This is a genomic window from Pseudomonas sp. PDM01 (assembly GCF_014852325.1).
In the GTDB taxonomy this organism is placed as follows: Bacteria; Pseudomonadota; Gammaproteobacteria; order Pseudomonadales; family Pseudomonadaceae; genus Aquipseudomonas; species Aquipseudomonas migulae.
Window position 1 is genome coordinate 1 of the sequence record NZ_JACVBK010000002.1, and the last position, 54862, is coordinate 54862.

Consider the following 54862-nt stretch of genomic DNA (forward strand, 5'->3'; position numbering starts at 1 on the left):
TACATCTTTGATTTCTCGCGGAGTAACTTGTGATGCTGATAATCTTGTTGACTATCAGTCTGACTCCACAAGCACCCACACGAATTGCTTGATTCAGTTGTTAAAGAGCGGTTGGTTAAGATCTTTCGTCTCAACCGAGGCGCGCATTCTACAGCGTCCTCTGTATCTGTCAAGCGGTTATTTTCAGAAGTTTTCAAAGTTTCCTTTGCAACTTCAACCACTTGCGCTTCCGATCTCTCGTTAGCGGGAGGCGAATTCTACAGCGTTACTCGCTGCTGTCAACACCTCTTTTTCTCCGCTTTCGACCGAGAAGATCGAACCGTCAAAAGAGCCACACAACACCGCTCTTTCAACTCCTTCTGGGCTTCGATGATCTGAAGCAACTCGCCGTCGAAAACTGTGTAACTCTTTGTTTACCAAGGAGTTTTCCGTTTCGACTGCGCCGGAAGTGGGGCGAATTATAGACTTCCAGAATCTGCCGTCAACCCCTAATTTAGCCTTTCTATCAATAACTTGCAGAAAGCCTGAAAACAGCGCGCCTCCCTCTATATAGAAGAGCAAAACCACGCCCTCTATATAGAAGGACTCCTCAAAGCACTCCAGCGTCCTTCAATGCAGTCACCGCACAAGCGTCCAGGCCCAACACCCGCTGCAGCACCGCCATCGTATGCTCGCCCAGCAAAGGAGGCGCATTGCGGTACTCCACCGGTGTCTCGGACAAACGAATCGGGCTCGCCACCTGCGGCACTATCCCTGCCAAGGCGTGAGGCAGCTCAATCGCCAAACCGCGCGCCTTTACCTGAGGGTCGGCAAACACCTGAGCCAGATCATTGATCGGACCACACGGTACGCCTGCCCGCTCCAACTGCGACACCCACTCAGCAGTGGTCTTGAACACCGTAGCCTGGCGAATCAACGGAATCAGCACCGCACGGTTCGCCACCCGCAGCTTGTTGGTGGCAAAACGCGGATCATCCGCCCACTGCGGCTGCCCGGCCACTTCCGCAAACTTGCGGAACTGCCCGTCATTACCCACCGTAAGGATGAAATCGCCGTCTGCTGTAGGAAAGTCCTGATACGGCACGATGTTCGGATGTGCATTACCCAGCCGCTTCGGCGCATTGCCTGTCGTCAGGTAGTTCATCGCCTGGTTAGCCAGACACGCCACCTGGACATCCAGCAACGCCATATCGATATGTTGACCACCACCGTCATGATCCCGATGCGCAAGCGCCGCGAGAATCGCCACAGTCGAGTAAAGCCCGGTCAAAATGTCCGTCAGCGCCACGCCGACTTTCACCGGCCCGGCACCATCATCACCTTCTGGTCGCCCCGTCAGACTCATCAGGCCGCCCAAGCCCTGGATCATGAAGTCATAACCCGCGCGCTTGGCGTAAGGACCCGTCTGACCAAATCCGGTGATCGAGCAGTAGATCAGATTCGGATTGGCCTCTTTGAGCGACTCATAATCCAATCCATAAGCCGCCAGACCACCGACCTTGAAGTTCTCGATCAAGATGTCTGACTTCGCCGCCAGCTCACGCACCAACTTCTGCCCCTCCGGGCGAGTGAAGTCGATGGTCACCGATTGCTTGTTGCGATTGGCCGACAAGTAGTAGGCGGCCTCGCTGGTGTTCTCGCCATAGGCGTCCTTCAGAAAAGGAGGCCCCCAGGCGCGCGTGTCATCGCCATTGCCCGGACGCTCGACCTTGATCACCTCGGCGCCAAGGTCCGCCAGTATCTGACCGGACCACGGCCCGGCCAGCACCCGCGACAAATCCAGTACCCGTAGATGCGAAAGCGCGCCCATGGCCGTTCTCCTGTTAATAGAACGCCTGGAGGCCGGTCTGCGCACGACCAAGGATCAGCGCGTGGACGTCATGCGTACCTTCATAGGTATTCACCACTTCCAGGTTGACCAAGTGACGCGCCACGCCGAATTCATCGGAGATACCGTTACCACCCAACATGTCACGCGCCATACGAGCAATGTCCAGGGACTTGCCGCAAGAGTTGCGCTTCATCATCGACGTGATTTCGACCGCGGCGGTGCCTTCATCTTTCATACGACCCAGGCGCAGACAGCCTTGCAGAGCCAAGGTGATTTCGGTCTGCATGTCAGCCAGTTTCTTCTGGATCAATTGAGTAGCAGCCAATGGACGACCGAACTGCTGACGATCCAGGGTGTATTGACGAGCGGTGTGCCAGCAGAACTCGGCCGCGCCCAGCGCACCCCAGGAAATGCCATAACGTGCCGAGTTCAGGCAAGTAAACGGGCCTTTCAAACCACGGACGTCAGGGAAGATGTTCTCTTCAGGGACAAACACGTTGTCCATGACGATCTCACCAGTGATGGATGCACGCAGCCCCACTTTGCCGTGAATGGCCGGCGCGCTCAGGCCTTTCCAGCCTTTCTCCAGAACGAAGCCACGGATGTCGCCCTCGTCGTCCTTGCCCCAGACCACGAATACATCGGCGATCGGGCTGTTGGTGATCCACATCTTGCTGCCGGTCAGGCTGTAGCCGCCTTCCACTTTGCGTGCACGGGTAATCATCGCGCCCGGGTCGGAACCGTGGTTAGGCTCGGTCAGACCGAAACAGCCAATCCACTCGCCCGAGGCCAGTTTCGGCAGATACTTCTGCTTCTGGGCCTCAGTACCGAATTCATTGATCGGCACCATCACCAAAGAGGACTGCACGCTCATCATCGAGCGATAACCCGAATCGACGCGCTCAACTTCACGAGCAATCAGACCGTAGCTGACATAGTTCAGACCGCTGCCGCCATATTGCTCAGGGATAGTTGCACCCAGCAGGCCGACTTCACCCATTTCACGAAAGATCGCCGGGTCGGTCTTTTCATGACGGAAAGCTTCAAGAACACGTGGCGCGAGCTTCTGCTGAGCGAATTGCTCGGCAGTGTCGCGAATCATGCGCTCTTCTTCGGTGAGCTGTTGATCCAGCAGCAGGGGATCGATCCAGTTGAAGCTAGCTTTACCGCCCATGAGTGTGTCCTCTCGAATCGGGTCAAATAATGTGGACTGATCCTAGGCCGGGTTCGGCGTTACGACAAACGAGGATTTTGCATACTGTTGTGCTAATTTCTCACTCCGAAACATCGCGAAGCAGTTTTTTGTACGATGTATTAGTGAGGTTGACGTACATGCGCAGGAAGATCCCCAGCACGACCGCCCTGGTCAGCTTTGAAGCAGCGGCACGCCACGAGAGCTTTACCAAGGCAGCCCAGGAACTTTCCCTCACTCAGGGAGCGATCTGCCGACAGATCGCCAGCCTTGAGGAGTTCTTGAGTGTGGAATTGTTCCGACGCTCGCGACGCGGAGTGAAGCTGACAGAAGCCGGACTTTCCTACAGCCGTCGGGTAGCAACGCAGCTGGACGCCGTAGAGCGCGACACCCTGTCAGTGATGGGCCAGCAGGGTACCAACGTGATTGAACTGGCGGTCGTGCCAACCTTCGGCACCCAGTGGCTGCTGCCAAGACTCAAGGACTTCCAGCAAAAACATCCCGAAGTGACGGTCAACCTTACTAACCGCACACGCCCGTTCCTGTTTGCCGACACAGACTTCGATGCCGCCATTTACTTTGGCGATGCGGACTGGTCAGGCACTGAATCCCACAGGCTGATGGGCGAAAATCCCATGCCTGTGTGCAGCCCCAACCTACTGGGCAAAAGGACAGGTCTCACACCCGCTGAAATCGCCGAACTGCCCTTGCTGCAACAGACCACCCGCCCCTATGCCTGGCGCCAATGGTTCAACTCGCAAAACCTTAATATCCCGCGCGACATGACAGGGCCGCGCTACGAGCTATTCTCCATGCTTGCCCAAGCGGCGATGCATGACATGGGGATCGCCTTGATCCCGCCGTTCCTGATTCAGCGCGAACTGGCGGAGAAGCGGCTGGTGATTGCCAACGCTCAGGCGCTGTCCAGCATCAAGGCGTATTACCTGATGATTCCTGATCGAAAGGTCGAATCTGCGTCTTTGAAGGCATTTCGCGACTGGCTGGTAAATCAGGCACAAAGCTACAGCCTAGAAGGATAAAGGCTCTGCGCTATTAGCTGACCCCGTAGTCAATAAACTGAAAGCCCTACAGATATAAGTATTTGTCGCATATTCGCAGACTGTACCTAGAAGCTGTACAAACGTCCCACAAGCGCCTGAAAACGTGGCCTTGAGCCGCTATTGGATGGCAATAACGCTGCATTCACCGTACCGATGTGTAATTTCTTGAATTTTGGCGAAAAACCTTACAAGGCACGGCCTGCAAGGGATTGAAGCGGTTGGTTGCGACATTCGGTCACGGGGTGACTTGTAGTTAATTTTCCGTCACCCGTCATAATCCCTTGAAGGGCACAAAGTTCGCCTGCAAAATGCCGCGCCCCGCCCTGATTTGGCGGGATCGTGCTGATCGGCCGCCCCAGCCGCACCATCCGAAGTGCCTGGGTTTACTCAATAAGATCACGCAGGAGATTTGACGTGCACATTGGTGTTCCTCTCGAAACCCAGACGGGTGAAACACGGGTTGCTGCAACCCCGGAAACCATCAAGAAGCTGATCGGCCAGGGTCATAAGGTCACTGTGCAAAGCGGCGCCGGCATTAACGCCAGCGTTGTCGACAGTGCTTATGAAGCGGCAGGCGCAACCATTGGCAGCGCCAACGATGCGTTTGGTGCCGAGCTGATTCTCAAGGTGGTCGCACCCAGCGACAGCGAACTCGCTCTGATCAAGAGCGGCACCGTTGTGGTGGGCATGCTCAACCCGTTCAGCAATGAAACCATCGCCAAGCTGGCCGAGTGCGGAATCACCGCGTTTGCGCTGGAAGCCGCGCCACGCACCTCCCGCGCCCAGAGCCTGGATGTGCTGTCTTCGCAAGCCAACATCGCCGGCTATAAAGCCGTGTTGCTGGCCGCTCACCATTACCCTCGCTTCATGCCGATGCTGATGACCGCTGCGGGCACCGTGAAAGCGGCGCGCGTGCTGATTCTTGGCGCCGGGGTAGCCGGTTTGCAGGCGATCGCTACGGCGAAACGTCTGGGTGCGGTGATCGAAGCGTCTGATGTGCGACCTGCGGTTAAAGAGCAGATCGAATCCCTCGGCGCCAAGTTCGTCGACGTGCCTTATGAGACCGATGAAGAGCGCGAATGCGCCGTCGGTGTCGGCGGTTACGCACGTCCAATGCCGGCGAGCTGGATGCAGCGTCAGGCCCTGGCCGTGCACGAGCGCGCCAAGCAGGCTGACATTGTCATCACCACGGCACTGATTCCGGGCCGCAAGGCACCGACGCTGTTGAGCGCGGAAACCGTGGCGCAGATGAAGCCAGGCTCGGTGGTCATCGACCTTGCCGCAGCCCAGGGCGGCAACTGCCCGCTGACCGTGGCCGATCAGGTTGTGGTCGAGAATGGCGTGACCATTTGCGGTCCTACCAATCTGGCCGGCGCGGTCGCGGCAGACGCTTCGGCCCTGTACGCACGCAACCTGCTGGACTTCCTGAAGCTGGTCTTCAACAAAGAAGGCCAGTTCGAAGTGAACCTAGAAGACGACATCGTCGCCGCGTGCCTGATGTGCCGCGACGGCCAAGTCATCCGCAAAAACGCCTAAGCAGGGATTCAGACGATGGAAGAGCTTATCTCCCCCGGTATCTACAACCTGATCATCTTCGTGCTGGCGATTTATGTCGGTTATCACGTGGTCTGGAACGTTACACCTGCGCTGCACACGCCGTTGATGGCGGTCACCAACGCCATTTCGGCGATCGTGATCGTCGGCGCCATGCTCGCCGCGGCGCTGACCGTTACGCCACTGGGCAAAACCATGGGCACGCTGGCCGTGGCCCTGGCGGCAGTGAACGTATTCGGTGGCTTCCTGGTGACCCGCAGGATGCTTGAGATGTTCAAGAAAAAAGCCCCGAAAGCCGTAAAAGAAGAGGCGCCTAAGTAATGAGCATGAACCTCGTAACGACGCTCTACTTGATCGCGTCCATCTGCTTCATCCAGGCCCTGAAAGGCCTGTCGCACCCGACCACGTCGCGTCGCGGCAATCTGTACGGCATGCTCGGCATGGCCTTGGCCATCCTCACCACCGTAGGCCTCATCTATAAGCTGGGCGCTGAGCTGGCCACCGCCGGTATCGGTTACGTCATCGTCGGCCTGTTGGTCGGCGGCACCGCCGGCTCGATCATGGCCAAACGCGTTGAAATGACCAAGATGCCGGAACTGGTCGCCTTCATGCACAGCATGATCGGTATGGCCGCGGTGTTCATCGCGATCGCCGCTGTTGTTGAGCCGCAATCGCTGGGCATCGTCAAGCAATTGGGTGATTCGATTCCTGCGGGCAACCGTCTGGAGCTGTTCCTGGGTGCAGCCATCGGTGCAATCACCTTCTCCGGTTCGGTGATCGCGTTCGGCAAGCTCTCGGGCAAGTACAAGTTCCGCCTGTTCCAGGGTGCACCGGTACAGTTCGGCGGCCAGCACAAGCTGAACCTGCTGCTGGGTCTGGCGACACTGGCGCTGGGCATCACCTTCATGCTGACCGGCAACCTCAGTGCCTTCGCGCTGATGCTGGTGTTGGCCTTCGTGATGGGCGTCCTGATCATCATCCCGATTGGCGGCGCGGACATGCCGGTTGTGGTGTCGATGCTTAACAGTTACTCCGGTTGGGCAGCAGCGGGTATCGGCTTCTCGCTGAACAACTCGATGCTGATCATCGCGGGCTCGCTGGTGGGTTCGTCCGGTGCGATCCTCTCGTACATCATGTGCAAGGCGATGAACCGTTCCTTCTTTAATGTACTGCTCGGTGGTTTCGGCAATACGGCCGATGCCGGCCCGGCTGGCGCCAAGGAAGCCCGCCCGGTGAAATCCGGTTCGGCCGACGACGCGACCTTCCTGCTGACCAACGCCGATACCGTGATCATCGTTCCAGGCTACGGCCTGGCGGTAGCACGGGCGCAGCACGCACTGAAAGAGCTGACCGAAAAGCTGAGCCATCGTGGCGTGACCGTGAAATACGCGATCCACCCGGTGGCGGGCCGTATGCCTGGTCACATGAACGTACTGCTGGCCGAGGCTGAAGTGCCTTACGACCAGGTGTTCGAGATGGAAGACATCAACTCCGAGTTCGGTCAGGCCGACGTGGTGCTGGTGCTCGGCGCCAACGACGTGGTCAACCCCGCGGCGAAGAACGATCCGAAATCGCCGATTGCCGGGATGCCGATTCTCGAAGCGTTCAAGGCCAAGACGATCATCGTCAACAAACGTTCGATGGCCAGCGGTTATGCCGGCCTGGACAACGAACTGTTCTACCTCGACAAAACCATGATGGTCTTCGGCGACGCCAAGAAAGTCATCGAAGACATGGTCAAAGCCGTCGAGTAAAAACTGCTCCAGCGCAATACCCAAAACCTCAGCCTTTAGTAGGCTGGGGTTTTTTTATTCCCCGTGAAACCCGACCAAAGGCTCTAAATCAGGGGTCTGCATTCGACCATGGTAGCGGGAGGATTTTTTTTGAAATCACTAGACTGCACACCTTGCTTCCGTTGCCCGAGATAACAATCCATGTACCGTGATCGTATTCGCTTGCCTTCGTTGTTGGATAAGGTGATGAGCGCCGCTGACGCTGCCGCTCTGATTGAGGACGGCATGACCGTCGGCATGAGTGGTTTCACGCGCGCCGGCGAAGCCAAAGCCGTGCCTCATGCATTGGCCGAACGTGCCAAAGTCACCCCGCTGAAAATCACGCTGATGACCGGCGCCAGCCTGGGCAACGACCTTGATAAACAGCTCACCGAAGCCGGCGTCCTGTCGCGACGTATGCCGTTCCAGGTCGACAGCACATTGCGCAAGGCGATCAACGCCGGCGAAGTGATGTTTATTGACCAGCATCTTTCAGAAACCGTGGAGTCGCTGCGCAACCAGCAGCTGAAACTGCCGGACATCGCCGTCATCGAGGCCGTGGCAATCACTGAGCAAGGCCACATCGTGCCGACCACTTCGGTGGGCAACTCGGCCAGCTTCGCGATTTTCGCCAAACAGGTGATCGTCGAGATCAACCTGGCGCATAACCCGAACCTCGAGGGTTTGCACGACATCTATATCCCGACGTATCGCCCGACCCGCACGCCGATTCCGCTGGTGAAGGTCGACGATCGCATTGGCAGCACCGCCATTCCGATCCCGCCTGAAAAGATCGTCGCGATCGTCATCACCAATCAGTCCGACTCGCCGTCGACGGTGCTGCCACCGGACGTTGATACCCAGGCCATTGCCGACCACCTGATCGACTTCTTCAAGCAGGAAGTGGCGGCTGGGCGCATGACCAACAAGCTCGGCCCATTGCAGGCCGGCATCGGCACCATTGCCAACTCGGTGATGTGCGGACTGATCGATTCTCCGTTCGAAGACCTGACCATGTATTCCGAGGTGTTGCAGGACTCGACCTTTGACCTGATCGACGCCGGCAAGCTGAGTTTTGCCTCTGGTAGTTCGATCACCTTGTCGAGCCGCCGTAACGCTGATGTGTTCGGCAACCTGGAGCGTTACAAGGACAAACTGGTCCTGCGTCCGCAGGAAATCTCCAACCACCCGGAAGTGGTGCGCCGCCTTGGGATCATCGGCATCAACACTGCGTTGGAGTTCGACCTGTACGGCAACGTCAACTCTACCCACGTCTGCGGCACGCGAATGATGAACGGCATCGGTGGCTCGGGCGACTTCGCGCGCAACGCGCACCTGGCGATCTTTGTGACCAAGTCGATTGCCAAGGGCGGCGCGATCTCCAGCGTGGTGCCGATGGTCAGCCACGTCGATCACACGGAACACGACGTCGACATCCTCGTGACCGAGGTCGGCCTGGCGGACTTGCGCGGGCTGGCACCGCGGGAGCGGGCTCGCGTCATCATCGATAACTGCGTACACCCGGACTATCGCCAGGCGCTGGATGACTACTTCACCGCCGCTTGCGCCATCGGCGGGCACACGCCACATATCTTGCGAGACGCCCTGAGCTGGCACATCAACCTGGAAGAAACCGGTCGAATGCTGACGGTGTAATTGATACAGATAGCCGCTGTCGCAAACACAGTTTCGACAGCGGACTATTGCCAGGCAGAAATGTGTTTAAAACTGTACTGCTGTACTGGTCTTTTCCTACCGTAATGGCCTACCTTTTCGACCCGAATCATCAAAAACGCACCATAACAGTGCCGACAGGTACAGTTGCCTCAATTTAGACCAGTACACCACCCTTTAACAGTTAACTGGTCCCTCACAATACAGGTGAACTGTATCTAGAGAGACTGGCCAAACGAGAGGATCATTGGCATCAGTTAAACCACTACCTAATCCCGCCACAAGCGGAAGGATGAAAACCATGGAACGTACACTCAGTTCCGATCTGTTCTTCGAAGACACCGCTGCAAAAACCCAGGCTTCCATGCCTCTGCGCGTTATCGCCAACCTGATGCTGTGGCAGCGCCGCATCTCCAGCCGCCACCAACTGGCTCGCCTGGATTCGCGTCTGCTGGCTGACGCCGGGATTAGCGAAGCACAACGCTACGAAGAGCTGAGCAAGCCGTTCTGGCGCTAAGTTAGCGTCGCTGGCTCTGATCTTTAAGGTCAACCGCCAGCACCCGAATTGAACAAACAAGACCCGTCGTGGGAAACCACGACGGGTTTTGTCGTTTTGGGGTGATGAAATCCTCAAAACAATAAGCACACTCAAACACAGGTACAGTTTAACTTTAATCAAAACTGAACCAGTACAATTTCAAGCGTGTGTGTCTGTCTTGGCGAACCGGGCGGGATCATCATGAAATCCCGACCTGCCAGCAAAAGGACTGCACCATGGATCATCCACTGGATCTCCCCGCGACCACTTCGCAATCCAAGCCTCGGTTTACCTGGCTTGGAAGATTGTTCAGAGGCCTCGCCAACAGCCTCGAAAGAGCCAGAACCCGGCGTTTACTGGCGCAACTCGACGGCAGGCAGCTGTCTGACCTGGGCATCAGTCATTCAGATCGTGTCAAAGAATTGGATAAGCCGTTCTGGCGCTGATGTCCGCCTGAACAGACGGGACTGTGCGAATCGACACCTACAGGCCTAATATCAAGCCAGAACGTGGCGATGACTGCGCGACAGGCGTCTGACTCAACAGACACCGCGCCACCTCTCAATCGGTTTACCAAAAGGAGTTACACCATGTCCCGTCTTCGTCTGCTCAGCGCTGCAGCCCTGCTTGCCGTGGCTGCCAATTCCCACGCCACCAGCTTCATCGTGACCACCGATGCCGTCGTCGGTGCACTCAAGGCTACGTCCGATGCCACTTCCGATGTCACCTCGTCCTTTCGCGATGACAAGATCGTACGCGCGGCCCGTGACGACGCCGCCAGCTTCGTCGCCAGCGAAGGCGCCATTCGTGGCGTGAAACTGGAAAGCGCACTCGACCACATTCGCCACCAGGCCCCTCAACTGAACGCGACTGACGCACAACTGGCTCAGGCCATCCTGACGATCTAACCAGGCGCCATCCATATCCGGGACACACCCAACGTGTCCCGATGTTTCGGCGCTGGCTCTAAACCGGGCGTTGCGCTAGCCTTGGGACTCGCTTTCAACTGTCGAGTCTCATGCGTTTTCTTACCTGTCTGTTGATCACTCCGGTACTCATGGCGGCCAGTTGGGCAAGCCTGGCCCATGCCTTCGACCTGACGACGCAAGGCGTCGTAGCTACTGGCTACGCCACAAGCATGGTGACCTCCGCACCCTTCGACCGTAAGCTTCTGCTCGCCGCCAGGGATGACGCCGCTTCATTTATCGCCAGTGACGGCCAATTGCGAGGCGCACAACTGGAGTCGGCCCTGATTTACCTGCGCCAGACCCAGCCAAAACTTCATGCAAGCGACCTTGAACTGGCACACGCTATTCTCGTCCAATAGTTATCCTCGTTCCCCCGGAGTCGTTCCATGCGTAGCCCGCTGATTGTCGCCACCCTTGGCCTGCTGCTGTTGGCCGATGTAACCCAGGCGCACACCCTGGTTGCCACCAGCAACATCCTCATCAACGCCACTCGCCGGACCCTTGATTTCACTTCCGATACCACGACGTCCATCCGTGACGCGAAAATCGTTCGAGAAGCCCATGACGATGCCGCCAGTTTCGTCGCCAGTGATGGTGATATCCGAGGCGCGCACCTGGAAGCAGCGCTCAACCTATTGCGCACCCGCGTGCCGGAAGCTCGGGACGCCAGTGATCAGGTCATCGCCGAAGCCATCCTCGCACTGTGAGGTCGCTAAATGCCTGGCTTCTGATGGGGGCCATGTTGCTGCTCGGCAACACGGCTCAGGCCGGACTGCAATTACAGCTCAAGACCGAAGGCCTGAGCCCCGCGCAACAGCAGGCCAGCCAGGCACTGCTTGATGAAGCCATGCAGGCGTTGCCGCCGCGGTTCATCGAACAGCTCGACCGACGCATCGACGTTGGCTGGACCGATGACATGCCGAGCAATGCCTACGGCCAGGCGTCGCTGGTGTCCGAACTCGACCTGAACCGCAACCTGCTCGCAAGCCTCACCGACGGCAGCGCCGCAACCAAGAAGACTTATCGCCCCCACGGCACCGTGCGCAGGGAAATGCTGGCCACGGTGCTGCACGAACTCACCCACATCTATGACCGCTCGCGTTTTTGGCCAGCCGCCGAACGCACGCTGATCCAGCGCTGCACCCGGCGCACCAACAGTTCCGGCCTGATCGGTATCCCGGATGAATGCCGCGGCCAGTCCGACCGACGCTTTACCCTCAGCGATGACCCGCGCCTGCTCGACCTCGCAGGCTGGCCGCAATACGTGGGCCGTCGCGGCGAGCGCGAACAGTACAACCGCCAGATCGCCCGCAGCCCGGACATCTACGAGACCAGCAGTCCCAAAGAGTTCGTCGCGGTGAACATGGAGTACTTCCTCCTCGACCCGAGCTACGTCTGTCGCCGCCCTGCGCTCTACCGCTACTACAAAGAACATTTCGGCTGGGCTCCCGCCGCCAAAGACACCTGCGGCAAATCGTTCGCCTTCCTCAATGCCGGTAACGACTTCGCCAAACAGCCTTTGGGCCAGGTCGATCCAGAGCGGGTGTATGCCGTGGATTATCTGTTGGCCGAAGCCAACCAGAACTGGGTCAGCCGCTGGGGCCACAGCATGTTGCGCCTGGTGATCTGTGCTCCCGGCCGGCCACGAGGGCCGGATTGCCGGCTGGATCTGGATCAGCACCTGGTGTTGTCCTACCGCGCATTTGTCGGCGACGTACAGCTGTCGAGCTGGGATGGATTGGTCGGCAAATACCCGTCGCGCCTGTTTGTCCTGCCGCTGGCCCAGGTCATCGATGAGTACACCAAGACCGAATTGCGCAGCCTCGCCTCGGTGCCGCTGAACCTGTCGCGCAACGAGATCGAAGACGTGGTGGAACACGCCGCCGAGATGCACTGGAGCTACGACGGCAATTACTTCTTCCTGTCCAACAACTGCGCGGTAGAAGGCCTGAAGTTGCTGCGCAGCGGCACCAACAACGCAAAGCTGGTCGGGCTGGACAACATCATGCCCAACGGCTTGCTGGAAGTGCTCAAGGGTCGCGGCCTGGCGGATACCAGCGTGCTGGACGATCCTCGCGAAGCGCTGCGTCTGGGCTATCGCTTCGACTCTTTCCGAGATCGCTATCAAGCGATGTTCGAGGTGCTGAAAAAGCACCTGCCGATCAAACAGGACAAGGTCGAAGACTGGCTGGCCTTAAAGGCCGAAGAGCGTCGTCAATGGATTGATCAGGCTGACCTGCGCACCAGCGCGGCTTTGCTGCTACTGGAGCAGGCCGCTTTCCGGCAACAACTGGTGCTGGCCCAGGACGAAGTGAAGCAACGCTATCTCGGTGCCCGGGAATTGCAGAGCGGCGGTATGGACAAGGCCAATGCGACGTTGAAGCAGATTCTCGCCAACAGCGGCTTCCTCAGTCGTCCGGCGGAGCTGCTCGGTACCGGCGGTTATGGCTTGCCGCAACCCAGCGAGTGGCAACGCCTGGAATCGGAAAGCAGCCTGAGGCAAAAGCAGCTCCAAGCGCTGACCGGCGACCTGGACAAGGAAGTGAGAGCGTTGCTCGACCCGAGTCGCGCGGCGGAGATGGCTGCCAACGAAGCCAACCTGAAGCAGGTTGGCGAACATTTGCGTAAATTGCACAAAGCGGCGGGAGGGTTGGAGTTGCCGTAGTAATTGCTGCCCACTGTAGGAGCGAGCCTGCTCGCGATGGACTTGAAAGCGCCGGGTTCCGTCGGGAAACACGCATTATCGTTAACGACCATCGCGAGCAGGCTCGCTCCTACAGTTTCATCACGTCAGAGCACCCCTTCCAGAATTTCATAGACGATCCCGGTACCCACGGCGATCAGCACAATGTCGCCCCCCGCGCGGCGCCATTCGTAACCCTGGTAATACGGCAGCCGACTCAGCGCGCGGTTGTCCAGGCGTTCGCCGTAATAACCGTGCGGCAACGGCCGACCACGCTCCAGATGTATGCCTGGAGGTGGCGGTGCACCCCGTACGAAGTAGCCATGATTGTCATGAATCGTCTGGCGCACCGGACCAAAGTCCCGTGGCGGAGGGCCGCCGCGATGGTTGTCCTGCGGGCCGCGATGGTCATCGCCACGGTTATCGTAATGGCCCTGTTGCTGACCGCCGCGGTCATGATCGTCGCGCTGATCGGCGCTGGCGTGCAGCAACGGGGTGGCACTGAGCATCAGCACGCCCAGGCTGGCAATCAGACGTTTCGGCATTTTCATCGGGTCTTTCCTCACGGCACACACAGCAAAAAGGGCTTCAGAACGTAGTCCTGAAGCCCTCGGTCTTGCTGTTTAGTCTGTACCGCGAGGCTCTAATTCCTCTGTATCAGGAACTTTACCTTCAGCTGACGCGGGCCTGACGCACGCCATCGGCCAATGCCGCGCAAAGACTCAACACGCCATCCACCGCCTGATCCGGCGTCGAGGCGTTGGCGATGTGATCGATCAACGCCGAACCCACCACCACACCGTCGGCCAGACGCGCGATTGACGCCGCTTGCTCCGGAGTACGAATACCGAAACCGATGCTGATCGGCAGATCGGTGTGGCGGCGCAGACGGGCCACCGCTTCTTCAACGTGCTCCAGCGTCGCCGCGCCGGCACCGGTCACACCGGCCACAGACACGTAGTAAACGAAACCGGAGCTACCGTTCAAGACCGTCGGCAAACGCACATCATCGGTCGTCGGGGTAGTCAGGCGGATGAAGTCCAGACCGGCAGCCTGGGCCGGGTCGCACAGTTCGCCGTTGTGCTCGGGCGGCAGGTCGACAACGATCAGGCCATCCACGCCGGCCTCTTTGGCATCGGCGATGAAGCGCGGTACGCCGTACATGTGGATCGGGTTGAAGTAACCCATCAGCACCAGCGGCGTATCGCTGTTGCCTTCGCGGAACTCGCGAACCATTTGCAGGGTTTTCGCCAGGTTCTGTTTGGCGCCCAAGGCGCGGATGTTGGCCAGCTGGATCGCCGGGCCGTCAGCCATTGGGTCGGTGAAAGGCATGCCCAACTCGATCACGTCGGCGCCAGCACCCGGCAAACCTTTGAGGATCGCCAGGGAAGTGTCATAGCTCGGGTCGCCGGCGGTGACAAAGGTCACCAGGGCGGCGCGGTTTTGTTCCTTGAGTTCGGCAAAACGCGTTTGCAGGCGGCTCATCAGTGTTTCTCCTGCTGGGACTGCACTTGTTGAGAGTTTTCCATGTGGTGCATCACGGTCTGCATGTCTTTGTCCCCGCGACCGGACAGGTTGACCACCATCAGGTGATCTTTCGGCAGGGTCGGTGCGCGTTTGAACACTTCGGCCAAGGCATGGGCGCTTTCCAGTGCAGGAATAATCCCTTCCAGGCGGCAGCATTTGTGGAACGCGTCGAGGGCTTCGTCGTCGGTCACCGAGGTGTACTGAACGCGACCGATGTCATGCAACCAGGCGTGTTCCGGGCCGATGCCTGGGTAGTCGAGGCCGGCGGAGATCGAGTGGGCGTCGATGATCTGGCCGTCGTCATCCTGCAGCAGGAAAGTGCGGTTGCCGTGCAATACGCCCGGTACGCCGCCATTCAGGCTGGCCGCGTGCTTGCCGGTCTCGATGCCGTAACCGGCCGCTTCGACACCAATGATTTCGACGCTCTTGTCGTCAAGGAACGGGTGGAACAGGCCCATGGCGTTGGAGCCACCGCCGATGCACGCCACCAGGCTGTCTGGCAGACGACCTTCCTGGGCTTGCAGTTGGTCACGGGTTTCCTTGCCGATGACGGCCTGGAAGTCGCGAACCATCGCAGGGTAAGGGTGCGGACCGGCCACGGTGCCGATCAGGTAGAAGGTGCTGTCGACGTTGGTCACCCAGTCACGCAGCGCTTCGTTCATCGCGTCTTTCAGAGTGCCGGTGCCGGCCACGACCGGGATCACCTCGGCGCCCAGCAGTTTCATGCGGAACACGTTGGCTTGCTGACGCTCGATGTCGGTGGTGCCCATGTAGATCACGCAGTCGAGGCCAAAACGCGCGGCCACGGTGGCCGTCGCCACGCCGTGCATGCCCGCGCCGGTCTCGGCGATGATGCGTTTCTTGCCCATGCGCCGCGCCAGCAGGATCTGGCCGATGCAGTTGTTGATCTTGTGCGCGCCGGTGTGGTTCAGCTCTTCACGCTTGAGATAAATCTTCGCGCCGCCACAGAACTCGGTCAGGCGTTCAGCGAAATAGAGTGGGCTTGGACGTCCGACATAGTCGCGCTGGAAGTAGGCCAATTCTTCTTTGAATGCCGGATCTTCCTTGGCCGCTTCGTACTCGCGGGCCAGATCGAGGATCAACGGCATCAGGGTTTCGGCGACGTAGCGGCCGCCGAACGAGCCAAACAGGCCGTTGGCGTCGGGGCCGTTGCGCAGATTAGTCTGGGTCATGGGTCGCTCCGGTTGAATGGGTGAGATGAAGCTTTTGAAAAGAGAGTGGGCTTAACTCTACCCCTGACGCCTCAGGCTGAAAACCGATAAGATCGCCACAACCTGTCAGGAAAACTCACAGATCACATGAGCCACGACCTTCCCCCGCTGAACGCGCTTCGCGCCTTCGAAGCCACTGCCCGCCTGAACAGCGTCAGCCAGGCCGCCGAACAGCTGCACGTCACCCATGGTGCAGTCAGCCGGCAATTGAAAGTGCTCGAAGAGCATCTCGGGGTAAGTCTGTTCATCAAGGAGGGTCGCGGCCTTAAACTCACAGATGCCGGCGTACGATTGCGCGATGCCAGCGCTGAAGCCTTTGAGCGCTTGCGCACGGTCTGCGCCGAGCTGACTCAAAGCACCGCCGACGCACCGTTCGTGCTCGGCTGTTCAGGCAGCCTACTGGCGCGCTGGTTTATTCCGCGTCTGGGTCGGTTGAATGCTGATCTACCGGACCTGCGCCTGCACTTGTCCGCCGGAGAAGGTGATCTCGATCCCCGTCGTCCGGGGCTGGACGCCTTGCTGGTGTTCGCCGAGCCGCCATGGCCTGCGGACATGCAGGTTTACGAATTGGCCAGCGAACGCATCGGCCCGGTCATGAGCCCACGCTTCGCCGATTACGAACTGCTTCAACAGGCGCCAGCAAGTGCTCTGTTGAAGCAGCCGTTGCTGCACACCACTTCCCGTCCGCAGGCCTGGCCAAGCTGGGCGCAGCAAAGCGGCCTCGACGCCAAAGCGTTGAAGTACGGGCAGGGCTTCGAGCATTTGTATTATTTGTTGGAGGCAGCAGTGGCCGGTCTCGGTGTCGCGATTGCCCCTGAACCTTTAGTCGCCGAGGACTTGAAGGCAGGGCGCCTGGTTGCGCCGTGGGGTTTCAGCGAAACCCCGGCGCAACTGGCGTTGTGGCTACCCAAACGCGCCGCGGACGGACGCGCTCGGCAACTGGCGCAGTGGCTGAAAAACGAGCTACGCCAGACGGATTAATCTCCGCGTTTACACAGCAGATAGGCTGCGAGCAGACCCAGTGCGCCCACCGCGACACCGGCTGTAGTCCAAGGGTGTTCCTGGGCGTAGTCCCGAGTGGCGATCCCGGTTTCACGGGTTTTGACTTTGACTTCTTCGTACGCATCGCTGAGCAAATGACGCGAATGCTTGAGGGCGCTCTCGGCGTTGGCTTTCAACGCCTTGAGGGTTTTACGCGACTCGTCCGAGGCGTCGTCCTTCAGGTTCTCCAAAGACTTCAACAGACTCTCGATCTCGGCTTCCATGCTTTGCAATGAGGCTTTACGTAAAGAGGTATTGGCCATGGTGGCTCTCCTGCATTGATGATGAGTGGCGTGTGTTGGTTGGGACTTCAGAGGTTCAAGAAAGTGCAGTAAATCTGAACTTCTGCCTCTTGAAGGCCGGCAGAAGTAATACGAAAAATCACTGCTAGGCTGTATTTCACACCCTGAGGAGAACGCCCATGACTGACCATCACACTTACAAGAAAGTCGAACTTGTCGGCTCATCCACCAGCAGCATTGAAGACGCCATCAACAACGCGCTGGCCGAAGCCAGTAAAAGTCTCAAGTACATGGAATGGTTCGAAGTGACCGAAACCCGCGGGCACATCAAGGACGGCAAGGCAGCGCACTTCCAGGTGACGCTCAAGGTCGGGTTCCGGATTGCCAGCAGCTAAGATTGAGCTAGTCTTCTGAACTTGCGCGCTGGCCGAGTGCCATAGGGAATGGCAAAGCGCTACATGAGTGCATCCGGCTGATGGCTGGATGCTCCCTTTGATCCGACCAGGGAATGCGACCGATGAAGAAGTTTATGTTGGCGGTAGGTTTGTTGAGCCTTGCGGGCGCGGCGTTTGCTGACGGCAAGGCATGCGAAGAGCTGAAAGCCGAAATCGCAGCGAAGCTGGATGCCAAAGGCGTTTCTGGCTACTCACTGGAAATCGTTGATAAGGGCACCGCTGCTGGCGGAAAAGTCGTCGGCACCTGTGAGAAAGGCACCAAGGAAATCGTCTACAAACGCTAGGCCGATTCCATCGTTAAACGAAAAAGCCGACGCAATGGCGTCGGCTTTTTTATGCGCGCTGTTTAAGCGTCAGCCCTTCATGACTTGCGCCAGCAGCTCATAGGAATGCACGCGATCGGCATGTTCATACAGGTCGCAGGTAAAAATCAGCTCGTCTGCCTGGGTCTGCTCGATCAATACGTCCAGCTTGGCGCGGATTTTCTGCGGGCTTCCCACCATCGCCAGTCCCAGGAAATCATGCACCGCGTCTTTCTCATGGGGCAGCCACAGGCCATCCATGGTTTTCACCGGTGGACGCTGGACCAGGCTTTGACCACGCATCAACGCGAGGATGCGCTGGTAAACCGATGTTGCCAGATACTCGGCCTGCTCGTCGGTGTCAGCCGCTACCAGCGGAACGCCAAGCATCACGTAGGGCTTGTCCAATACCGCTGAAGGCTTGAAGTGATTGCGATAGACGCGAATCGCCTCATGCATGAAGCGCGGTGCGAAATGGGAAGCGAACGCGTAGGGCAAACCGCGCTCACCTGCCAGTTGTGCACTGAACAGGCTCGACCCCAACAACCAGACCGGAACGTTGGTGCCGGTGCCCGGCATGGCGATGATTCGCTGGTCTGGCGTGCGTGGACCGAGGTAGCGCACCAGCTCCGCCACATCTTCAGGGAAATCATCGGCACTGCCGGAACGCTCGCGACGCAAGGCGCGTGCAGTCATCTGATCGGAACCGGGGGCGCGGCCCAGGCCCAGGTCGATCCGGCCCGGATACAGGCTTTCGAGGGTGCCGAACTGCTCGGCAATCACCAAGGGCGCGTGGTTGGGCAACATCACGCCACCTGAACCGACCCGAATGGTCGACGTGCCGCCGGCCAGATAGCCCAGCAACACCGAGGTCGCGGAGCTGGCGATGCCGTCCATGTTGTGGTGCTCGGCCACCCAGAAGCGGTTGTAGCCAAATTTTTCGACGTGCTGCGCCAGGTCCAGGGAATTGCGCAGCGACTGGGCCGCGCTGCCGTTCTCGCGCACGGGCACCAGATCAAGGGTCGAGAACTTGATATCGGACAGTCGTTTCATAAACCTGCTTCTCCAGTTGAGGTCGCAGGTTTTTTCTTGCAAACGAAAACCTGCCGAATCCATAAGCGTGCTTCATGCAATGAGGGCATATACCCGAGTTTCAATAGCCGAGACAAAAAAACCTACGAAAACGGTAGGACTAATGAATTCAGGTGAACTTTGCACCGCCGTCTATCCTCAGAACCCTGGCAACCGAAAACCACGAAGGCGCGACGCTTCGCGCCGGATCTTGAGGAGGCAGACATGGCTATTACCAAGAAAGCATCGGCGCATTGGGAAGGTGACCTGAAAACCGGCATCGGCTCGATTTCCACCGAAACCGGTGTTCTCAGAGAAGCGCCCTACGGCTTCAAGGCACGTTTCGAAGGCGGTAAAGGCACCAATCCGGAAGAGCTGATCGGCGCGGCCCACGCCGGTTGTTTCTCCATGGCTTTTTCGATGATTCTCGGCGACGCCGGTCTCAAGGCTGACAGCATCGATACGAATGCCGAAGTCACGCTGGACCAGGTCGACGGAGGGTTTGCGATCACTGCGGTGAAGTTGATCCTGAAGGCGAAAATCCCTGGGGCGACCCAGGCGCAGTTCGAGGAACTGAGCAATAAAGCCAAAGAAGGCTGCCCGGTGTCCAAAGTGCTGAATGCGAAAATCAGCCTGGATGCGACGCTGCTCTAGACCCGTCTTATCGGGCAAAAAAAATCGCAGCCTTCGACAGGCTGCGATTTTTTTGCGCTGAAACAAAACCCGGCTGGCGTCCCTGTGGTCGAATAAATGACAGCAGTGAAAACGCATCAACCTGCGTGCTGCCTCAAAGGAGCTTCAACCATGAAACGTTTTGCCCTGGCGATTATCTGCAGTGTGCTGGCCACTTCGGCACTCGCTGCGCCCAAGGATTGCGAAGAACTCAAGAATGAGATCGAAGTGAAGATTCAGGCGAATGCCGTGCCCTCCTACACGCTGGAAATCGTGTCGAAGGAAGAGGCCGCCCAGCATGACGCCGCGATGGTCGTCGGCACTTGCGACAACGGCACCAAAGCCATCATTTACCAGAAGAACGACAGTTGATCCGCCTCACATGAGGCAATAGGACTCTCGGTCTTCAGCGACGATTTCCCGCTTGGCGTTGTACAAACGAGCGCCGGGAGTGAACGCTATCGAACGGCCTTCCAGCACATAACGCTGGCCTGCTTCGAAATGATCGTAGTTGATGGTCAGGTAGCACAACCGTTCCGTGGGACCGCTCATCACACCAAAGCCCCCGCCACCGGGCACTTCAAAGTCGAATCGAACGACCAGCTCATGGCTGCCGGGCGTCACCTGGAAGAAACGCCCATCGCGCAGTCGCTGCTTGTCCAGTCGTTCCGCCATCAGCAACTTATCGTTCGGGAATGGCGTAGAAAACTCGACCCAGGCCATCTGAGGATTGACCGCCGGTAACGGGCTCTGGCAACCGGCAAAGGCGCTTGCCGCGAGCAATAGCAATAACCTGCGCATGATGAATGTCCCGAGGATTGGACATTCAGCATAACGCCGATCAGGTCCGTTGACAGCCTGCCGGAGTGCCTTGGCCTATCACTTTTCGCTGTTGGTCATAGAGCTTGGCCCACGGCCGAAAACCGATATTCCCTGCTTGCAGCTGATATTTCTCACCCGCGTTGAAATTGTTGAATTTCACATTCAGTTGGCAATCGCGCCATAGCGGCTCGGCGTCCGGCCCGATGTTGCTGGGATCGACCGGGAACAGATAACGCACCGTCAACTCATGACTGCCGGGCTGGACCTCGAAGTAGCGCTTGTCGGTGGAGGCCTTGTCATCGACTTCCAGCGCTTGCAGTGCGGTGTCTTCCTGCGGTGTATCGAGTTCGATCCACGCTTGAGACGGATCATGGTGGGGTAATCCGAATCCTGCACAGCCTGTCAGCAACAACAGGCCTCCCGTCAGCATCATCTTGCGCATAGCGGAGCTCCAGTCAGGCGGGATAGTCTTGCGGGAAGACTCTCCAGGGATGATTTTATTTTGATCAGGCCGCTTCCAAGCCTTGGGTTACTTGATCGCGTTTTGCGTGTTTTGTTTCCGGGTGTGTTGTTTTTGTTGCTCAACGGTTGCGCCAGCGTCAGCTATTACGGCCAATTGGCCAGTGGTCAGCTGCAATTGCTGCGGGCTCGGGAGCCGGTTTCCGACGTGATTGCCGACTCCACCCGCGATCAAAAGCTGCGTGCGCATCTGGCCCAGTCGCAAAAGGCCCGGTCGTTTGCCAGCCTGCAGCTGCATCTGCCGGATAACCAGAGCTACCGTTTGTACGCCGACATTGGCCGACCGTTCGTAGTCTGGAACGTGTTCGCCACACCGGAATTTTCCCTGACGCCGCAAAACCACTGCTTTCCCGTCGCCGGTTGCGTCGCTTACCGCGGCTATTACAACCAGAGCGCGGCCCGTGGTGAGGCGGCGTTGCTGCGATTGCAAGGTATGGACGTGTCGATCGGCGGCGTCGAGGCCTATTCGACGCTCGGCTGGTTCAACGATCCGATTATCAGTTCGATGATGGGTTGGGGCGATGAACGGTTGGCAACGTTGATCTTCCATGAACTGGCGCATCAGCGCTTTTATGTGAAGGACGACACGGAGTTCAACGAGTCTTTCGCCACGTTCGTTGAACAGGAAGGCACTCGACAGTGGCGCGCCCATCGCGGGTTGGCGCCGGACAACGGCGCCCAGGCGCAGCGACGGGATCAGTTCATTCAGCTGGTTCTGGATACGCGCTCGCGACTGGAAAAACTCTACGCCCTGCCGCTGCCAACCGAGCAGATGAGGCAACGCAAAGCCGCTGAGTTCGAGCGCCTACGAGCCGAATACCGGCAGATACGCGACAGCCAATGGGCTGGAGATAAACGCTATGACGCGTGGATCAACGCGCCGATGAACAATGCGCGGTTGTTGCCGTTTGGTTTGTACGACCAGTGGGTGCCGGCGTTTGCGGCGTTGTTCCGGCAAGCGGGTGGGGATTGGATGAAGTTTTATGCGGCGGTGGAGAGGCTTGGTGCTTTGGAGGTTACTGAGCGCAAGGCGGCATTGAAGGCGTTGGCGGAATCGAAAATTTCCGGTGATTGAACGGCCCCCTTCGCGGGCAAGCCTCGCTCCTACGGCTGTTCATCAGCCCTTGTAGGAGCGAGGCTTGCCCGCGAAGAGGCCCTTAAAGGTCACAACCAGATTGCATCCCACAGAGGATAATTCCCTACCTTCTCAACCAAACCCCCACGCAACGGGTTAGCGACGATGTAGCGAGCAACCGCCTGCAAGTCCTCTTCCTTTCGAATGGCGCGATCATGATAGCCGTGTTGCCAAACCGGACCTTGACGGCCAACTGAACGATTAAGCGTCACTGCAATGCGTGATTTGGTCCGAGCCATCAACTTGGGTAGCTGAGTATTTTTTAGCTCGATCAACCAATGGAAATGATCGGGCATGACGACCCAGGCTAGCGACGTCGCAAACTCTTCTCGCTCTGCCGTTCGAAAAGCATCAACCACCAAACGCCCATTGTAGAAGTCGCGGAACAACGGTTCTCGATTCAAAAGCACCGCTGTCAGTAGGTAAATCTGCCCGGACTCCGAATATCGTCCTGTGCGCAATCGGTGAGCGTGTTTTAACTCCGGCAATGATGATCCTCCTTGATCGTGGCCCGCCTCTTCAGGCTAGAACGACAAGAAGGGTTTTGAGTGAGAACAGTTGATCAGGATGTGTATCGGCGGACGCCTTCGCGGGCAAGCCTCGCTCCTACAGGACTGATGAAGATCCGTAGGAGCAAGGCTTGCCCGCGAAGGCGTACTTATCAGCGCTGCAAAAACGCCTGATGCATCTCATCCAGCGTTTCAAAATGATAAGTCGGCGCTTCCGCGCTCAGCTCTTCGCGACTGCCAAACCCATAACCCACCGCTGCCGCATCCAGCCCATTGCTGCGTGCGCCGATCAGGTCGTGTTTGCGGTCGCCGATCATCAAGGTGTTGGCCGGGTCCAGGCCTTCTTCCGCCATCAGGTGGGCGATCAACTCGACTTTGTTGGTCCGCGTGCCATCCAGCTCGCTGCCGTAAATCACCTTGAAGTGTTTGGCGAAGTCGAAGTGCCGGGCGATTTCCCGGGCGAAGATCCACGGCTTGGAGGTCGCGATGTACAGCTGACGCCCTTGCCCGCCGAGGGTTTCGAGCAGCGGCGTGACGCCATCGAACACGCGGTTTTCATACAGACCGGTGACCTTGAAGCGCTCGCGATAGAAATTCACCGCCTCCCACGCCTTGGGCTCGTCGAAGTCGTAGAACTGCATGAACGCCTGCAACAACGGCGGGCCGATGAAGTGTTCAAGCTTGGTCAGGTCGGGTTCTTCGATGCCGAGTTTGCTCAGGGCGAACTGGATCGAACGGGTGATGCCCTCGCGCGGGTCGGTCAGGGTGCCATCGAGGTCGAACAAAACGGTTTGGTAATGCATGTTGAATCCTGAATAAGGGCGCGGGGTCAGAGCTGATCGTAGCCTTCGGCCAGATGCAGGTCCTTGAGCTTCACGTAATTCGCCGCGCTGTAGGTGAAAAAGGCTTTTTCCTTGTCCGTCAGCGGGCGGACCTGTTTCACCGGACTCCCCACGTAGAGAAAACCACTGTCCAGGCGTTTGCCCGGTGGCACCAGGCTACCGGCGCCGATGATCACATCATCCGCGACCACCGCACCGTCCATGACGATGCTGCCCATGCCGATCAATACGCGGTTGCCCACGCTGCACCCATGAAGCATGACTTTGTGCGCGATGGTCACGTCGTCGCCGATCAGCAACGGAAAGCCATCGGGGTTGAACGGCCCGGCGTGGGTGATGTGCAGCACACAGCCGTCCTGCACGCTGGTGCGCGCACCGATGCGGATGCGGTGCATGTCGCCGCGGATCACCGTCAGCGGCCAAACGGAGCTGTCATTGCCGATTTCGACGTCGCCGATCACCACCGCCGAACTGTCGACAAAAGCGCCTTTGCCCAGCAGCGGCGTGTGGTTCTGATACTTGCGAAGGGTCACGATAGGGTTTCTCTCTGTTGCCGATAGCTGCGGTGAGCGTCGATTGTAATTAAGATGGCCGCATGTTTCTTCCAGCCAAGGTGCCAAACGTGAGCGTGAACAACCCTCTTTTGCAGTCCTACGACCTGCCGCCGTTCTCGGCGATCCGGGCCGAACACGTGCAACCGGCCATTGAACAGATCCTGGCTGACAACCGCGCCGCGATTATCGAGATCCTCAAAACCCAGGGCAAACAACCAACCTGGGCCGGCCTGGTGCTGGCGATGGACGAGCTCAATGACCGCCTCGGCGCTGCCTGGAGCCCGGTCAGTCACCTGAACGCCGTGTGCAACAGCCCCGAATTGCGCGAAGCCTACGAGTCCTGCCTGCCAGCGCTCAGTGCCTACTCCACCGAGCTGGGCCAGAACCGCGAACTGTTCGAGGCCTTCGAAGCCTTGGCCAACAGCCCGGAAGCCGCCGGTTTCGACGTCGCGCAGAAAACTATCCTGGAACACTCCCTGCGTGACTTCCGCCTGTCGGGTATCGACCTGCCAGAAGCCGAGCAGAAGCGTTACGCCGAAGTACAAAGCAAGCTCTCCGAACTGGGCAGCCGCTTCTCCAACCAACTGCTCGACGCGACTCAAGCCTGGACCAAGCACGTTACCGACGAAGCCGCCCTCGCCGGCCTGACCGATTCGGCCAAGGCACAAATGGCTGCGGCTGCGCAGGCCAAAGATCTGGAAGGCTTCCTGATCACCCTGGAATTCCCGAGCTACTACGCGGTGATGACCTACGCCCAGGACCGTGCCCTGCGCGAAGAAGTCTACGCCGCCTACTGCACCCGTGCGTCGGACCAGGGCCCGAATGCCGGCCAGAACGATAACGGGCCGGTGATGGAAGAAATCCTCGACCTGCGTCAGGAGCTGGCAAAGCTGTTGGGTTTCGCCAGTTTCTCGGAGCTGAGCCTGGCCACCAAGATGGCCGAATCCAGCGATCAGGTGCTGAGTTTCCTGCGCGATCTGGCCAAGCGCAGCAAGCCGTTCGCCGCTCAGGATCTGGAACAGCTCAAGGCTTACGCTGCCGAACAAGGCTGCCCGGACCTGCAAAGCTGGGACAGCGGTTTCTACGGTGAAAAACTCCGCGAACAACGTTACAGCGTTGCCCAGGAAGCCCTGCGCGCTTACTTCCCGATCGACAAAGTGCTGGGCGGCCTGTTCGCCATCGTTCAACGTCTGTACGGCATCGAGATCGCCGAACAGAAAGGCTTCGACACCTGGCACCCGGACGTTCGCCTGTTCGAGATCAAGGAAAACGGCCAGCACGTCGGCCGCTTCTTCTTTGACCTCTACGCCCGCGCCAACAAGCGCGGCGGTGCATGGATGGACGGCGCACGCGACCGTCGTCGCACGGCTGAGGGCGTGTTGCAAAGCCCGGTGGCCAACCTGGTGTGCAACTTCACCCCGGCCGACAGCGGCAAACCGGCGCTGCTGACCCACGACGAAGTGACCACCCTGTTCCACGAATTCGGTCACGGCCTGCATCACCTGCTGACCCGCGTCGAACACGCCGGCGTATCCGGCATCAACGGAGTGGCGTGGGACGCGGTCGAGCTGCCAAGCCAGTTCATGGAAAACTGGTGCTGGGAGCCGGAAGGCCTGGCGCTGATCTCCGGTCACTACGAAACCGGCGAACCGCTGCCGCAGGACCTGCTGGGCAAAATGCTCGCCGCGAAGAACTTCCAGTCCGGCCTGATGATGGTGCGTCAGCTCGAATTCTCGCTGTTCGACTTCGAACTGCACGCCACACACGGCGATGGCCGCAGCGTGCTGCAAGTGCTCGAAGGCATACGCGACGAGGTCTCGGTCATGCGCCCGCCGGCTTACAACCGCTTCCCGAACAGCTTTGCGCACATCTTCGCTGGCGGTTATGCGGCGGGTTACTACAGCTACAAATGGGCTGAAGTACTCTCGGCAGACGCCTTCTCGAAGTTCGAAGAAGACGGCGTGCTCAACGCCGAAACCGGCCGCGCCTTCCGCGAAGCGATCCTCGCGCGCGGTGGTTCGCAGGAGCCGATGGTGCTGTTCGTCGACTTCCGTGGCCGTGCCCCGTCGATTGACGCACTCTTGCGCCACAGCGGCCTGAGTGAGGACGCAGCAGCATGAGCGAGGGACCTGTGAAGACGAAAAAACGCTTTATCGCCGGGGCGGTCTGCCCGGCCTGCAGCGAGCCGGACAAATTGATGATGTGGAGCGAAGACGATGTCCCGCATCGCGAGTGCGTGGGCTGCGGTTATTCCGACACGTTGAATGAACAAGGCCTGTCCGTGCCCAAGGAATTGGGCACACGGGTCAACACGTCAGCACTGAAGGCGCCGGACGCCAAGGTTCAGGCCGTGCAGTTTTTCCCGAACCCGAAGCTGAAGAAAAAGCCTGACGAACACTGAGTGCAGCAATGACCTCCCGCAGCGCAATGCTGTGGGAGGTGCTGTTACTCAACGTGGGCCGACTTGAACCAGCTCTTCATCGAGCAGGCCGCGAACGGGCTTGTACTGCATTCCCCATTGGCCAACGCCGTGCGCAGCTTCTCGGCATCCGCCTGCATCATGTAACGAATACCGTCCTTGAAGTGGGTGCTGTCGCCAAAGCCACCTTGAGTCATCTCGTTCAGGGCGTCTTCCTTGCTCCAGCCTTGCACCACCACCCGGTACATGGCGGCCATCAGGCCGGTCCGGTCCGAACCATGCTTGCAGTGCATCAACACCGGGCCCTTGGCTTCGGCGGCCTGAATGGTGCGAAGGGCCTTGAGCACATCCGCGTCATCCACGTGGTTGGTGCGATAGGGCAACTGCACCTGGTCTATACCGGGCGTGGCCAGCCAGCTTGAATCCGACTCGGGCAGGAAGTTGATCACGGTGGCGACCTTGAGTTTTTCCAGCAACGGGACGGCTCCGCGGTCAGGCAATGCACTGCGGTAGAGCGTTGGAGACATCTGGAAGAGGTTGTACTGCACCTCGACCGATTGAGCCCACTCCGCAGGACGGGGTGCGACCGCATCGTCAGCGTGGGCGAGCGTCAGATTGAGGAATGCGACCAGCGACAGGCACATCGCAGGGATAAGACGTAGGGACATGCTCGGCGACCGTATGCAAAGAGGCGGGATGACGACGCCAGATTGAGCCCTGATCAGTCAAAGACCTGTGAGCCGTCTGTCAAAGAATCGTGAATCATCCATTTATATACGATTGATCAACCATGGACGACGGTAGTTTCATGCCCCATTGCAACTAAGCCTGTATGAATCTCACACAGGCTTAGTTAAATAACAGGCTTAAGGATTGACGATACTGGAATACGCTTTCGCCAAGGCCAACAGTTTCTCCTTGTCATCACTGTCGATATCGCCGTCACCGTCCACATCGCTATTGACTGCTTTGATAGTGAAGGACCGGCCACCATCATTGGAGACCGCCGTCACGTAGGCTGAATCCACCAGGGCCTCGGTCGACAGCTCATTCACGGCGTCCCACCCCAGCTCCTTGCGAGCCAGTTGCATCGATACCTGCGCTTCCCGCGGGTTGGCAATACTCGGCGCCAGCAATTGTAAAAAGATACCGCGTTGATTAAATAACGACATTTATTAATTCCATTTAATAAGTAAATACACGGAACTTCGTGCGAAGCGAATACTACTTATCAAGTTAGCGTCGGGGCTATTCGATATTTGTTTCCCGGCGTTGCGCCAAGTTGTACTTGTCAATCAATTCCACAATAAATGGCCATCCTGCTTTGCCAGAGCGCCAAACGGCACTGGCCGGGTCGCTCAACCTTCGATACTGTATGCACATACAGCTACGAGTATTGTCCGATGAGCACTCCCTTGCCACCCCGCGGTCGCGGCACCGCCACCAACCCGCACAACCGCTTCGCGCCAAACCGCTCGGTGGCGGAGGACGATGGCTGGTATCAGGAGGCGCCGATGACCCAGGGCACCGAGGTGCGCATCGAGACCGCTAAAACCATCATCACCCGCAACAACTCGCCGGATCTGCCCTTCGATCGCTCGATCAATCCCTATCGCGGTTGCGAGCATGGCTGCATTTATTGCTACGCACGGCCCAGCCACGCCTATTGGGACATGTCGCCGGGGCTGGATTTCGAAACCCGATTGATCGCCAAGACCAACGCCGCCGATGTGCTGGAAGAACAGCTGTCCAAACGCGGCTATCAATGCGCGCCGATCAACCTGGGCTCCAACACGGATCCTTATCAACCGATCGAACGCGAACACAAAATCACCCGCAAAACCCTGGAGGTGCTGCTGCGTTACCGTCACCCGGTGACCATCATCACCAAAGGCTCGCTGATTCTTCGCGACCTGGACCTGCTGGCCGAACTTGCCGAGCAAAGGCTGGTGGCGGTGATGATCAGCCTCACCACGCTGGACGATGAACTCAAACGCATCCTCGAACCGCGTGCCGCAGCGCCCAAGGCCCGTCTCCGGGCGATCCGGGTGATGCGTGAAGCCGGGATTCCGGTGGGGGTGTTGTGTTCGCCGATGATTCCGATGATCAACGACAGCGAGCTCGAAAGCCTGTTGACCGAGGCACAGGCGGCCGGCGCGCAAAGTGCGGCCTACATGATGCTGCGCCTGCCACTGGAAGTGGCGCCGCTGTTCGAAGAATGGCTGGCGGCCCATTATCCTCAGCGGGCGGCCCATGTGTTGAGCCTGATCCGCCAGAGCCGTGGTGGCGAGCTCTACGACAGTCGGTTTGGCAGCCGGATGCGGGGCGAAGGTCCATTTGCCGACCTGCTGGCGCAACGCTTTGCCAAAACCATCAAACGCCTGGGGCTCAATCAGCGGGAAGGTTTCAATCTGGATTGCGAAGCCTTCTGTCCGCCGGGTCGCCAGATGTCGCTGATTTAAGGACAATTGGCCTATGGTGAGTAATGGAAAACGTGCGGCGCATTTAGGCTGGTCACGTTTTTTGTGATCTGGAACACACGTTCTAGAGCGGTTCATTCAGTTTGAGTTAAGATTCGGCCGCTACCTTGTTCATCGAGTGACTGACGGGTCGAGATTTCCGGCCTGGATGTTTTTTATACAGCCACTGGCTTCACACCGGACAAAACGGGAAAATTCCCTGACTCCGCCAATGAGGATGAATTCATGAGTGACAAGGATAAACAGCCGTTGGCTGCGTCGGCTTCAGCCCAAACCGAGGCAGAAACCGCCGATGCAGCGTTGAAGCATATTGTTGACGGCTTTTTGCATTTTCATCATGAGATCTTTCCGCAGCAGGAAGAGCTCTTCAAAAAACTCGCCACGGCTCAACAGCCAAGGGCGATGTTCATTACCTGCGCCGACTCACGCATCGTGCCCGAACTGATCACCCACAGTTCGCCGGGCGATCTGTTCGTGACCCGCAACGTGGGCAACGTCGTACCGCCTTACGGCCAGATGAACGGTGGCGTATCCACGGCCATCGAGTACGCGGTGCTGGCGCTGGGCGTGCAACACATCATCATCTGCGGCCACTCCGATTGTGGCGCGATGCGTGCGGTGCTCAATCCCGACAGCCTGGAAAAGATGCCCACGGTCAAAGCCTGGCTGCGGCATGCGGAAGTCGCGAAAACCATGGTGCACGACAACTGCAACTGCACCGACGAAAACGAGACCATGCACATCCTCACCGAAGAGAATGTCATCGCCCAATTGCAACACTTGCGTACCCACCCCTCGGTAGCCTCGCGCATGGCGAACGGTCATCTGTTCATCCATGGCTGGGTCTACGACATCGAGACCAGCGCCATCAAAGCTTATGACGCCGATCAGGGTCGTTTCCTGCCGCTCGATGGCAGCCATCCGATACCAGTGGCGACGCCCAAAGCGCGCTTCTAAATCTTCCTAAAAATCTGTGTGGTTTGACCCCGGCCGCTGTTTCAGCGGTCCGGCCTTGCCATGCCTGAAGAAAACTTCGGGAGAATCACCATGCGTGCAGCGCAACTCAAAGCTGTTCTGCCACGGGAGCTGCTCGCTTCAGTGGTCGTGTTTCTGGTCGCCCTGCCCTTGTGCATGGGCATCGCCATCGCCTCGGGCCTGCCACCCGCCAAAGGCCTGATCACCGGGATCGTTGGCGGCCTGGTGGTGGGCTGGCTTGCCGGTTCGCCACTGCAAGTCAGTGGCCCGGCGGCCGGGTTGGCCGTTCTGGTATTCGAACTGGTGCGCCAGCACGGCATCGCCATGCTTGGGCCGATCCTGCTACTGGCGGGTTTCCTGCAACTGGTGGCCGGGCGCTTGAAGCTGGGCTGCTGGTTTCGAGTGACGGCGCCGGCGGTGGTCTACGGCATGCTGGCCGGGATTGGCGTGTTGATCGTGTTATCACAGGTGCATGTGATGCTCGACTCGGTGCCGAAACCTTCCGGGCTGGATAACCTGGCCGCCTTCCCCGCTGCCGTGGCTCAAGCCTTGCCTTCTTTTGGATGGCAAGCCGGTTTGCTCGGGCTCGCAACCATAGCGGTGATGTGGTTGTGGGAAAAACTCCGCCCACATTCCCTGCGCTTCATTCCGGGAGCATTACTGGGCGTAGGTCTGGCGACTGTTGCCAGCCTGATGCTCGCCTTGCAGGTCAAACGGGTGGAAGTCCCGGCCAATCTGGCGGAAGCCATCGACTGGCTGAAACCGGAAGACTTGCTCAACCTGGCCGACCCGACCCTGCTGATCGCCGCTTTCGCCGTGGCCTTCATCGCCAGTGCCGAAACCCTGCTGTCGGCCGCAGCGGTAGACCGCATGCACAGCGGTCAACGCTCGGACTTTGACCGGGAATTGTCGGCTCAGGGTGTGGGCAACATGCTCTGCGGCCTGCTTGGTGCGCTGCCGATGACCGGCGTGATCGTGCGCAGTTCGGCCAACGTGCAGGCCGGCGCCACCACCCGAATGTCGACGATATTCCATGGCCTGTGGTTGCTGGCGTTCGTGTTGCTGCTGTCGAGCGTGCTGCAAAGCATTCCCGTGGCGAGCCTGGCGGGTGTGTTGGTTTACACAGGTTTCAAATTGGTGGACCTGAAAGCCTTTCGCAGCCTGGGCCGATACGGCCGGATGCCGATGTTCACTTACGCGGCGACAGCGCTGGCGATCATCTTTACCGATCTGTTGACGGGCGTGCTGATCGGCTTCGGTCTGACGCTGGCGAAACTGGCGTGGAAGGCCTCACGGTTGAAAATCAGCCTGATCGATCTGCCCAAGGACGGTGAGATGGAATTGCGACTGATCGGGGCGGCGACCTTTCTCAAGGTGCCGGCACTGACTCAGGTGCTGGGGACCATCCCCGCCGGCGCGACGGTGCATGTGCCGCTCAATAACCTGAGCTACATCGATCATTCGTGCCTGGAATTGCTTGAGGAATGGGGGCGGGCCAATGCGGCCAAGGGTTCGACGCTGCGGATTGAGGCGCGGGGGTTGAAGCGCAGGCTGGAAGGGCGGTTGCGGACCACCACCGGAGTAGGCTCCACCGCCTAACCTTTGTAGGAGCCGGCTTGCTGGCGATGGGAGCGCCGCGGTGTCATGTGACACCGCGTTATCGTTCATCGCCAGCAAGCCGGCTCCTACAGGAGGGGTGTTTAGGCGGCGGGTTGGTCCAGTTCGAGACCTACCCCCAGCCGGCGCGACATGCATGGCCAGCGTTTCCACGCAGCGCCGGTATCCGGGCTGCTGAGCTTCGCGCGGTAGGCTTCGACCGATTCCAGCGCAAAGCTTTCATCGTCGAGCATGTTATCCACCGCGTGGTGCACCACTTCATCCAGTTGGTTGGCAAATTCCTCACCGATCAGTTGGTGAGCGATCAGGTTGGCGACAGTCATGTCCAAGGGGATCAGTGGCTGGCCAAAATGCTTGATGTACAGGTCGTTGACCTCTTCGACAAACCGATGCGCCAGATAGGCCTCGTCCAGCAGGCTGTCCAGTCCGACGTGCCCTGCCATGATTTCTGGCGGCTGAAGGAAGTATTGCTCGGCAATTTTCAGCACCGGTTTGATCTGTGACTCGATACCCGCTTCCCTGGCGACTTCATTGGCTGCATCCAGCAGATCAGGAACTTCATCGATATAGGCGGCTACAAAACGCGTCAGCACGCCATTGGCATCCGCCTCCGGCAGTTGGATCGATGGGTGTAGATGAGGCAGTTTGCTTTCCAGCTGACGTGTCAGCAGGCCGGTCTCGGCTTCATGTTGTTGGGCTTTTTGGATCTGCTCGCGCAATGCGGCGGTGTTCATGAAAACTCCAGGAAACAAAGGCAATGAAATAGGGAAGACATAACTTAGCTGGCATCCAAAATCTGCTAAGACGCATTTGTCATAAATATTTCATCCTTGAGACGTCAAAGTTATATCGATGTGCCACCACTCCTCTGCATCCTTCTCCATTCGTGACCTAGAACGCAAGTCCCAGCTGTTTCAGATGATTTACGCCCTCACATTGCGAGGTAGCAGTCGCTGTCTATACTCGGGTTGGAATGGAGTTAGCTGATGACGTCCGACTGCACACGCAGCAAGACCCGGCGATTCAAGTTCGTAGTCTGAAAATGCCGCTCCCTTGCCGCAGGTGAAAGCCGGCGGGATAACAAGAACGATAAGGGGAACCCGCAATGATGCGACATCCACACGTCTGGATGGGCCTCCTGTTGTGGTCGATTTTCAGTCAGGCACAAGCGGCCTGGACTGTGAATATGGCGCCGGGAGCGACTGAAATCAGTCACGCAGTATTTGACCTGCACATGACCATTTTCTGGATCTGTGTAGTGATCGGCATCATCGTCTTCGGCGCCATGTTCTGGTCGATGATCCTCCACCGCCGCTCGACCGGGCAGGTGGCCGCCAAGTTTCATGAAAGCACTACCGTCGAAATCCTCTGGACCATCGTGCCCTTCATCATTTTGGTGGCCATGGCGGTACCGGCGACAGCGACCCTGATCAAGATGTACGACGCCAGTGAGCCGGATATCGATATCCAGGTCACCGGCTATCAGTGGAAGTGGCACTACAAATACCTGGGCCAGGACGTCGAGTTCTTCAGCAACCTGGCCACTCCCGCCGACCAGATCCACAACAAGGAAGCCAAGGGCGAGCACTACTTGCTCGAGGTCGACAAGCCGCTGGTGCTGCCGATCGGCGCCAAGGTGCGCTTCCTGGTGACCTCCGCCGACGTCATCCACTCCTGGTGGGTGCCAGCCTTCGCGGTCAAGCGCGATGCGATCCCGGGGTTCGTCAACGAAGCCTGGACCCGCGTCGACAAGCCCGGTCTCTATCGTGGCCAGTGCGCCGAGTTGTGCGGCAAGGACCACGGCTTCATGCCGATCGTGGTCGAGGTCAAGGAAAAGGCCGATTACGAAAAATGGCTGGGCGAGCGCAAGGCAGAAGCTGCGCAACTCAAAGAACTGACCAGCAAGGAATGGACCCTCGACGAGCTCAAGGAGCGCGGCGACAAGGTCTATCACACCACTTGCGTGGCCTGTCACCAGGCCGAAGGCCAGGGCCTGCCGCCGATGTTCCCGGCGCTCAAGGGCTCGAAAATCGCCACCGGACCGATCAAGGATCACTTGGGCATTGTCTTCCACGGCAAGCCTGGCACCGCCATGGCGGCGTTCGGCAAGCAGCTGTCGGAAGTCGATATCGCAGCGGTCGTGACCTACGAACGTAACGCCTGGGGCAATAACAAGGGCGACATGGTCACGCCTAAAGAAGTGCTGGAGCTGAAACAGGCGGAAAGCAAATGACCCGGTCTATTGCGTACACCAGCAACCGGTCGGGGCTCTGCGCCCCGGCCCGCCCAGCCTCTCTGTTTGCAGGAGACATGAAATGACGGCTGTCATCGATGACCCTGTCCATACCCATACCGAGCACGCCCATGGCCCTGCCAAAGGCCTGATGCGCTGGGTGCTGACCACCAACCACAAGGATATCGGCACGCTGTACCTGTGGTTTGCGTTCTCCATGTTCCTCTTGGGCGGTTCGTTCGCGATGGTGATTCGCGCCGAACTGTTCCAGCCGGGGTTGCAGATCGTCCAGCCGGAGTTCTTCAACCAGATGACCACCATGCACGGTCTGGTGATGGTCTTCGGTGCGGTGATGCCGGCCTTCGTCGGCCTCGCCAACTGGATGGTCCCGCTGATGATCGGCGCGCCAGACATGGCGCTGCCGCGGATGAACAACTTCAGCTTCTGGCTGCTGCCGGCGGCGTTCCTGCTGTTGGTGTCGACCCTGTTCACCCCCGGTGGCGGCCCCAACTTCGGCTGGACGTTCTACGCGCCGCTATCCACGACCTATGCGCCGGAAAGCGTGACGTTCTTCATCTTCGCCATCCACTTGATGGGGATCAGTTCGATCATGGGTGCGATCAACGTGATCGCCACCATCCTCAACCTGCGCGCCCCCGGCATGACGTTGATGAAAATGCCGCTGTTCGTCTGGACCTGGCTGATCACCGCGTTCCTGCTGATCGCGGTGATGCCGGTACTGGCCGGTTGCGTGACGATGATGCTGATGGACATCCACTTCGGCACCAGCTTCTTCAGTGCTGCCGGTGGCGGTGATCCGGTGTTGTTCCAGCATGTGTTCTGGTTCTTCGGTCACCCGGAGGTGTACATCATGATCCTGCCGGCCTTCGGTGCCGTCAGCTCGATCATCCCGGCATTTTCGCGCAAGCCGCTGTTCGGCTACACCTCGATGGTCTATGCCACGGCATCTATTGCGTTCCTGTCCTTTATCGTCTGGGCACACCACATGTTCGTGGTGGGCATTCCGCTGGTGGGCGAGCTGTTCTTCATGTACGCCACGCTGCTGATCGCGGTGCCGACCGGGGTGAAGGTGTTCAACTGGGCCAGCACCATGTGGCAAGGCTCGCTGACCTTCGAGACACCGATGCTGTTTGCCGTGGCGTTCGTGATCCTGTTCTCCATCGGCGGCTTCTCCGGGTTGATGCTGGCCATCGCCCCGGCGGACTTCCAGTACCAGGACACCTACTTCGTGGTCGCGCACTTCCACTACGTACTGGTGCCGGGGGCGATCTTCGGGATCTTCGCGTCGGCCTACTACTGGATGCCGAAATGGACCGGCCACATGTACGACGAAACCCTCGGCAAGCTGCACTTCTGGCTGTCGTTCATCGGCATGAACATGGCCTTCTTCCCGATGCACTTCGTGGGGCTGGCAGGCATGCCGCGGCGGATTCCGGACTACAACCTGCAATTCGCTGACTTCAACATGGTGTCGTCGATCGGTGCGTTCATGTTCGGCGCCACGCAGATTTTCTTCCTGTTCATCGTGATCAAGACCATCCGTGGCGGCCCACCAGCACCGGCCAAACCGTGGGATGGCGCGGAAGGCCTGGAGTGGAGCATCCCGTCACCGGCGCCGTATCACACGTTCACCACGCCGCCGGAAGTGAAATGAAACACCTCGCTCCTGTAGGAGCCGGCTTGCTGGCGATGAACGATTACGCGGTGCGCCTGACGCACCGCGGTGTTTGCATCGCCAGTAAGCCGGCTCCTACAGGGTTCGGTGTTGAGGGTTTGAATCATGGCTGATTCTGTTTCGATGAAAAAACTGGTCACCCGCCTGTTGCTGGTGGTGGTGGCGATGTTTGTCTTCGGCTTTGCCCTGGTGCCGATCTACGACGTGATGTGCAAGGCGTTCGGCATCAACGGCAAGACCGCCGGGCAATACGAAGGCGAACAAACCGTCGATACCTCGCGGCAGGTCCGCGTGCAGTTTCTGTCGACCAACTCTGCTGACATGTCCTGGGATTTCTACCCCAAGAGCGATGAGTTGACGGCCAACCCAGGGGCGGTCAACGAGATGATCTTCATCGCCCACAACCCGACCGACCGGCCGATGAGCGCGCAAGCGGTGCCGAGCATCGCGCCGAGCAACGCGGCGGCGTATTTCCACAAGACCGAATGTTTCTGCTTTACCCAGCAAGTGCTGCAGCCCGGTCAACGGATCGAGATGCCGGTACGTTTCATCGTTGACCGCGACATGCCCAAGGAAGTGAAGCACCTGACGCTGTCCTACACGCTGTTCGATATCACCGCCCGACATCCACCGGTGGCTGTAAATACTGGCGGCTGAGCGTGCCCGATAAGGAGAACAATAAATGGCAACTCATGAGCACTATTACGTACCGGCCCAAAGCAAATGGCCGATCATCGCCACGGTCGGGATGTTCATCACCGTGTATGGCCTGGCCACCTGGTTCAACGATCTGAAAGCGGCGCGGCCGGAATCCCACGGCCCGTTGATCTTTTTCGTCGGTGGCCTGCTGCTGGCGTACATGCTGTTCGGCTGGTTCGGCACGGTGATCAAGGAAAGTCGCAGCGGTTTGTACAGCGCGCAGATGGATCGCTCGTTCCGCTGGGGCATGAGCTGGTTCATTTTCTCGGAGGTGATGTTCTTCATCGCCTTTTTCGGCGCGCTGTTTTATGTGCGCCATGTGTCCGGTCCCGCCTTGGGTGGCGAAGGCACCAAAGGCCTCGCCCACATGCTGTGGCCTGCCTTCCAGTGGACCTGGCCGCTGCTGAACAACCCGGACTCCAAACTCTTTGTGCCCCCGAAGGAAGTCATCAGTCCCTGGGGCCTGCCGTTGCTCAATACCGTGTTGCTGGTGAGTTCCAGCGTCACGATAACCATCGCCCACCACGCCTTGAGAAAGGGCCATCGCGGTGCGTTGAAAATCTGGCTGGGGATCACCGTGTTGCTGGGCTGCGCATTCCTCGGCTTCCAGGCCGAAGAGTACATCCACGCCTACCACGAACTGGGCCTGACCCTGGGTTCGGGCATCTATGGCGCGACGTTCTTCATGCTCACCGGATTCCACGGCGCCCACGTAACCATCGGCACCATCATTTTGTTTGTGATGCTGATGCGAATCCTGCGCGGACACTTCGATAACGAGCACCAATTCGGCTTCGAGGCAGCGAGTTGGTATTGGCACTTCGTGGACGTGGTTTGGATCGGGCTGTTCATTTTCGTCTACGTGCTCTGAGGCTTTACCAAGGCGCAGTAGAGACCAACTGGCCGCTGAAAAAACCCCAGGCGATCAAGCCGACGGTAACAGCGGCCAGGGCAACACGGACACTCAAGGCAATGACGAGGCGGTTCGAGCTGCTGTCGTCCTTGACCAGAAAAAACAGGCCGCTGAACAGGCTGACAACCGTGGCAATCAGCATCAGGACGATGGCTGCTTTGAGCATGGTGGGACTCCGGGGGACAGGCGATGCACTTGAGTATAGCTATCGCGACCAATGACTTTCTGGCGACGCCATGAAGCGCTTTCGGCCGGGCATCGTGCCGACGCTGGTGGTCGCCCTCCTGCTGCCGCTGCTGGTGTCGCTCGGCTTCTGGCAACTGGGCCGTGGCGCGGAGAAAAGCGCGCTGCTGCACACCTACGCCGAGCGCCGCGCCGCCGAACCGATGGCCAGCACCGAACTGCCACACACCGAGGATCCGGCCTTTCGCCGGGTTCGCCTGCACGGCCAGTTCGACGCCGCGCACAGTCTGCTGCTGGATAACCGTCAACGCGACGGCAAGGTTGGCGTGGAGCTGCTGCAACCGTTTCAGGATCAGGCGACCGGGCTCTGGCTGCTGGTCAATCGCGGCTGGCTGCCGTGGCCGGACCGGCGCACACCGCCGCAATTCACCACACCCGCCCAGGCATTGAGTCTCGATGCCTGGGTCTACGTTTCTCCCGGCGCAACGTTTCAATTACACGCTGACCCGGACAGCACAACCTGGCCGCAGCTGATCACAGCGGTCGAGCCGACCAAGCTCTGGTCCGCGTTGGGCCGTGAAGGGTTTGCCTACGAATTACGCGCAGAAAACAGCCTTGCGACCTACCGCGCCGACTGGCCGATCGTTGCTACAGGGCCGGAAAAACACATCGCTTATGCCGTGCAGTGGTTCGCCATGTCGATCGCCCTGCTCGGCCTTTTTATCTACCTCGGCTGGCACAACGCAAAGGAGAAACACCATGGGAGCGGCCATGAATCCACCCAGCATGTCTGAAGCGAAAACGCCGGCGAACCGGCGCAAGGGTCGCTTGCAGCTGTTACTGATCCTGCTCGTGGTGATCGGCCCGATGATCCTCGCCACCGGCATGTACAAACTGAATTTCTGGGTGCCGGAAGGCCGCAGCTATCACGGTGAACTGATCGGCAACGGCCAGACCCGCGCCGACCTTGGCGTGCAGGCGCAGGAAGAGCGCTGGCAGTTACTGGTCACGGCACCGAAGGCGTGTGCGGTGGACTGTCAGCAACTGGTGTATCTGGCACGGCAGATCCAGATCGGCCTCGGTCGCGATGCGTCCCGCGCCAGTCATGCCATCGCCACCGCGCAGCCGCTGAACAGCGATTACGAGACTAAACTTCAACGCGAGTACCCGCAGTTGCAGCGGTATTCCCTGGACCTGCCGACCTACACCAAAGGCGCTCAGAGCAATGACACGCCGCACCTGTGGATCATCGACCCCCACGGCAATCTGGTGCTGCGCTACGACCCGACGGTGAAGGGCAAGGACTTGCTCAACGACCTGCGCCATCTGCTGAAACTGTCGAACATCGGATAAGGGCATCGTCATGGCCAAACCTGGATTTCGCCTCGCGCTGTTTGCCACCTTGCTGGCACTGATTGTGGTGCTGCTCGGCGCCTACACCCGCCTGACCCACGCCGGTCTCGGCTGCCCGGACTGGCCGGGCTGCTACGGCTTTATCAGCGTGCCGAAAAGCGAAGCCCAGCTGGCGCATGCCGAACTGCACTTTCCCGATGCACCCGTCGAAGCGCACAAGGGCTGGAACGAGATGGTCCACCGTTACTTCGCCGGCACGCTGGGGCTGTTGATCTCGGTGCTGGCCGGTCGCGCGTGGGTGCATCGTCGTCATCCGGGGCAACCGGTGAAGCTGCCGTTGTTCCTGTTGGCGGTGGTGATTGCCCAAGCAGCGTTCGGCATGTGGACGGTGACGCTCAAGCTTTGGCCGCAAGTGGTGACGGGGCATTTGCTCGGTGGGTTCGCGACGTTGAGCCTGTTGTTTCTCCTGACCCTGCGCCTGTCCGGCGTGCTACCTGCACTGACCGTACCCCGGCGCTTGCAGTACTGGGCGACGGCCGGGTTGTTGCTGGTCATCCTGCAAATCGCCCTCGGCGGGTGGGTCAGCTCCAACTACGCGGCGGTGGCCTGCATCGACTTCCCGACCTGCCACGGGCAATGGCTGCCACCGGCGGACTTCGCCAACGGCTTTCACCTGACCCAGCACATCGGCCCCAATTACCTGGGCGGGCAGCTCGACAGCGATGCTCGCACGGCGATTCACCTGACTCACCGTATCGGCGCGCTGTTGGTGACAGTGGTGCTGCTCGGCCTCGCATGGCAACTGAAAGTCGTCGGCATGACGCGCCTGGCCGGGCTGGTGCTGATTGCCCTCGCCGCACAAATCACCCTCGGCATCAGCAACGTGCTGTTCCACCTGCCGCTGCGGGTGGCCGTCGCGCATAACGCCGGCGGTGCAGCGTTGCTGCTGACGATGGTGCTGGTCAATTATCACGCGCGAACCAGTCTGGTTCGGGTCAAGCAACCGACACGCTGGCGGTTCAGCCCGCGTAAACATTCAGCCGGGCCCATAACAATAAAAGGAGAGATGCCATGGCGACTCTGATCGGCGCACGTCACAACCAGGCGATCTGGCGTGACTACCTGGAGCTGACCAAGCCGAAAGTGGTGGTGCTGATGCTCATCACCTCGCTGGTCGGCATGTTCCTCGCGACCCGCGCCGGGGTGCCATGGACCGTGCTGGTGTTCGGCAATCTGGGGATCGCCTTGTGTGCCGGCGGTGCGGCGGCGGTGAATCATGTAGTGGACCGACGCATCGACGCGGTGATGGCCCGAACCCACAAACGCCCCTTGGCCGAAGGCCGGGTCTCACCGACGGCGGCGCTGACGTTCGCATTGGTGCTGGCGGTGCTGGGCCAGGCGTTGCTGCTGGCCTTCACCAACCCGCTGACCGCTTGGCTGACCCTCGCCTCCTTGCTCGGTTACGCGGTGGTCTACACCGGTTTCCTCAAACGCGCGACGCCGCAGAACATTGTCATCGGCGGCCTCGCCGGTGCCGCCCCGCCGCTGCTCGGCTGGACCGCCGCCACCGGCCACATCAGCGCCGAACCGTTGTTGCTGGTGCTGATCATCTTCGCCTGGACCCCGCCGCACTTCTGGGCGCTGGCGATTCACCGCAAAGAGGAATACGCCAAGGCCGACATTCCGATGCTGCCGGTAACCCACGGCGAGCACTACACCAAGATTCACATCCTGCTCTATACCTTCGCGCTGTTGGCCGTGAGCCTGATGCCGTATGTGATCCACATGAGCGGCATGCTTTACCTGATTTGTGCGTTGGGACTGGGCGCAAGGTTTCTGCAATGGGCCGTGGTGCTGTACCGTGGCACTCGACCGCACGCAGCGATCAACACGTTCAAGTACTCTATTTACTACTTGTTCCTGCTGTTTATCGCGCTGCTCGTAGACCACTACCTACTGTTGAACCTATGACTCGAACCCAGAAAACCGTCTTCATCCTTGTTGCCCTGATCGCACTGGTTCTGGGCCTGACCATCAATAAAGTGCTGTCCGGCAAAGGCCAGGGCGACCCGACCGCGTTGATCGACGCCGGGATCATCCTGTTGCCGCAAAGCCGTAACCTGCCGGACGTGACGATGACCGATCAGGACGGCAAACCGGTGGCGGTCAACGCGCTGAAAGACAAGTGGAGCCTGCTGTTCTTCGGCTACACCTTCTGCCCGGACATCTGCCCCACCACCCTCGCCCAACTGCGCCAGATCAAGAGCGAATTGCCGCCGGAGGCTGTGGATAAATTGCAGATCGTGCTGGTCAGCGTCGACCCGAACCGCGACACGCCAAAGCAGCTCAAGCAATACCTGGGCTACTTTGATCCGCAGTTCCAGGGCCTGACGGCGACGTCGGTGGAAGACATTCAGAAACTGGCCAACGCGGTGAGCATTCCGTTTATTCCGGCGGACACCAGCAAACCGAATTACACGGTTGATCACAGCGGCAACCTGGCGGTGATCGGGCCGGACGGGACACAGCGCGGGTTTATCCGGGCGCCGTTGAACAACGCGAAGCTGGTGGCGCAGTTGCCCGTAATGCTCAACCGTAAATAAACCCCACGTCCTTGTAGGAGCCAGGCTTGCCGGCGAAGGCGATCTCTCGGACGCCTTCGCCGGCAAGCCTGGCTCCTACAGGGGGCGTGTGTTTCGGGCAAAAAAAATGGGGCGCATTGAATGCGCCCCATTTTTCGTTACAGCGTCAGATCAGAACGCCGGCACCACAGCGCCTTTGTACTTCTCGAGGATGAAGGCTTTCACTTCCGGGCTGTGCAGCGCGGCAACCAGTTTCTTCATGTCTTCGCTGTCCTTGCCGTCCGGGCGGGCAACGAGGATGTTCACGTACGGCGAGTCGCTGCCTTCGATGACCAGAGCATCCTTGGCCGGATCGAGCTTGGCTTCCAGCGCATAGTTGGTGTTGATCAGCGCCAGGTCGACCTGGGTCAGCACGCGCGGGATGGTTGCGGCTTCCAGTTCGCGGAATTTCAGGTCCTTGGCGTTCTCGGTGATGTCCTTGACGGTCGACAGGATATTGTTCGAATCCTTCAACTTGATCAGGCCAGCCTTGGCCAGCAGCAGCAAAGCGCGGCCGCCGTTGGTGGCATCGTTCGGGATCACCACGGTGGCGCCGCCCGGCAGTTCGGTCAGTGCCTTGTACTTGCTGGAATAAGCGCCCAGCGGTTCCAGGTGCACACCGGCTACGGAAACCAGATTAGTGCCCTTGGCCTTGTTGAACTCATCGAGGTACGGCTGGTGCTGGAAGAAGTTGGCGTCCAGACGCTTTTCCGCCACTTGCACGTTCGGCTGAATGTAATCGGTGAAGACTTTGACCTTCAGGTCCACGCCTTCTTTGGCCAGGGCCGGTTTCACGAATTCGAGGATTTCTGCGTGCGGGACCGGGGTGGCCGCAACGGTCAGGGTGTCGGCGTGGGCAGAAAAGGCTGCAACGGCAGCGAACGCGACGAGTAGTTTTTTCATTCAGCTAACTCCTTGTGAATATCCGCTTGCGGCGCCTGTTTGCGGCGCCCGCCAGCGAAGGGCCTGCTCATAAATTATTTGCGCGAGAAGTGTACGACCAACTTGTCGCCAACCGTTTGCAGCACTTGAACCAACACCAGCAGCAACACCACCGTGACGACCATCACGTCAGTCTGGAAACGCTGGTATCCGAAACGGATCGCCAGGTCACCCAGACCACCGGCGCCAACCACACCGGCCATCGCCGTGTAGGACACCAGTGTAATAGCTGTCACCGTAATCGCCGCGAAGATGCCCGGGCGGGCTTCCGGCAGCAAGGCGTTGGTGATGATCTGACGTGTCGTCGCGCCCATGGCCTGGGTCGCTTCGATGATGCCGCGATCCACTTCACGCAAGGCGGTTTCCACCAGACGCGCGAAGAACGGCGTGGCACCGACCACCAGCGGCGGAATCGCACCGGCGACACCCAGCGAAGTGCCGGTGATCAACACGGTGAACGGGATCATCACAATCAGCAAAATGATGAAGGGCAATGAGCGCAGGATGTTCACCACCAGCGACAACATCGCGTATACGCCTTTGGCTTCCAGCAACTGACGCGGGCTGCAGAGAAACAACAGCACGCCCAGCGGCAGGCCCAGCAAAACGGTGAACAGCAGCGAACCGCCGAGCATCAGCAGGGTGTCGCCGGTGGCCAGCCAGATTTCGAACCAATCAATGTTGGCGAAAAACGTTGTCAGAGCTTCCATTAACGAAGCACCTCCATATGAACGTCAGCTGCGGTGAAGCGGGCAAACGCCGCCTCCATGTCGCCGCCGGTGACCGCCAGGGTCAGTTGCCCATAGGGGATGTCTTTGATGCGGTCGATACGACCGGCCAGAATGCTGTAGTCCACGCCCGTTTCCCGCGCGACGGTTCCCAGCAATGGCGCGTAGGTCGCTTCGCCCTGGAAGGTCAGACGCACGATACGGCCCGGCACGTGAGCAAAGTCGTCGCGCTGTTCGCTTTCGTCGATCTGCTCGTCTTCTTGCACGAAGCGTTTAGTAGTCGGGTGTTTCGGGTGCAGGAACACTTCAGCGACCGAACCTTGCTCGACGATCACACCAGCGTCCATCACGGCCACCTGGTCGCACACGCGACGGATCACATCCATCTCGTGGGTGATCAGGACAATGGTCAGTTTCAGCTCGCGATTGATCTCGGCCAGCAATTGCAGGACCGACGCCGTGGTCTGCGGGTCCAGTGCACTGGTGGCTTCATCGCACAGCAGGATTTTCGGCTTGGTCGCCAGTGCGCGGGCAATGCCGACACGCTGCTTCTGGCCGCCAGACAACTGCGCCGGGTACTTTTTGGCGTGGTCGGACAAACCTACCCGCGCCAGCAACTCGGCGACACGCTGGTCGATCTCGCCACGCGACAGTTCACCGGCGAGGGTCAGCGGCAGTGCGACGTTGTCGGCCACGGTCTTGGAAGCCAGCAAGTTGAAGTGCTGGAAAATCATCCCGACCTGCTGACGGAAGCGCCGCAAGCCGCTGGCGTCGAGCGCGGTGACTTCTTCGCCGTCGACGATGATCTTGCCGCCACTGGAGTTCTCCAGGCGATTGATCAGACGCAGCAGGGTACTTTTTCCCGCACCTGAATGACCGATCAGGCCGAAAACCTGACCGTTCTCAATCGACAGACTGGTCGGGTGCAGGGCGGGAATATCCTTACCGGCGACGCGGTAGGTTTTGTGGACGTTTTGAAACTCGATCACGTAGCGAACCTTGTGGGGCGCGTTGAATAAGGATCAGCGGTTAGCCGGGCGCGCATTTTAGCCTGTCCGTATAGAGGTTATTAGCATTTATTCCGCATTCAACCTTTCATTTGGCAATAACGAACGCGTGACGGACGCCTTCGTCGGCAAGCCGGTCTCGCTCCCACAGGGACAGCAACTCTGTGGGAGCGAGCCTGCTCGCGATGCTTTTTAGGGTTTACGCGGACTCAAGACCATCTGCGCCGGAACATTGCGCAGGATCTGCTTCTCCAGATTCAGGTCAAACCCCGAATCCAGCTTCTTTACCCGCTTGGTCAATAACGTCGCCAGCCACGGGTAGTCCTGCGTGCGCGGCGCCTGAATGCTCACGTCACATTGGTAATTCACCACATCGGCGGCGATCGCATCCAGTTGCCGACGAAGTTTGCTCATATCGGTGAGGTTCAACGCGACGGTGGTGCTTTCAGCGGTCGGATCAATCACTTTTGCCTGAGGTTTAGCCTCGGCCGCCAACAGCGCCGCTTCAGCTTTGTCGAGCTCTGCCTTGCGTGCGTTGACGATGGCGTTGTTGACCCCACCGGTCAACGCCGGCGCCTTGGGCATCAACGCCCGCGCACGGCTCAGTGCGGTCGCCGCAGCATTCACATCGCCTTTTTGCAGCACGATCTGGCTGCGTTGCAGATAGGCCTCGGCGAGTTGCCGTTGGTATTGCACAAGGGACGGGTCGTTTGGCGACTCAGCCTGCAAGGCAGCCAATTGATCTTCGGCAGTGGCCAGTTCGCTGCTGGCGAGGCTTTGCTCGAGCTGTGCGATGGCCGTGGCCCGCGCATCAGTGGCCTCGGTGGCCGCCGGTGGCGTGCTTTGGCATGCACCCAGTAGCAGCGAAAATGCGACAAGGAGCAGATAACGGGAGGCGAACGGCTTCATTCCTGCGACTCTCTATTTGCGCAAAAAACGAGCAAGTCTACACCCCTCGACGGGGCAGGACAAAACTCAGCAGAAACAGTGCGGCGGCCGTCACAACAATCGATGGGCCCGCCGGGGTGTCCTTGAACCAGGACAACGCCAACCCGCCACACACGGCGAGCATGCCCAGCAGGCTCGCGCCCAGCGCCATCTGTTCCGGCGACTTGGCGTGACGTTGTGCCGCAGCCGCAGGGATGATCAACAGCGACGTAATCAGCAACACACCGACGATTTTCATCGCCACCGCGATCACCACGGCGATCAGCAACATCAGGGTCAGGCGCAGCGCCGGTACGGGCAGACCTTCCACCCTCGCCAGCTCTTCATGCACCGTGATCGCCAGCAATGGCCGCCACAATGTCACCAGCAAGGCCATGACAGCGGCGCTGCCACCGAGAATCCAGGCCAGATCGGTCGGGCTGATCGCAAGCAAGTCGCCGAACAGATAGGCCATCAGGTCGATCCGCACTTCGTGCATGAAGCTTAGTACGACAAGGCCCAAAGAGAGCGTGCTCGGTGCGAGAATTCCCAAAAGCGTGTCGGACGCCAGCGGCTGACGCTGTTGCAACGTCACCAGCAACACGGCCAACAGCAAACAGCCGACGGTGACCGCCACCGTCGGACTGACATCCAGCAGGAAGCCCAACGCCACGCCGAGCAAGGCTGCGTGGGACAGGGTGTCGCCGAAATAGGCCATGCGCCGCCAGACCACGAACGAACCCAACGGGCCCGCCACCAGCGCCAGAGCCAGACCTGCAAGCAGGGCGTAGAGCAGAAAATCAGCCATGCTTGCAGCTATCTCCGTGAACGTGAGGTTGGGCCGACGGGGCCGCGCTGACGACCGAACCATGCAGATCATGCGCGTGGTCGTGATGGTGGTGATAAATCGCCAGGCTTTGTGCGTTCTTTCCGAACAGCTCGACGAAAGCGGGATCGCCGCTGACTTGCTCGGGATGGCCGGAACAGCAGACGTGACGGTTGAGGCAAACCACTTGATCGGTGGTGCTCATGACCAGATGCAAATCGTGGGAAACCATCAACACGCCGCAGCCGTGACGATCACGCAGTCGGGTGATCAGGCTGTACAGCTCGGCCTGCCCCGCCACGTCGACGCCCTGTACCGGCTCGTCGAGCACCAGCAATTCCGGCTCGCGCAATAGCGCCCGAGCCAGCAGCACGCGCTGCATTTCACCGCCGGAAACACTTTGCACCGGGCTGTCGATCACCTGTTCGGCACCGACCTCCTTGAGGGCCGCCAAGGCACGAGCACGGTCCACGCCGGGCACCAGACGCAGAAAGCGCAGCACCGACAGCGGCAGCGTCGGATCGACGTGAAGTTTTTGCGGCATGTAGCCAACGCGCAGTTTCGGCTTGCGCCACACGCTGCCGCTGTCCGGCTTCAACAGGCCGAGCACCGCCCGCACAAGGGTGGTCTTGCCGGCGCCATTGGGGCCGATCAGGGTGACGATCTGCCCCGGCTCGACGCTCAGCTCAATGTTATCCAGCACGCTTTGCCCGGCAAACGTGACGGCAACCTGCTCGAGGCGGATCAACGCGTTGCTCATCAAGCCCCCTGGCAACCCGAGCAGAGGCCGACCACTTCAACGGTCTGGCCTTCGACGACGAACCCGACATCCTTGGCGCTGGTGATGATCGCGTCGCTGATGGATTTTTGCTCAAGCTCGATGGCGGCATGGCATTCGCGGCAGATCAGGAACTGGCCCTGGTGCGCGTGTTCCGGGTGATTGCAGCCGACGAAGGCGTTCAGCGAGGAGATGCGGTGCACAAGGCCGTTTTCCAGCAGGAAATCCAGCGCGCGGTACACGGTCGGCGGCGCAGCGCGGCGGCCGTCCTGCTCGCTGAGTACCGCAAGAATGTCATAGGCACCCAGCGGTTTATGGCTTTGCCACACCAGTTCCAGCACCCGCCGACGCAAGGCCGTCAGGCGCAGGCCTTGCCGAGCGCACAGGGCATCGGCCTCAGACAGTGCGCTATGCACGCAATGAGAGTGGTCGTGGGGACGGCTGGCAATCGGTGTTTTAGGCATGAGCGGCGACGAGTTTTGTGAGAGACGTTATTATGTTACCCGTTCTCGCCTCTTTGAGTGGTCATCGTGTCCCGACTTTTTTCTATCTTTGTCGCATTTGTCGCCAGTTTTCTGTTGATCAGTTCTGCCCAGGCCGAAGTCAAAGTCCTCACCAGCATCAAGCCGCTGCAGCTGATTGCCGCTGCGGTGCAAGACGGTGTGGCGATTCCGGAAGTGCTGCTGCCACCGGGGGCTTCGCCGCATAACTATGCGTTGCGCCCGTCCGACGTACGGAAGGTGCAATCGGTGGACCTGGTTTACTGGATCGGACCGGACATGGAAGGTTTCCTGCCTCGCGTGCTGAACGGTCGTACGCTGCCGAGCGTTGCCGTGCAGGATCTGCCGGGGTTGAAATTGCGTCGTTTCGCCGAAGACAGTCACTCCCACGCCGAAGAAGCCGACGAGCATGATCACGATCACCGTCCGGGCAGCCTGGATGCGCATTTGTGGTTATCGCCGATCAACGCTCGCGTGATCGCGACGAAAATGGCCGCTGATTTGAGCGCTGCCGATCCGGCCAACGCAGCGCGCTATCAGAGCAATCTGAAGGCGTTCGATGAACGTCTCGACGCGCTGGACCTGCGCTTGAAGGCACGACTGGCGGGCATCGCGGGCAAACCGTACTTTGTGTTCCATGAAGCGTTCGACTACTTCGAAGAGGCTTACGGTCTGAAGCACGCGGGCGTATTCAGCGTCGCCGCCGAAGTCCAGCCGGGTGCCCAGCACGTGTCGGCAATGCGCACGCGGTTGCAGGAAGTGGGCAAGACCTGTGTGTTCAGCGAGCCGCCGCTGCGGCCGCGACTGGCGGAAACACTGGTGGCGGGTTTGCCGGTGAAACTGGCGGAGCTGGATGCTTTGGGCGGGTACACGCCGGCGACTGCTCAGGGGTATGAGCAGGTGCTGGAGAAGTTGGGGAATGATTTGGCGGGGTGTCTGGAGTCGTTGTAATTCCAGAATTGCGGCGCCCCATTCGCGGGCAAGCCTCGCTCCTACGGAGTTTGTGCCGTTCGCAGATATTGTGAACGACACAAATCCTGTAGGAGCGAGGCTTGCCCGCGAAGCTTTTAGAGGGCGAAAGGTAGCGGGGTGTTGACCTTCTGCCGCTGCGCCAACCGCAACTGAAACTCCATCGGATCGTGAATCAACACGTCCTGCCCGGCGAAAGACTCCGCGGCAATCAACCGCGACAGCCAGAATCGCACACACGCCACGCGCAGCATGGTCGGCCACAACTCCGCCTCGGCAGCAGTGAACGGTCGCAATGCCGCATACGCCCCCAGCAACGCCCGCGCCCGCGGTCCGTCAATCAGACCGTCGTCATCCGAACACCAGTCATTCAAGGCAATCGCCACGTCGTAGAGCATCGGCCCCGAGCACGCGTTGTAGAAGTCGATCAACCCGGTCAGGTGCGTGCCTTCGAACATCGCGTTATCGCGGAACAGGTCTGCGTGGATGTTGGCCCGTGGCAACGCCAGAATTTTCTCTTTTTGCTGCGTGATTTCATCCAGCGCCCGTTGCAGCAGATCACTCTGCTCGGCATTCAGGTGCGACAGCAGTTGCGTGCCCTCTTCCAGCATCCAGTCCAGGCCGCGATCGGTTTTGCGCTTGATCATGTTGGCCTGGGTCGCCAGGTGCAGATGACCGAGCAAATCGCCCACCTGAGCGCAATGTTGCGCGTTGGCTTCCTTGATGTGCTTGCCCGCCAGACGCGGTTGCAGCAGCGCAGGCTTGCCGGCCAGCTCGCGCAGGGCGACACCATCGGTGGTGCGCAAGGCGTAAGGCACCGGCAGGTTGGCTTCATGCAGCACGTCCAGCAGCTCGATGAAGAACGGCATCTCCTGAACCGGACCGCGCTCGACCAGGGTCAGGACAAATTCGCCCTGCTCCAGGCTGATAAAGAAGTTGGTGTTTTCGCTACCGGCAGCAATCCCCTGAAAATCAAGCAGGCGGCCGAGCCCGTAAGGGGCAAGAAAGGTTTCCAGCTCAGGCCGAGCCAGCGGGGTGAACACAGACATGTTTTAACTGCCAGTACGGGCGCCGCAAATGGCGGCACCGATTAAAATTAAGGACGACTTACCACTTAAATATTTCCCACGCCGGGATCAGCATATCCGGGTAGTCCGAGCGAATGAAGTTACCTTCCGAGCCATCCGCGCGCACCAGGAAATAAGGTTTGCCACCTTTCGGCGTGACCTTGATGGCATACAGAAAACCATTTTGCCGATATTCCTGAATGGTTTTATCCCCTTCCGTGCGGATCGTGACATCCGGGTCTGGCGAAGGTGCGTCATCCGCCGCCATCACGGCCAATGGTGCAATTGCAAACAAGCCAGCCAGCAACAGGCGATTTAGTGTGCGCATGATAACCTTGTCCCTTTGTCGTCAACGGTCCCGCTATTCTAGCGCCGGACCCGCCGAAAAGGTTGATCCTGCTCATGAGCCAAGCCCCCCTCGTCCTGGTGGACGGTTCTTCTTACCTGTACCGCGCCTTTCACGCCCTGCCGCCGCTGACCACTTCCAAAGGTCTGCCGACCGGAGCGGTCAAAGGCGTGCTGAACATGCTCAAGAGTCTGCGCAAGCAGTACCCGGACAGTCCGTTCGCCGTGGTGTTCGACGCCAAGGGTGGGACGTTTCGCGATGACATGTACGCCGAATACAAGGCCAATCGCCCGAGCATGCCCGACGACATGCGCGTACAGATCGAGCCGTTGCACCAAAGCGTGATCGCGCTGGGCTTCCCGCTGCTGTGCGTCGAAGGCGTCGAGGCCGATGACGTGATCGGCACGCTGGCCCGCAGCAGCGCAGCGGCCGACCGCCCGGTGATCATCTCCACCGGCGACAAGGACATGGCGCAACTGGTCGACGGCCACATTACCTTGGTCAACACCATGACCGGTAGCAGCATGGACGTGGAGGGCGTGAAGGAGAAATTCGGCGTCGCTCCCGAGCAGATCATCGATTATCTGGCATTGATGGGCGATTCTTCCGACAACATTCCGGGCGTTCCGGGCATTGGTCCGAAGACGGCTTCCGGCCTGCTCGTAGGTGTAAACGGCGGCCTGACCGAGTTGTATGCACAGCTCGACATCGTCCCGACCCTGCCGATTCGCGGTGCGAAAACCCTGCCGGCCAAGCTCGAAGAGCACAAGGAGATGGCCTTCCTCTCCTATCAGCTGGCGACGATCAAGATCGACGTGCCGCTGGACATCGGCCTTGATGACCTGCAAATGGGCAAGCCGGATCACGACAAGCTCGCCGAGCTCTACACCCTGCTCGAGTTCAAAAGCTGGTTTGAAGAAAACCAGCGCGACGCCAAGCGCTCCGGTCAGGAAGTCACCGCGCCGGTGGCTGAGGAAGCCGCCGTCGAGAGCGAACTCAAATACACCACGATCCTCACCCAGGCCGATTTCGACCTGTGGCTGAAGAAGCTCAACGACGCCAAGCTGATCGCCTTCGATACCGAAACCACCGGCATCGATGCGCAGCAGGCGCAACTGGTCGGCCTGTCGTTCGCCGTACAGGCCAACGAAGCGGCCTACATTCCACTGACCCATTCCTACATGGGCGTACCGGATCAACTGGATCGCGACACCGTGCTGCGCGCACTGAAACCGATCCTGGAAGACCCGAACAAACTCAAGGTCGGCCAGCACGCCAAGTTCGACATGAACATCCTGGCCAACTGCGCCATCGGTGGCGATCAGAGCTGCGGCATCAGCGTGCAAGGCATCGCCTTCGACACCATGCTCGAATCCTACGTACTGGACTCGACCGCGACCCGCCACGACATGGACAGCCTGGCGCTCAAGTACCTGAATCACACCACCACCAGCTTCCAGGACATCGCCGGCAAAGGCGCCAAGCAGCTGACCTTTGACCAGATCTCCCTGGAACTGGCCGGACCGTACGCCGCCGAAGACGCCGACGTGACGCTGCGCCTGCATCAAACCCTGCAGGAAAAGCTCAACGCGATTCCGAGCCTGAGCAAAGTCCTGAGCGACATCGAAATGCCGCTGGTGCCGGTGCTCGCACGGATCGAGCGTCAGGGCGCGCTGGTCGACGCCAACCTGCTGGGCATCCAGAGCGTGGAACTGGGCGAGAAGATGGTCGCGCTGGAGCGTGAGGCGTTTGCCATCGCCGGTGAGGAATTCAACCTCGGCTCGCCGAAGCAATTGGGCGTGATCCTGTACGAAAAACTCGGCTTGCCGATCCTCAGCAAAACCGCCAAGGGTCAGGCGTCCACTGCCGAAGCGGTGCTGGCGGAACTGGCCGAGCAGGATTACCCGCTGCCCAAAGTGCTGATGCAGTACCGCTCGATGAGCAAACTGAAAAGCACCTACACCGACCGCCTGCCGGAGCAAATCAACCCGCGCACCGGGCGGATTCACACGTCTTATCATCAGGCTGTCGCGGCGACTGGCCGCTTGTCGTCCAGCGATCCAAACCTGCAGAACATTCCGATCCGCACCGCCGAAGGTCGGCGGATCCGTCAGGCGTTCGTGGCGCCCAAAGGCTACAAGCTGCTGGCCGCCGACTACTCGCAAATCGAACTGCGCATCATGGCTCACCTGGCCAAGGACGAAGGTTTGCTGCACGCCTTCCGCAATGACCTGGACGTGCACAAAGCCACGGCCGCCGAGGTTTTCGGCGTCGAGCTGGCAGAGGTCACCACTGATCAGCGTCGTAGCGCCAAAGCCATCAACTTCGGTTTGATCTACGGCATGAGCGCGTTTGGCCTGGCCAAGCAGATCGGCGTGGACCGCAAACAGTCCCAGGCGTACATCGACCGCTATTTCGCCCGCTACCCAGGCGTCCTGGAATACATGGAGCGCACCCGCGCCCAGGCGGCCGAGCAAGGTTTTGTCGAGACCATCTTCGGTCGTCGTCTGTACCTGCCGGAAATCAACGCGAAAAACCCGGCCCTGCGCAAAGGCGCCGAACGCACGGCGATCAACGCACCGATGCAAGGCACTGCGGCAGACATCATCAAAAAAGCCATGGTGGCTGTGGATAACTGGCTGACGTCGTCAGGCCTCGACGCCAAAGTCATCCTGCAGGTGCACGATGAATTGGTGCTTGAGGTGCGTGAAGACCTGGTCGATCAGGTTCGTGAGGAAATTCGCGTGCACATGAGCGACGCTGCGAAGCTGGATGTACCGCTTCTGGTCGAGGTGGGTGTGGGAAATAACTGGGATGAGGCTCACTGATCCACTGTAGGAGCGAGCCTGCTAGCGATGAGCTGACAAGCAACGCGTTCATTCAGGATGAACGCGTTATCGTTAACGACCATCGCGAGCAGGCTCGCTCCTACAGGGTATTTCGCTGCGGCATAGTGTCGCGATGAAGGGGCTTATTTCTGATAGCGAGCCAGCTTATTTCAAATGGTTTTGGAAACACCGGAACTAAACCTGTGAAGCGCCACTCAGAGTTACTGAATGGCTGGTGAAGCCCTTCGATGCTCCTATGTTGTGTTAAGTGTTGGCAGATAATCTGGACCCCGCCCTAGCGGTCCGGAACTTGAACCCCGGAACTTCCCCCTCCCCATAAGAAGTCCGGGGTTTTTTTTGCCTGCGATTTATTGCTCGACGGGTTCAGCGCCCTTGTCCGCCAGCTCCATCCAGCCTGCCAGTACTGTGTAGGCCTCTTCCAGACCGAGGCGTTTTGGCGCCGAGAACAGCTGAATGGTGATCGCATCGCCCCAGCCTTTGCGGATATCCGACTGCACCTTGAGCAGGACGTTCTTCGCTGCGCCGTAGGTCAATTTGTCCGCTTTGGTCAGCAAAATGTGCATCGGCATGCCGCTGGCCACGGCCCAATCAAGCATCAACAGGTCGAAGTCGGTCATTGGATGACGGATGTCCATCATCAGAATCAGACCTTTCAAACTCTCGCGACCACCCAGATAAGCTTCCAGGTGACGCTGCCAGTGCAGCTTCAACGGGATAGGTACTTTCGCGTAACCGTACCCCGGCAGGTCGACCAGACGCCGATCATCGTCTAGCTTGAAGAAGTTCAAGAGTTGCGTGCGACCCGGGGTTTTCGAGGTCCGCGCCAGGCTGGCATGCGTCAGGGTGTTCAAAGCGCTGGATTTACCGGCGTTAGAACGCCCGGCGAAGGCCACTTCAAAGCCTTCGTCGTCGGGACATTGGTCGACTTTGGCAGCGCTGAGCATGAAGGTGGACTGTTGGCACAGGCCGAGGATGGGGTTCTTGAGTTGCATGGGATTTCCGATGTGGGCGGCGCCGGGAATGGACGCGGCAAGCGGTGTCGTTTCCGTTTCAGTGACGCCAGTATATAATGCCGCAGATTTTGTGTGCGCTTTGTCCCAGCGTAGGATGAAGTTCACGAGAGCGATTGACCTTGATTGCGCATTAGAACGCAGAACGCTCTCAACCCTGAAAAGGTCGTTTTATGACGAAATGGCTGCTAGCTGCCGGTGTCTTGATACCGCTTTACAGCGCTCAGGCTACACAGGATCCGGAAGCTGTGTACAACCGTGTTTGTGGTGCCTGTCATTCCGGCCAACTACCCATGGCGCCCAAAAAGGGCGATCAGGAAGCTTGGACGCCGAGGTTGGCGAAAGGTATGGAGACGCTGGTGCAACACGTGACCCAGGGTTTCAAGGCGATGCCGCCGCGTGGTTTGTGCATGGACTGCAGTGCCGAGGATTACCAAGTCATCATCCAGTGGATGAGCGAGTGATCCCGGTCCATAACTCTTTAACCCTTAGCCGTAGTTGGATTAGCTGATGAACAAATTGATCGTGAGTCTGCTGTTGACCGTGGGCATCTCCGGCATGGCCCATGCTGCAGGTGAGGCAGTACAACCGGGTGATGCAAAAGCCGGTCAGGCCAAAGCCGCCGTATGTGGCGCCTGCCACGGCCCGGATGGCAACAGCATGGCGCCAAACTTTCCAAAACTGGCGGGGCAAGGTGAACGCTACCTGACCAAGCAATTGCACGACATCAAGTCGGGCAAGCGCACCGTTCTGGAAATGACTGGCCTGCTGACCAACCTGAGCGATCAGGACCTGGCTGATATCTCCGCCTACTTCGCCAGTCAGAAAGGCAGCGTTGGCGCCGCCGACCCGAAAGTCGTGGCTCGCGGTGAAGCACTGTTCCGTGGTGGCGACCTGGCCAAGGGCCTTCCATCCTGCACCGGTTGCCACTCGCCAAATGGCGCGGGCAATGCCGCCGCCGGTTTCCCGCACCTGGGTGGCCAGCACGCTCAATACGTCGCCAAGCAACTGACCGATTTCCGCAAGGAAGAAGGCGGTCGCAACAACGACGGCGACACCAAAACCATGCAGACCATTGCCAAAAAGCTGAGCGACGAAGACATCGCAGCGGTGTCCAGCTACATTCAAGGCCTGCACTAAGACGGCGAAGCGGGCGCCGCGCGGGATGTACATCTCCTGCAACGTTAACGCTCTATTAATCCGTCGCAGCAAGTATAAAAAGGGTGGCTCAGGCCGCCCTTTTTTGTGCCTGCTGCCGTTACACTACAGAACTCAAGCCCGCCATGACCTGTCTGAAAACAGGTCGCGCGAGGCGACCCAAATTGTCCAGGAGTAAAGCATGCGTAATCTGATCATCAGCGCCGCACTCGTCGCTGCCAGCCTGTTCGGCATGACTGCCCAAGCCGCCGAAGCCCCCGCCGCCCCTTATGTCGAACTGAGCAATCCGGTTCCGGTTGCAGTGCCTGGCAAGATCGAAGTGGTGGAGCTGTTCTGGTACGGCTGCCCGCATTGCTACGCGTTCGAGCCA

62 protein-coding genes (1 of these 62 cut by a window edge) are annotated in these 54862 nt (G+C 59.2%); 36 read left to right on the plus strand and 26 right to left on the minus strand.

Annotation, left to right across the window (positions count from 1 at the left end):
• Window positions 1-589: 589 nt before the first annotated feature.
• Both IB246_RS04515 and IB246_RS04520 read right to left on the minus strand, forming a co-directional pair.
• Window positions 590-1810, minus strand: coding sequence for a CaiB/BaiF CoA transferase family protein (locus tag IB246_RS04515; RefSeq protein WP_008044652.1), 1221 nt, complete (start codon window positions 1808-1810; stop codon window positions 590-592).
• Window positions 1811-1823: 13 nt separating this feature from the next.
• Window positions 1824-3005 carry an acyl-CoA dehydrogenase gene (locus tag IB246_RS04520; protein ID WP_008027768.1) on the minus strand — a complete coding sequence of 394 codons (1182 nt, stop codon included), beginning with the start codon at window positions 3003-3005 and terminating at the stop codon, window positions 1824-1826.
• A 158-nt stretch (window positions 3006-3163) separates the two neighbouring features.
• Here IB246_RS04520 and IB246_RS04525 point away from each other — a divergent pair, with 158 nt between their 5' ends.
• From IB246_RS04525 to IB246_RS04575, 11 genes are all read left to right on the plus strand, one after another.
• Window positions 3164-4063 (plus strand): LysR family transcriptional regulator, encoded by a 900-nt coding sequence (locus IB246_RS04525; protein ID WP_008044654.1) that lies wholly within the window; start codon window positions 3164-3166, stop codon window positions 4061-4063.
• Window positions 4064-4498: 435 nt separating this feature from the next.
• Window positions 4499-5620 (plus strand): Re/Si-specific NAD(P)(+) transhydrogenase subunit alpha, encoded by a 1122-nt coding sequence (locus IB246_RS04530; protein ID WP_008027764.1) that lies wholly within the window; start codon window positions 4499-4501, stop codon window positions 5618-5620.
• A 15-nt stretch (window positions 5621-5635) separates the two neighbouring features.
• On the plus strand, window positions 5636-5959 hold the full coding sequence (locus tag IB246_RS04535; RefSeq protein ID WP_003187010.1) for an NAD(P) transhydrogenase subunit alpha: 324 nt from the start codon (window positions 5636-5638) through the stop codon (window positions 5957-5959).
• The gene (locus IB246_RS04540; protein WP_008027761.1) at window positions 5959-7392 is read left to right on the plus strand and encodes an NAD(P)(+) transhydrogenase (Re/Si-specific) subunit beta; all 1434 of its coding nucleotides are present in this window, start codon (window positions 5959-5961) and stop codon (window positions 7390-7392) included. Before IB246_RS04535 ends, IB246_RS04540 begins: the two co-directional genes overlap by 1 nt.
• Window positions 7393-7572: 180 nt before the next feature.
• On the plus strand, window positions 7573-9066 hold the full coding sequence (locus tag IB246_RS04545; protein WP_008027760.1) for an acetyl-CoA hydrolase/transferase family protein: 1494 nt from the start codon (window positions 7573-7575) through the stop codon (window positions 9064-9066).
• 319 nt (window positions 9067-9385) lie between these two features.
• Complete coding sequence (locus IB246_RS04550; protein WP_007947887.1) at window positions 9386-9601, plus strand: DUF1127 domain-containing protein; 216 nt, start codon at window positions 9386-9388, stop codon at window positions 9599-9601.
• A gap of 257 nt (window positions 9602-9858) precedes the next feature.
• Window positions 9859-10068, plus strand: a complete 210-nt coding sequence (locus tag IB246_RS04555) for a DUF1127 domain-containing protein (protein ID WP_008044655.1) — start codon at window positions 9859-9861, stop codon at window positions 10066-10068.
• A gap of 144 nt (window positions 10069-10212) precedes the next feature.
• Window positions 10213-10530 (plus strand): DUF2388 domain-containing protein, encoded by a 318-nt coding sequence (locus IB246_RS04560; RefSeq protein ID WP_008044656.1) that lies wholly within the window; start codon window positions 10213-10215, stop codon window positions 10528-10530.
• Between the two features lie 110 nt (window positions 10531-10640).
• The gene (locus IB246_RS04565) at window positions 10641-10949 is read left to right on the plus strand and encodes a DUF2388 domain-containing protein (protein WP_008044658.1); all 309 of its coding nucleotides are present in this window, start codon (window positions 10641-10643) and stop codon (window positions 10947-10949) included.
• Window positions 10950-10976: 27 nt separating this feature from the next.
• A complete protein-coding gene (locus tag IB246_RS04570; protein WP_008027752.1) occupies window positions 10977-11297 on the plus strand; it encodes a DUF2388 domain-containing protein in 321 nt (106 codons plus the stop codon).
• Window positions 11294-13255 (plus strand): DUF4105 domain-containing protein, encoded by a 1962-nt coding sequence (locus IB246_RS04575; RefSeq protein WP_032832886.1) that lies wholly within the window; start codon window positions 11294-11296, stop codon window positions 13253-13255. The genes IB246_RS04570 and IB246_RS04575 overlap by 4 nt, the downstream gene beginning before the upstream one ends.
• 125 nt (window positions 13256-13380) lie before the next feature.
• On the opposite strand, the gene IB246_RS04580 is transcribed toward IB246_RS04575, so the two are convergent.
• The 3 genes from IB246_RS04580 to trpB form a co-directional block, all read right to left on the minus strand.
• The gene (locus tag IB246_RS04580) at window positions 13381-13824 is read right to left on the minus strand and encodes an anti-virulence regulator CigR family protein (RefSeq protein ID WP_008027748.1); all 444 of its coding nucleotides are present in this window, start codon (window positions 13822-13824) and stop codon (window positions 13381-13383) included.
• A 121-nt stretch (window positions 13825-13945) separates the two neighbouring features.
• The gene (gene trpA / locus IB246_RS04585; RefSeq protein WP_008027744.1) at window positions 13946-14758 is read right to left on the minus strand and encodes a tryptophan synthase subunit alpha; all 813 of its coding nucleotides are present in this window, start codon (window positions 14756-14758) and stop codon (window positions 13946-13948) included.
• On the minus strand, window positions 14758-15993 hold the full coding sequence (gene trpB / locus IB246_RS04590; RefSeq protein WP_008027742.1) for a tryptophan synthase subunit beta: 1236 nt from the start codon (window positions 15991-15993) through the stop codon (window positions 14758-14760). The genes trpA and trpB overlap by 1 nt, the downstream gene beginning before the upstream one ends.
• 126 nt (window positions 15994-16119) lie before the next feature.
• Between trpB and IB246_RS04595 the strand changes: the two genes are divergently transcribed.
• Window positions 16120-17013, plus strand: a complete 894-nt coding sequence (locus IB246_RS04595; protein ID WP_008027740.1) for a LysR family transcriptional regulator — start codon at window positions 16120-16122, stop codon at window positions 17011-17013.
• Here the strand turns inward: IB246_RS04595 and IB246_RS04600 are convergent.
• A complete protein-coding gene (locus IB246_RS04600) occupies window positions 17010-17336 on the minus strand; it encodes a DUF883 family protein (RefSeq protein WP_008027738.1) in 327 nt (108 codons plus the stop codon). The two genes, IB246_RS04595 and IB246_RS04600, sit on opposite strands and share 4 nt — an antisense overlap.
• Before the next feature lie 158 nt (window positions 17337-17494).
• Between IB246_RS04600 and IB246_RS04605 the strand changes: the two genes are divergently transcribed.
• The gene (locus IB246_RS04605; protein ID WP_008027736.1) at window positions 17495-17710 is read left to right on the plus strand and encodes a dodecin; all 216 of its coding nucleotides are present in this window, start codon (window positions 17495-17497) and stop codon (window positions 17708-17710) included.
• Window positions 17711-17832: 122 nt separating this feature from the next.
• The gene (locus IB246_RS04610; RefSeq protein WP_008044661.1) at window positions 17833-18054 is read left to right on the plus strand and encodes a DUF1161 domain-containing protein; all 222 of its coding nucleotides are present in this window, start codon (window positions 17833-17835) and stop codon (window positions 18052-18054) included.
• A gap of 69 nt (window positions 18055-18123) precedes the next feature.
• Here the strand turns inward: IB246_RS04610 and IB246_RS04615 are convergent, their stop codons facing one another.
• Window positions 18124-19125 carry an LLM class flavin-dependent oxidoreductase gene (locus IB246_RS04615; protein WP_008027732.1) on the minus strand — a complete coding sequence of 334 codons (1002 nt, stop codon included), beginning with the start codon at window positions 19123-19125 and terminating at the stop codon, window positions 18124-18126.
• Window positions 19126-19368: 243 nt separating this feature from the next.
• Between IB246_RS04615 and IB246_RS04620 the strand changes: the two genes are divergently transcribed.
• Both IB246_RS04620 and IB246_RS04625 read left to right on the plus strand, forming a co-directional pair.
• Window positions 19369-19797 (plus strand): OsmC family protein, encoded by a 429-nt coding sequence (locus tag IB246_RS04620; protein ID WP_008044663.1) that lies wholly within the window; start codon window positions 19369-19371, stop codon window positions 19795-19797.
• 150 nt (window positions 19798-19947) lie between these two features.
• Complete coding sequence (locus IB246_RS04625; protein WP_008044665.1) at window positions 19948-20187, plus strand: DUF1161 domain-containing protein; 240 nt, start codon at window positions 19948-19950, stop codon at window positions 20185-20187.
• Window positions 20188-20193: 6 nt separating this feature from the next.
• On the opposite strand, the gene IB246_RS04630 is transcribed toward IB246_RS04625, so the two are convergent.
• Together IB246_RS04630 and IB246_RS04635 are read right to left on the minus strand one after the other, a co-directional pair.
• Window positions 20194-20616, minus strand: coding sequence for a hypothetical protein (locus tag IB246_RS04630; protein ID WP_008027726.1), 423 nt, complete (start codon window positions 20614-20616; stop codon window positions 20194-20196).
• A gap of 40 nt (window positions 20617-20656) precedes the next feature.
• Window positions 20657-21079, minus strand: coding sequence for a hypothetical protein (locus tag IB246_RS04635; RefSeq protein WP_008044667.1), 423 nt, complete (start codon window positions 21077-21079; stop codon window positions 20657-20659).
• 60 nt (window positions 21080-21139) lie between these two features.
• On the opposite strand from IB246_RS04635, the gene IB246_RS04640 reads away from it, so the two are divergent.
• Window positions 21140-22231, plus strand: a complete 1092-nt coding sequence (locus tag IB246_RS04640) for an aminopeptidase (RefSeq protein ID WP_008044669.1) — start codon at window positions 21140-21142, stop codon at window positions 22229-22231.
• A gap of 89 nt (window positions 22232-22320) precedes the next feature.
• On the opposite strand, the gene IB246_RS04645 is transcribed toward IB246_RS04640, so the two are convergent.
• The 3 genes from IB246_RS04645 to IB246_RS04655 form a co-directional block, all read right to left on the minus strand.
• Window positions 22321-22779 carry an REP-associated tyrosine transposase gene (locus IB246_RS04645; protein WP_032832887.1) on the minus strand — a complete coding sequence of 153 codons (459 nt, stop codon included), beginning with the start codon at window positions 22777-22779 and terminating at the stop codon, window positions 22321-22323.
• A 173-nt stretch (window positions 22780-22952) separates the two neighbouring features.
• Window positions 22953-23603: an HAD family hydrolase gene (locus IB246_RS04650; RefSeq protein ID WP_008044671.1), complete on the minus strand. Its 651-nt coding sequence runs from the start codon at window positions 23601-23603 to the stop codon at window positions 22953-22955.
• 26 nt (window positions 23604-23629) lie between these two features.
• Entirely contained in the window at window positions 23630-24175 is a 546-nt protein-coding gene (locus IB246_RS04655; RefSeq protein ID WP_008044675.1) for a gamma carbonic anhydrase family protein, read from the minus strand.
• 62 nt (window positions 24176-24237) lie between these two features.
• Here IB246_RS04655 and prlC point away from each other — a divergent pair, with 62 nt between their 5' ends.
• The gene (prlC, locus tag IB246_RS04660) at window positions 24238-26316 is read left to right on the plus strand and encodes an oligopeptidase A (protein ID WP_177318198.1); all 2079 of its coding nucleotides are present in this window, start codon (window positions 24238-24240) and stop codon (window positions 26314-26316) included.
• Window positions 26313-26597 carry a YheV family putative zinc ribbon protein gene (locus tag IB246_RS04665; protein WP_008027712.1) on the plus strand — a complete coding sequence of 95 codons (285 nt, stop codon included), beginning with the start codon at window positions 26313-26315 and terminating at the stop codon, window positions 26595-26597. The genes prlC and IB246_RS04665 overlap by 4 nt, the downstream gene beginning before the upstream one ends.
• Window positions 26598-26641: 44 nt before the next feature.
• Here the strand turns inward: IB246_RS04665 and IB246_RS04670 are convergent, their stop codons facing one another.
• Both IB246_RS04670 and IB246_RS04675 read right to left on the minus strand, forming a co-directional pair.
• Entirely contained in the window at window positions 26642-27283 is a 642-nt protein-coding gene (locus tag IB246_RS04670; RefSeq protein ID WP_008027710.1) for a dual specificity protein phosphatase family protein, read from the minus strand.
• Between the two features lie 198 nt (window positions 27284-27481).
• A complete protein-coding gene (locus IB246_RS04675; protein ID WP_008044679.1) occupies window positions 27482-27787 on the minus strand; it encodes a hypothetical protein in 306 nt (101 codons plus the stop codon).
• A 231-nt stretch (window positions 27788-28018) separates the two neighbouring features.
• On the opposite strand from IB246_RS04675, the gene IB246_RS04680 reads away from it, so the two are divergent.
• The 3 genes from IB246_RS04680 to IB246_RS04690 all read left to right on the plus strand — a co-directional run bounded on the left by IB246_RS04680 (window position 28019) and on the right by IB246_RS04690 (window position 31669).
• Entirely contained in the window at window positions 28019-29077 is a 1059-nt protein-coding gene (locus IB246_RS04680) for a PA0069 family radical SAM protein (RefSeq protein WP_008027708.1), read from the plus strand.
• Between the two features lie 243 nt (window positions 29078-29320).
• On the plus strand, window positions 29321-30052 hold the full coding sequence (locus tag IB246_RS04685; protein WP_008044681.1) for a carbonic anhydrase: 732 nt from the start codon (window positions 29321-29323) through the stop codon (window positions 30050-30052).
• A 90-nt stretch (window positions 30053-30142) separates the two neighbouring features.
• A complete protein-coding gene (locus tag IB246_RS04690; RefSeq protein ID WP_008044689.1) occupies window positions 30143-31669 on the plus strand; it encodes a SulP family inorganic anion transporter in 1527 nt (508 codons plus the stop codon).
• 101 nt (window positions 31670-31770) lie between these two features.
• Here IB246_RS04690 and IB246_RS04695 read toward each other — a convergent pair whose 3' ends face one another.
• Window positions 31771-32421 (minus strand): hypothetical protein, encoded by a 651-nt coding sequence (locus IB246_RS04695; RefSeq protein WP_008027703.1) that lies wholly within the window; start codon window positions 32419-32421, stop codon window positions 31771-31773.
• 371 nt (window positions 32422-32792) lie between these two features.
• On the opposite strand from IB246_RS04695, the gene coxB reads away from it, so the two are divergent.
• The 4 genes from coxB (at window position 32793) to IB246_RS04715 (ending at window position 37186) form a co-directional block, all read left to right on the plus strand.
• A complete protein-coding gene (gene coxB, locus IB246_RS04700; RefSeq protein WP_008027701.1) occupies window positions 32793-33920 on the plus strand; it encodes a cytochrome c oxidase subunit II in 1128 nt (375 codons plus the stop codon).
• 82 nt (window positions 33921-34002) lie between these two features.
• A complete protein-coding gene (gene ctaD / locus IB246_RS04705) occupies window positions 34003-35595 on the plus strand; it encodes a cytochrome c oxidase subunit I (protein WP_008044690.1) in 1593 nt (530 codons plus the stop codon).
• 126 nt (window positions 35596-35721) lie between these two features.
• Window positions 35722-36273, plus strand: coding sequence for a cytochrome c oxidase assembly protein (locus IB246_RS04710; protein WP_008027696.1), 552 nt, complete (start codon window positions 35722-35724; stop codon window positions 36271-36273).
• Window positions 36274-36298: 25 nt separating this feature from the next.
• Entirely contained in the window at window positions 36299-37186 is an 888-nt protein-coding gene (locus IB246_RS04715; RefSeq protein WP_008044692.1) for a cytochrome c oxidase subunit 3, read from the plus strand.
• A 4-nt stretch (window positions 37187-37190) separates the two neighbouring features.
• Here IB246_RS04715 and IB246_RS04720 read toward each other — a convergent pair whose 3' ends face one another.
• Window positions 37191-37394: a twin transmembrane helix small protein gene (locus tag IB246_RS04720; protein ID WP_008027692.1), complete on the minus strand. Its 204-nt coding sequence runs from the start codon at window positions 37392-37394 to the stop codon at window positions 37191-37193.
• A 70-nt stretch (window positions 37395-37464) separates the two neighbouring features.
• On the opposite strand from IB246_RS04720, the gene IB246_RS04725 reads away from it, so the two are divergent.
• Genes IB246_RS04725 through IB246_RS04745 form a run of 5 tightly spaced genes read left to right on the plus strand, consistent with a single transcriptional unit; the run spans window position 37465 to window position 41367 of the window.
• Window positions 37465-38205, plus strand: coding sequence for an SURF1 family protein (locus IB246_RS04725; RefSeq protein WP_008044693.1), 741 nt, complete (start codon window positions 37465-37467; stop codon window positions 38203-38205).
• A complete protein-coding gene (locus IB246_RS04730) occupies window positions 38171-38764 on the plus strand; it encodes a hypothetical protein (RefSeq protein WP_008027689.1) in 594 nt (197 codons plus the stop codon). The genes IB246_RS04725 and IB246_RS04730 overlap by 35 nt, the downstream gene beginning before the upstream one ends.
• Before the next feature lie 10 nt (window positions 38765-38774).
• On the plus strand, window positions 38775-39848 hold the full coding sequence (locus IB246_RS04735) for a COX15/CtaA family protein (protein WP_008044694.1): 1074 nt from the start codon (window positions 38775-38777) through the stop codon (window positions 39846-39848).
• A complete protein-coding gene (gene cyoE / locus IB246_RS04740) occupies window positions 39836-40735 on the plus strand; it encodes a heme o synthase (protein ID WP_008027686.1) in 900 nt (299 codons plus the stop codon). Before IB246_RS04735 ends, cyoE begins: the two co-directional genes overlap by 13 nt.
• Window positions 40732-41367, plus strand: a complete 636-nt coding sequence (locus IB246_RS04745; RefSeq protein ID WP_008027684.1) for an SCO family protein — start codon at window positions 40732-40734, stop codon at window positions 41365-41367. Before cyoE ends, IB246_RS04745 begins: the two co-directional genes overlap by 4 nt.
• A 150-nt stretch (window positions 41368-41517) precedes the next feature.
• Here IB246_RS04745 and IB246_RS04750 read toward each other — a convergent pair whose 3' ends face one another.
• From IB246_RS04750 to zur, 7 genes are all read right to left on the minus strand, one after another.
• Window positions 41518-42288 (minus strand): MetQ/NlpA family ABC transporter substrate-binding protein, encoded by a 771-nt coding sequence (locus IB246_RS04750; protein ID WP_008044697.1) that lies wholly within the window; start codon window positions 42286-42288, stop codon window positions 41518-41520.
• Window positions 42289-42362: 74 nt separating this feature from the next.
• A complete protein-coding gene (locus IB246_RS04755; protein ID WP_008027679.1) occupies window positions 42363-43037 on the minus strand; it encodes a methionine ABC transporter permease in 675 nt (224 codons plus the stop codon).
• The gene (locus tag IB246_RS04760; protein WP_008027677.1) at window positions 43037-44044 is read right to left on the minus strand and encodes a methionine ABC transporter ATP-binding protein; all 1008 of its coding nucleotides are present in this window, start codon (window positions 44042-44044) and stop codon (window positions 43037-43039) included. Before IB246_RS04760 ends, IB246_RS04755 begins: the two co-directional genes overlap by 1 nt.
• Before the next feature lie 210 nt (window positions 44045-44254).
• Complete coding sequence (locus IB246_RS04765; RefSeq protein WP_008027675.1) at window positions 44255-44971, minus strand: PA5502 family lipoprotein; 717 nt, start codon at window positions 44969-44971, stop codon at window positions 44255-44257.
• 37 nt (window positions 44972-45008) lie between these two features.
• On the minus strand, window positions 45009-45797 hold the full coding sequence (gene znuB, locus IB246_RS04770) for a zinc ABC transporter permease subunit ZnuB (RefSeq protein ID WP_008027673.1): 789 nt from the start codon (window positions 45795-45797) through the stop codon (window positions 45009-45011).
• Window positions 45790-46575: a zinc ABC transporter ATP-binding protein ZnuC gene (znuC, locus tag IB246_RS04775; RefSeq protein WP_008027671.1), complete on the minus strand. Its 786-nt coding sequence runs from the start codon at window positions 46573-46575 to the stop codon at window positions 45790-45792. Before znuC ends, znuB begins: the two co-directional genes overlap by 8 nt.
• Window positions 46575-47057, minus strand: coding sequence for a zinc uptake transcriptional repressor Zur (gene zur / locus IB246_RS04780; RefSeq protein WP_008027669.1), 483 nt, complete (start codon window positions 47055-47057; stop codon window positions 46575-46577). Before zur ends, znuC begins: the two co-directional genes overlap by 1 nt.
• A 66-nt stretch (window positions 47058-47123) precedes the next feature.
• Here zur and IB246_RS04785 point away from each other — a divergent pair, with 66 nt between their 5' ends.
• Window positions 47124-48044, plus strand: a complete 921-nt coding sequence (locus tag IB246_RS04785) for a zinc ABC transporter substrate-binding protein ZnuA (RefSeq protein ID WP_008044699.1) — start codon at window positions 47124-47126, stop codon at window positions 48042-48044.
• A 116-nt stretch (window positions 48045-48160) separates the two neighbouring features.
• Here the strand turns inward: IB246_RS04785 and IB246_RS04790 are convergent, their stop codons facing one another.
• Window positions 48161-49111 carry a homoserine kinase gene (locus IB246_RS04790; protein WP_008044701.1) on the minus strand — a complete coding sequence of 317 codons (951 nt, stop codon included), beginning with the start codon at window positions 49109-49111 and terminating at the stop codon, window positions 48161-48163.
• Window positions 49112-49169: 58 nt separating this feature from the next.
• Window positions 49170-49457, minus strand: coding sequence for a DUF2782 domain-containing protein (locus IB246_RS04795; RefSeq protein ID WP_008027663.1), 288 nt, complete (start codon window positions 49455-49457; stop codon window positions 49170-49172).
• A 74-nt stretch (window positions 49458-49531) separates the two neighbouring features.
• Here IB246_RS04795 and polA point away from each other — a divergent pair, with 74 nt between their 5' ends.
• Complete coding sequence (gene polA / locus IB246_RS04800) at window positions 49532-52303, plus strand: DNA polymerase I (protein WP_008044702.1); 2772 nt, start codon at window positions 49532-49534, stop codon at window positions 52301-52303.
• 368 nt (window positions 52304-52671) lie between these two features.
• Here the strand turns inward: polA and yihA are convergent, their stop codons facing one another.
• Window positions 52672-53316 (minus strand): ribosome biogenesis GTP-binding protein YihA/YsxC, encoded by a 645-nt coding sequence (gene yihA / locus IB246_RS04805; protein WP_008044703.1) that lies wholly within the window; start codon window positions 53314-53316, stop codon window positions 52672-52674.
• A gap of 191 nt (window positions 53317-53507) precedes the next feature.
• Here yihA and IB246_RS04810 point away from each other — a divergent pair, with 191 nt between their 5' ends.
• From IB246_RS04810 to dsbA, 3 genes are all read left to right on the plus strand, one after another.
• Complete coding sequence (locus IB246_RS04810) at window positions 53508-53798, plus strand: c-type cytochrome (protein WP_008027657.1); 291 nt, start codon at window positions 53508-53510, stop codon at window positions 53796-53798.
• Window positions 53799-53844: 46 nt separating this feature from the next.
• Window positions 53845-54474, plus strand: coding sequence for a c-type cytochrome (locus IB246_RS04815; RefSeq protein WP_008044706.1), 630 nt, complete (start codon window positions 53845-53847; stop codon window positions 54472-54474).
• A gap of 199 nt (window positions 54475-54673) precedes the next feature.
• A protein-coding gene (dsbA, locus tag IB246_RS04820) for a thiol:disulfide interchange protein DsbA (protein WP_008044707.1) crosses the window boundary here: on the plus strand, window positions 54674-54862 show its 5' portion. It continues 453 nt past the right edge of the window; only the first 189 of its 642 coding nucleotides appear in the window; its start codon is at window positions 54674-54676; its stop codon lies beyond the right edge, outside the window.

Bases quoted from the DNA above. Each gene is read 5' to 3' on its own strand.
- IB246_RS04515 (WP_008044652.1), bottom strand. From the start codon at position 1,810: ATGGGCGCGCTTTCGCATCTACGGGTACTGGATTTGTCGCGGGTGCTG.
- IB246_RS04520 (WP_008027768.1), bottom strand. From the start codon at position 3,005: ATGGGCGGTAAAGCTAGCTTCAACTGGATCGATCCCCTGCTGCTGGAT.
- IB246_RS04525 (WP_008044654.1), top strand. From the start codon at position 3,164: ATGCGCAGGAAGATCCCCAGCACGACCGCCCTGGTCAGCTTTGAAGCA.
- IB246_RS04535 (WP_003187010.1), top strand. From the start codon at position 5,636: ATGGAAGAGCTTATCTCCCCCGGTATCTACAACCTGATCATCTTCGTG.
- IB246_RS04540 (WP_008027761.1), top strand. From the start codon at position 5,959: ATGAGCATGAACCTCGTAACGACGCTCTACTTGATCGCGTCCATCTGC.
- IB246_RS04545 (WP_008027760.1), top strand. From the start codon at position 7,573: ATGTACCGTGATCGTATTCGCTTGCCTTCGTTGTTGGATAAGGTGATG.
- IB246_RS04550 (WP_007947887.1), top strand. From the start codon at position 9,386: ATGGAACGTACACTCAGTTCCGATCTGTTCTTCGAAGACACCGCTGCA.
- IB246_RS04555 (WP_008044655.1), top strand. From the start codon at position 9,859: ATGGATCATCCACTGGATCTCCCCGCGACCACTTCGCAATCCAAGCCT.
- IB246_RS04560 (WP_008044656.1), top strand. From the start codon at position 10,213: ATGTCCCGTCTTCGTCTGCTCAGCGCTGCAGCCCTGCTTGCCGTGGCT.
- IB246_RS04565 (WP_008044658.1), top strand. From the start codon at position 10,641: ATGCGTTTTCTTACCTGTCTGTTGATCACTCCGGTACTCATGGCGGCC.
- IB246_RS04570 (WP_008027752.1), top strand. From the start codon at position 10,977: ATGCGTAGCCCGCTGATTGTCGCCACCCTTGGCCTGCTGCTGTTGGCC.
- IB246_RS04580 (WP_008027748.1), bottom strand. From the start codon at position 13,824: ATGAAAATGCCGAAACGTCTGATTGCCAGCCTGGGCGTGCTGATGCTC.
- trpA (WP_008027744.1), bottom strand. From the start codon at position 14,758: ATGAGCCGCCTGCAAACGCGTTTTGCCGAACTCAAGGAACAAAACCGC.
- trpB (WP_008027742.1), bottom strand. From the start codon at position 15,993: ATGACCCAGACTAATCTGCGCAACGGCCCCGACGCCAACGGCCTGTTT.
- IB246_RS04595 (WP_008027740.1), top strand. From the start codon at position 16,120: ATGAGCCACGACCTTCCCCCGCTGAACGCGCTTCGCGCCTTCGAAGCC.
- IB246_RS04600 (WP_008027738.1), bottom strand. From the start codon at position 17,336: ATGGCCAATACCTCTTTACGTAAAGCCTCATTGCAAAGCATGGAAGCC.
- IB246_RS04605 (WP_008027736.1), top strand. From the start codon at position 17,495: ATGACTGACCATCACACTTACAAGAAAGTCGAACTTGTCGGCTCATCC.
- IB246_RS04610 (WP_008044661.1), top strand. From the start codon at position 17,833: ATGAAGAAGTTTATGTTGGCGGTAGGTTTGTTGAGCCTTGCGGGCGCG.
- IB246_RS04615 (WP_008027732.1), bottom strand. From the start codon at position 19,125: ATGAAACGACTGTCCGATATCAAGTTCTCGACCCTTGATCTGGTGCCC.
- IB246_RS04620 (WP_008044663.1), top strand. From the start codon at position 19,369: ATGGCTATTACCAAGAAAGCATCGGCGCATTGGGAAGGTGACCTGAAA.
- IB246_RS04625 (WP_008044665.1), top strand. From the start codon at position 19,948: ATGAAACGTTTTGCCCTGGCGATTATCTGCAGTGTGCTGGCCACTTCG.
- IB246_RS04630 (WP_008027726.1), bottom strand. From the start codon at position 20,616: ATGCGCAGGTTATTGCTATTGCTCGCGGCAAGCGCCTTTGCCGGTTGC.
- IB246_RS04635 (WP_008044667.1), bottom strand. From the start codon at position 21,079: ATGCGCAAGATGATGCTGACGGGAGGCCTGTTGTTGCTGACAGGCTGT.
- IB246_RS04650 (WP_008044671.1), bottom strand. From the start codon at position 23,603: ATGCATTACCAAACCGTTTTGTTCGACCTCGATGGCACCCTGACCGAC.
- prlC (WP_177318198.1), top strand. From the start codon at position 24,238: ATGTTTCTTCCAGCCAAGGTGCCAAACGTGAGCGTGAACAACCCTCTT.
- IB246_RS04665 (WP_008027712.1), top strand. From the start codon at position 26,313: ATGAGCGAGGGACCTGTGAAGACGAAAAAACGCTTTATCGCCGGGGCG.
- IB246_RS04670 (WP_008027710.1), bottom strand. From the start codon at position 27,283: ATGTCCCTACGTCTTATCCCTGCGATGTGCCTGTCGCTGGTCGCATTC.
- IB246_RS04675 (WP_008044679.1), bottom strand. From the start codon at position 27,787: ATGTCGTTATTTAATCAACGCGGTATCTTTTTACAATTGCTGGCGCCG.
- IB246_RS04680 (WP_008027708.1), top strand. From the start codon at position 28,019: ATGAGCACTCCCTTGCCACCCCGCGGTCGCGGCACCGCCACCAACCCG.
- IB246_RS04685 (WP_008044681.1), top strand. From the start codon at position 29,321: ATGAGTGACAAGGATAAACAGCCGTTGGCTGCGTCGGCTTCAGCCCAA.
- IB246_RS04690 (WP_008044689.1), top strand. From the start codon at position 30,143: ATGCGTGCAGCGCAACTCAAAGCTGTTCTGCCACGGGAGCTGCTCGCT.
- IB246_RS04695 (WP_008027703.1), bottom strand. From the start codon at position 32,421: ATGAACACCGCCGCATTGCGCGAGCAGATCCAAAAAGCCCAACAACAT.
- coxB (WP_008027701.1), top strand. From the start codon at position 32,793: ATGATGCGACATCCACACGTCTGGATGGGCCTCCTGTTGTGGTCGATT.
- ctaD (WP_008044690.1), top strand. From the start codon at position 34,003: ATGACGGCTGTCATCGATGACCCTGTCCATACCCATACCGAGCACGCC.
- IB246_RS04710 (WP_008027696.1), top strand. From the start codon at position 35,722: ATGGCTGATTCTGTTTCGATGAAAAAACTGGTCACCCGCCTGTTGCTG.
- IB246_RS04715 (WP_008044692.1), top strand. From the start codon at position 36,299: ATGGCAACTCATGAGCACTATTACGTACCGGCCCAAAGCAAATGGCCG.
- IB246_RS04720 (WP_008027692.1), bottom strand. From the start codon at position 37,394: ATGCTCAAAGCAGCCATCGTCCTGATGCTGATTGCCACGGTTGTCAGC.
- IB246_RS04725 (WP_008044693.1), top strand. From the start codon at position 37,465: ATGAAGCGCTTTCGGCCGGGCATCGTGCCGACGCTGGTGGTCGCCCTC.
- IB246_RS04730 (WP_008027689.1), top strand. From the start codon at position 38,171: ATGGGAGCGGCCATGAATCCACCCAGCATGTCTGAAGCGAAAACGCCG.
- IB246_RS04735 (WP_008044694.1), top strand. From the start codon at position 38,775: ATGGCCAAACCTGGATTTCGCCTCGCGCTGTTTGCCACCTTGCTGGCA.
- cyoE (WP_008027686.1), top strand. From the start codon at position 39,836: ATGGCGACTCTGATCGGCGCACGTCACAACCAGGCGATCTGGCGTGAC.
- IB246_RS04745 (WP_008027684.1), top strand. From the start codon at position 40,732: ATGACTCGAACCCAGAAAACCGTCTTCATCCTTGTTGCCCTGATCGCA.
- IB246_RS04750 (WP_008044697.1), bottom strand. From the start codon at position 42,288: ATGAAAAAACTACTCGTCGCGTTCGCTGCCGTTGCAGCCTTTTCTGCC.
- IB246_RS04755 (WP_008027679.1), bottom strand. From the start codon at position 43,037: ATGGAAGCTCTGACAACGTTTTTCGCCAACATTGATTGGTTCGAAATC.
- IB246_RS04765 (WP_008027675.1), bottom strand. From the start codon at position 44,971: ATGAAGCCGTTCGCCTCCCGTTATCTGCTCCTTGTCGCATTTTCGCTG.
- znuB (WP_008027673.1), bottom strand. From the start codon at position 45,797: ATGGCTGATTTTCTGCTCTACGCCCTGCTTGCAGGTCTGGCTCTGGCG.
- znuC (WP_008027671.1), bottom strand. From the start codon at position 46,575: ATGAGCAACGCGTTGATCCGCCTCGAGCAGGTTGCCGTCACGTTTGCC.
- zur (WP_008027669.1), bottom strand. From the start codon at position 47,057: ATGCCTAAAACACCGATTGCCAGCCGTCCCCACGACCACTCTCATTGC.
- IB246_RS04790 (WP_008044701.1), bottom strand. From the start codon at position 49,111: ATGTCTGTGTTCACCCCGCTGGCTCGGCCTGAGCTGGAAACCTTTCTT.
- IB246_RS04795 (WP_008027663.1), bottom strand. From the start codon at position 49,457: ATGCGCACACTAAATCGCCTGTTGCTGGCTGGCTTGTTTGCAATTGCA.
- polA (WP_008044702.1), top strand. From the start codon at position 49,532: ATGAGCCAAGCCCCCCTCGTCCTGGTGGACGGTTCTTCTTACCTGTAC.
- yihA (WP_008044703.1), bottom strand. From the start codon at position 53,316: ATGCAACTCAAGAACCCCATCCTCGGCCTGTGCCAACAGTCCACCTTC.
- IB246_RS04810 (WP_008027657.1), top strand. From the start codon at position 53,508: ATGACGAAATGGCTGCTAGCTGCCGGTGTCTTGATACCGCTTTACAGC.
- IB246_RS04815 (WP_008044706.1), top strand. From the start codon at position 53,845: ATGAACAAATTGATCGTGAGTCTGCTGTTGACCGTGGGCATCTCCGGC.